At 63.0% G+C, this 51486-nt stretch carries 58 protein-coding genes and 3 pseudogenes; 38 read left to right on the top strand and 23 right to left on the bottom strand.

What is annotated here, in order from left to right; all coding sequences use genetic code 11:
• From EDE12_RS19975 to EDE12_RS19965, 3 genes are all read right to left on the bottom strand, one after another.
• On the bottom strand, nucleotides 1–303 hold a 303-nt coding region (locus EDE12_RS19975; RefSeq protein ID WP_134188264.1), incomplete at its 3' end, for a recombinase family protein.
• A gap of 3 nt (nucleotides 304–306) precedes the next feature.
• Complete coding sequence (locus EDE12_RS19970) at nucleotides 307–801, bottom strand: nucleotidyl transferase AbiEii/AbiGii toxin family protein (protein WP_026597673.1); 495 nt, start codon at nucleotides 799–801, stop codon at nucleotides 307–309.
• Entirely contained in the window at nucleotides 798–1421 is a 624-nt protein-coding gene (locus EDE12_RS19965) for a type IV toxin-antitoxin system AbiEi family antitoxin domain-containing protein (RefSeq protein ID WP_051592300.1), read from the bottom strand. The genes EDE12_RS19970 and EDE12_RS19965 overlap by 4 nt, the downstream gene beginning before the upstream one ends.
• A 324-nt stretch (nucleotides 1422–1745) precedes the next feature.
• On the opposite strand from EDE12_RS19965, the gene EDE12_RS19960 reads away from it, so the two are divergent.
• The 11 genes from EDE12_RS19960 to EDE12_RS19910 all read left to right on the top strand — a co-directional run bounded on the left by EDE12_RS19960 (nucleotide 1746) and on the right by EDE12_RS19910 (nucleotide 12025).
• A complete protein-coding gene (locus tag EDE12_RS19960; protein ID WP_026597675.1) occupies nucleotides 1746–2861 on the top strand; it encodes an RHE_PE00001 family protein in 1116 nt (371 codons plus the stop codon).
• 117 nt (nucleotides 2862–2978) lie between these two features.
• Nucleotides 2979–3425: a hypothetical protein gene (locus EDE12_RS19955; RefSeq protein ID WP_134188263.1), complete on the top strand. Its 447-nt coding sequence runs from the start codon at nucleotides 2979–2981 to the stop codon at nucleotides 3423–3425.
• Between the two features lie 160 nt (nucleotides 3426–3585).
• Nucleotides 3586–5916: a caspase family protein gene (locus tag EDE12_RS19950; RefSeq protein ID WP_051592301.1), complete on the top strand. Its 2331-nt coding sequence runs from the start codon at nucleotides 3586–3588 to the stop codon at nucleotides 5914–5916.
• Nucleotides 5917–6041: 125 nt separating this feature from the next.
• Nucleotides 6042–6536 carry a DUF4189 domain-containing protein gene (locus EDE12_RS19945; protein ID WP_026597677.1) on the top strand — a complete coding sequence of 165 codons (495 nt, stop codon included), beginning with the start codon at nucleotides 6042–6044 and terminating at the stop codon, nucleotides 6534–6536.
• Between the two features lie 14 nt (nucleotides 6537–6550).
• The gene (locus EDE12_RS19940) at nucleotides 6551–7033 is read left to right on the top strand and encodes a M23 family metallopeptidase (protein ID WP_245275680.1); all 483 of its coding nucleotides are present in this window, start codon (nucleotides 6551–6553) and stop codon (nucleotides 7031–7033) included.
• 138 nt (nucleotides 7034–7171) lie between these two features.
• Nucleotides 7172–8101: a hypothetical protein gene (locus EDE12_RS19935; RefSeq protein WP_026597679.1), complete on the top strand. Its 930-nt coding sequence runs from the start codon at nucleotides 7172–7174 to the stop codon at nucleotides 8099–8101.
• Nucleotides 8102–8844: 743 nt separating this feature from the next.
• On the top strand, nucleotides 8845–9501 hold the full coding sequence (locus EDE12_RS19930; protein WP_134188261.1) for a hypothetical protein: 657 nt from the start codon (nucleotides 8845–8847) through the stop codon (nucleotides 9499–9501).
• Nucleotides 9462–10379: a hypothetical protein gene (locus EDE12_RS19925; RefSeq protein WP_166671901.1), complete on the top strand. Its 918-nt coding sequence runs from the start codon at nucleotides 9462–9464 to the stop codon at nucleotides 10377–10379. Before EDE12_RS19930 ends, EDE12_RS19925 begins: the two co-directional genes overlap by 40 nt.
• Before the next feature lie 259 nt (nucleotides 10380–10638).
• Nucleotides 10639–10914, top strand: coding sequence for a hypothetical protein (locus EDE12_RS19920; protein ID WP_026597682.1), 276 nt, complete (start codon nucleotides 10639–10641; stop codon nucleotides 10912–10914).
• A gap of 2 nt (nucleotides 10915–10916) precedes the next feature.
• Entirely contained in the window at nucleotides 10917–11648 is a 732-nt protein-coding gene (locus EDE12_RS19915) for a hypothetical protein (protein ID WP_036289937.1), read from the top strand.
• Nucleotides 11649–11719: 71 nt separating this feature from the next.
• The gene (locus tag EDE12_RS19910; RefSeq protein ID WP_084768277.1) at nucleotides 11720–12025 is read left to right on the top strand and encodes an I78 family peptidase inhibitor; all 306 of its coding nucleotides are present in this window, start codon (nucleotides 11720–11722) and stop codon (nucleotides 12023–12025) included.
• Between the two features lie 66 nt (nucleotides 12026–12091).
• Here the strand turns inward: EDE12_RS19910 and EDE12_RS22505 are convergent, their stop codons facing one another.
• From EDE12_RS22505 to EDE12_RS19890, 4 genes are all read right to left on the bottom strand, one after another.
• Nucleotides 12092–12250 carry a DDE-type integrase/transposase/recombinase gene (locus EDE12_RS22505; RefSeq protein ID WP_134188260.1) on the bottom strand — a complete coding sequence of 53 codons (159 nt, stop codon included), beginning with the start codon at nucleotides 12248–12250 and terminating at the stop codon, nucleotides 12092–12094.
• Nucleotides 12247–12486, bottom strand: coding sequence for a DDE-type integrase/transposase/recombinase (locus tag EDE12_RS22500; RefSeq protein WP_280949675.1), 240 nt, complete (start codon nucleotides 12484–12486; stop codon nucleotides 12247–12249). Before EDE12_RS22500 ends, EDE12_RS22505 begins: the two co-directional genes overlap by 4 nt.
• Nucleotides 12487–12715: 229 nt before the next feature.
• A complete protein-coding gene (locus EDE12_RS19895) occupies nucleotides 12716–13795 on the bottom strand; it encodes a hypothetical protein (protein WP_134188258.1) in 1080 nt (359 codons plus the stop codon).
• 81 nt (nucleotides 13796–13876) lie between these two features.
• A complete protein-coding gene (locus EDE12_RS19890) occupies nucleotides 13877–14428 on the bottom strand; it encodes a hypothetical protein (protein WP_134188257.1) in 552 nt (183 codons plus the stop codon).
• A 46-nt stretch (nucleotides 14429–14474) separates the two neighbouring features.
• Between EDE12_RS19890 and EDE12_RS19885 the strand changes: the two genes are divergently transcribed.
• Nucleotides 14475–14741 (top strand): hypothetical protein, encoded by a 267-nt coding sequence (locus EDE12_RS19885; RefSeq protein WP_134188256.1) that lies wholly within the window; start codon nucleotides 14475–14477, stop codon nucleotides 14739–14741.
• 88 nt (nucleotides 14742–14829) lie between these two features.
• Here EDE12_RS19885 and EDE12_RS19880 read toward each other — a convergent pair whose 3' ends face one another.
• The gene (locus EDE12_RS19880) at nucleotides 14830–16083 is read right to left on the bottom strand and encodes a hypothetical protein (protein ID WP_157198916.1); all 1254 of its coding nucleotides are present in this window, start codon (nucleotides 16081–16083) and stop codon (nucleotides 14830–14832) included.
• Nucleotides 16084–16173: 90 nt separating this feature from the next.
• Here EDE12_RS19880 and EDE12_RS19870 point away from each other — a divergent pair, with 90 nt between their 5' ends.
• The gene (locus EDE12_RS19870) at nucleotides 16174–16974 is read left to right on the top strand and encodes a hypothetical protein (protein WP_134188253.1); all 801 of its coding nucleotides are present in this window, start codon (nucleotides 16174–16176) and stop codon (nucleotides 16972–16974) included.
• Between the two features lie 185 nt (nucleotides 16975–17159).
• On the opposite strand, the gene EDE12_RS19865 is transcribed toward EDE12_RS19870, so the two are convergent.
• Nucleotides 17160–17801 (bottom strand): NADAR domain-containing protein, encoded by a 642-nt coding sequence (locus EDE12_RS19865; protein WP_026597688.1) that lies wholly within the window; start codon nucleotides 17799–17801, stop codon nucleotides 17160–17162.
• A 442-nt stretch (nucleotides 17802–18243) separates the two neighbouring features.
• On the opposite strand from EDE12_RS19865, the gene EDE12_RS19860 reads away from it, so the two are divergent.
• Nucleotides 18244–19272: a hypothetical protein gene (locus tag EDE12_RS19860; protein WP_134188252.1), complete on the top strand. Its 1029-nt coding sequence runs from the start codon at nucleotides 18244–18246 to the stop codon at nucleotides 19270–19272.
• Here EDE12_RS19860 and EDE12_RS19855 read toward each other — a convergent pair.
• Nucleotides 19182–19529, bottom strand: a complete 348-nt coding sequence (locus EDE12_RS19855) for a hypothetical protein (RefSeq protein WP_134188251.1) — start codon at nucleotides 19527–19529, stop codon at nucleotides 19182–19184. The genes EDE12_RS19860 and EDE12_RS19855 overlap by 91 nt on opposite strands.
• 339 nt (nucleotides 19530–19868) lie before the next feature.
• Between EDE12_RS19855 and EDE12_RS19850 the strand changes: the two genes are divergently transcribed.
• A complete protein-coding gene (locus EDE12_RS19850; protein WP_026597690.1) occupies nucleotides 19869–21068 on the top strand; it encodes an IS256 family transposase in 1200 nt (399 codons plus the stop codon).
• Between the two features lie 240 nt (nucleotides 21069–21308).
• Here EDE12_RS19850 and EDE12_RS19845 read toward each other — a convergent pair whose 3' ends face one another.
• Nucleotides 21309–21662 carry a hypothetical protein gene (locus EDE12_RS19845; protein WP_134188250.1) on the bottom strand — a complete coding sequence of 118 codons (354 nt, stop codon included), beginning with the start codon at nucleotides 21660–21662 and terminating at the stop codon, nucleotides 21309–21311.
• A 614-nt stretch (nucleotides 21663–22276) separates the two neighbouring features.
• Here EDE12_RS19845 and EDE12_RS19840 point away from each other — a divergent pair.
• From EDE12_RS19840 to EDE12_RS19815, 6 genes are read left to right on the top strand one after another with little or no spacing between them, the layout of a single operon-like run.
• Nucleotides 22277–23260 (top strand): ABC transporter substrate-binding protein, encoded by a 984-nt coding sequence (locus tag EDE12_RS19840; RefSeq protein WP_166671900.1) that lies wholly within the window; start codon nucleotides 22277–22279, stop codon nucleotides 23258–23260.
• Nucleotides 23257–24315 carry an iron ABC transporter permease gene (locus tag EDE12_RS19835; protein WP_026597692.1) on the top strand — a complete coding sequence of 353 codons (1059 nt, stop codon included), beginning with the start codon at nucleotides 23257–23259 and terminating at the stop codon, nucleotides 24313–24315. The genes EDE12_RS19840 and EDE12_RS19835 overlap by 4 nt, the downstream gene beginning before the upstream one ends.
• A complete protein-coding gene (locus EDE12_RS19830) occupies nucleotides 24312–25067 on the top strand; it encodes an ABC transporter ATP-binding protein (RefSeq protein WP_024881863.1) in 756 nt (251 codons plus the stop codon). Before EDE12_RS19835 ends, EDE12_RS19830 begins: the two co-directional genes overlap by 4 nt.
• A complete protein-coding gene (locus EDE12_RS19825) occupies nucleotides 25064–25690 on the top strand; it encodes a hypothetical protein (protein ID WP_036289942.1) in 627 nt (208 codons plus the stop codon). Before EDE12_RS19830 ends, EDE12_RS19825 begins: the two co-directional genes overlap by 4 nt.
• On the top strand, nucleotides 25687–26292 hold the full coding sequence (locus EDE12_RS19820; RefSeq protein WP_026597694.1) for a hypothetical protein: 606 nt from the start codon (nucleotides 25687–25689) through the stop codon (nucleotides 26290–26292). The genes EDE12_RS19825 and EDE12_RS19820 overlap by 4 nt, the downstream gene beginning before the upstream one ends.
• 5 nt (nucleotides 26293–26297) lie before the next feature.
• The gene (locus EDE12_RS19815; protein WP_026597695.1) at nucleotides 26298–26822 is read left to right on the top strand and encodes a hypothetical protein; all 525 of its coding nucleotides are present in this window, start codon (nucleotides 26298–26300) and stop codon (nucleotides 26820–26822) included.
• 145 nt (nucleotides 26823–26967) lie between these two features.
• Here EDE12_RS19815 and EDE12_RS19810 read toward each other — a convergent pair whose 3' ends face one another.
• From EDE12_RS19810 to EDE12_RS19800, 3 genes and pseudogenes are all read right to left on the bottom strand, one after another.
• Entirely contained in the window at nucleotides 26968–29163 is a 2196-nt protein-coding gene (locus EDE12_RS19810) for a TonB-dependent receptor (protein ID WP_026597696.1), read from the bottom strand.
• Between the two features lie 359 nt (nucleotides 29164–29522).
• A pseudogene (locus EDE12_RS19805) lies at nucleotides 29523–30116 on the bottom strand (PepSY-associated TM helix domain-containing protein); the annotation flags it as partial.
• 29 nt (nucleotides 30117–30145) lie between these two features.
• A pseudogene (locus EDE12_RS19800) lies at nucleotides 30146–31774 on the bottom strand (ISL3 family transposase).
• A gap of 49 nt (nucleotides 31775–31823) precedes the next feature.
• Here EDE12_RS19800 and EDE12_RS19795 point away from each other — a divergent pair.
• From EDE12_RS19795 to EDE12_RS19785, 3 genes are all read left to right on the top strand, one after another.
• A complete protein-coding gene (locus tag EDE12_RS19795) occupies nucleotides 31824–32165 on the top strand; it encodes a hypothetical protein (protein WP_024881870.1) in 342 nt (113 codons plus the stop codon).
• A 447-nt stretch (nucleotides 32166–32612) separates the two neighbouring features.
• On the top strand, nucleotides 32613–33206 hold the full coding sequence (locus EDE12_RS19790) for a hypothetical protein (protein ID WP_134188249.1): 594 nt from the start codon (nucleotides 32613–32615) through the stop codon (nucleotides 33204–33206).
• A gap of 103 nt (nucleotides 33207–33309) precedes the next feature.
• Nucleotides 33310–33966, top strand: coding sequence for a hypothetical protein (locus tag EDE12_RS19785; protein ID WP_024881873.1), 657 nt, complete (start codon nucleotides 33310–33312; stop codon nucleotides 33964–33966).
• A gap of 39 nt (nucleotides 33967–34005) precedes the next feature.
• On the opposite strand, the gene EDE12_RS19780 is transcribed toward EDE12_RS19785, so the two are convergent.
• Nucleotides 34006–34788, bottom strand: coding sequence for a hypothetical protein (locus EDE12_RS19780; RefSeq protein ID WP_134188248.1), 783 nt, complete (start codon nucleotides 34786–34788; stop codon nucleotides 34006–34008).
• 40 nt (nucleotides 34789–34828) lie between these two features.
• Here EDE12_RS19780 and EDE12_RS19775 point away from each other — a divergent pair, with 40 nt between their 5' ends.
• From EDE12_RS19775 to EDE12_RS19770, 3 genes are read left to right on the top strand one after another with little or no spacing between them, the layout of a single operon-like run.
• Nucleotides 34829–35170, top strand: a complete 342-nt coding sequence (locus tag EDE12_RS19775; protein ID WP_024881875.1) for a hypothetical protein — start codon at nucleotides 34829–34831, stop codon at nucleotides 35168–35170.
• A gap of 36 nt (nucleotides 35171–35206) precedes the next feature.
• The gene (locus EDE12_RS21980; RefSeq protein WP_157198917.1) at nucleotides 35207–35653 is read left to right on the top strand and encodes a hypothetical protein; all 447 of its coding nucleotides are present in this window, start codon (nucleotides 35207–35209) and stop codon (nucleotides 35651–35653) included.
• The gene (locus tag EDE12_RS19770; protein WP_166671899.1) at nucleotides 35650–36390 is read left to right on the top strand and encodes an ankyrin repeat domain-containing protein; all 741 of its coding nucleotides are present in this window, start codon (nucleotides 35650–35652) and stop codon (nucleotides 36388–36390) included. Before EDE12_RS21980 ends, EDE12_RS19770 begins: the two co-directional genes overlap by 4 nt.
• Before the next feature lie 27 nt (nucleotides 36391–36417).
• Here the strand turns inward: EDE12_RS19770 and EDE12_RS19765 are convergent, their stop codons facing one another.
• A complete protein-coding gene (locus EDE12_RS19765) occupies nucleotides 36418–37194 on the bottom strand; it encodes a LytTR family DNA-binding domain-containing protein (RefSeq protein WP_026597698.1) in 777 nt (258 codons plus the stop codon).
• Nucleotides 37191–38297, bottom strand: coding sequence for a histidine kinase (locus EDE12_RS19760; RefSeq protein WP_036289949.1), 1107 nt, complete (start codon nucleotides 38295–38297; stop codon nucleotides 37191–37193). Before EDE12_RS19760 ends, EDE12_RS19765 begins: the two co-directional genes overlap by 4 nt.
• Nucleotides 38298–38529: 232 nt before the next feature.
• Between EDE12_RS19760 and EDE12_RS19755 the strand changes: the two genes are divergently transcribed.
• The 7 genes from EDE12_RS19755 (at nucleotide 38530) to EDE12_RS19725 (ending at nucleotide 42825) form a co-directional block, all read left to right on the top strand.
• Nucleotides 38530–38982 carry a LuxR C-terminal-related transcriptional regulator gene (locus EDE12_RS19755; RefSeq protein WP_083967284.1) on the top strand — a complete coding sequence of 151 codons (453 nt, stop codon included), beginning with the start codon at nucleotides 38530–38532 and terminating at the stop codon, nucleotides 38980–38982.
• Nucleotides 38983–39164: 182 nt separating this feature from the next.
• On the top strand, nucleotides 39165–39605 hold the full coding sequence (locus EDE12_RS19750) for a hypothetical protein (RefSeq protein WP_024881881.1): 441 nt from the start codon (nucleotides 39165–39167) through the stop codon (nucleotides 39603–39605).
• The gene (locus tag EDE12_RS19745; RefSeq protein WP_198029854.1) at nucleotides 39598–39960 is read left to right on the top strand and encodes a hypothetical protein; all 363 of its coding nucleotides are present in this window, start codon (nucleotides 39598–39600) and stop codon (nucleotides 39958–39960) included. The genes EDE12_RS19750 and EDE12_RS19745 overlap by 8 nt, the downstream gene beginning before the upstream one ends.
• A gap of 97 nt (nucleotides 39961–40057) precedes the next feature.
• A complete protein-coding gene (locus tag EDE12_RS19740) occupies nucleotides 40058–40726 on the top strand; it encodes a hypothetical protein (RefSeq protein WP_134188247.1) in 669 nt (222 codons plus the stop codon).
• A gap of 265 nt (nucleotides 40727–40991) precedes the next feature.
• The gene (locus EDE12_RS19735) at nucleotides 40992–41594 is read left to right on the top strand and encodes a hypothetical protein (protein ID WP_245511945.1); all 603 of its coding nucleotides are present in this window, start codon (nucleotides 40992–40994) and stop codon (nucleotides 41592–41594) included.
• A 6-nt stretch (nucleotides 41595–41600) separates the two neighbouring features.
• On the top strand, nucleotides 41601–42254 hold the full coding sequence (locus EDE12_RS19730) for a hypothetical protein (RefSeq protein WP_134188246.1): 654 nt from the start codon (nucleotides 41601–41603) through the stop codon (nucleotides 42252–42254).
• A 19-nt stretch (nucleotides 42255–42273) separates the two neighbouring features.
• Nucleotides 42274–42825 carry a hypothetical protein gene (locus tag EDE12_RS19725; protein ID WP_024881886.1) on the top strand — a complete coding sequence of 184 codons (552 nt, stop codon included), beginning with the start codon at nucleotides 42274–42276 and terminating at the stop codon, nucleotides 42823–42825.
• 164 nt (nucleotides 42826–42989) lie between these two features.
• Here the strand turns inward: EDE12_RS19725 and EDE12_RS19720 are convergent, their stop codons facing one another.
• Complete coding sequence (locus EDE12_RS19720; protein ID WP_024881887.1) at nucleotides 42990–43436, bottom strand: hypothetical protein; 447 nt, start codon at nucleotides 43434–43436, stop codon at nucleotides 42990–42992.
• Nucleotides 43437–43560: 124 nt separating this feature from the next.
• Nucleotides 43561–44412: a hypothetical protein gene (locus EDE12_RS19715; RefSeq protein ID WP_166671898.1), complete on the bottom strand. Its 852-nt coding sequence runs from the start codon at nucleotides 44410–44412 to the stop codon at nucleotides 43561–43563.
• Between the two features lie 94 nt (nucleotides 44413–44506).
• Between EDE12_RS19715 and EDE12_RS19710 the strand changes: the two genes are divergently transcribed.
• Entirely contained in the window at nucleotides 44507–45100 is a 594-nt protein-coding gene (locus EDE12_RS19710; RefSeq protein ID WP_084768252.1) for a hypothetical protein, read from the top strand.
• A gap of 306 nt (nucleotides 45101–45406) precedes the next feature.
• Here the strand turns inward: EDE12_RS19710 and EDE12_RS19705 are convergent.
• Nucleotides 45407–45910 (bottom strand): annotated as a pseudogene (locus EDE12_RS19705) (transposase); the annotation flags it as partial.
• 426 nt (nucleotides 45911–46336) lie between these two features.
• Between EDE12_RS19705 and EDE12_RS21975 the strand changes: the two are divergent.
• Both EDE12_RS21975 and EDE12_RS19700 read left to right on the top strand, forming a co-directional pair.
• The gene (locus EDE12_RS21975; RefSeq protein WP_157096268.1) at nucleotides 46337–46483 is read left to right on the top strand and encodes a hypothetical protein; all 147 of its coding nucleotides are present in this window, start codon (nucleotides 46337–46339) and stop codon (nucleotides 46481–46483) included.
• Entirely contained in the window at nucleotides 46480–46788 is a 309-nt protein-coding gene (locus EDE12_RS19700) for a helix-turn-helix transcriptional regulator (protein WP_245267474.1), read from the top strand. The genes EDE12_RS21975 and EDE12_RS19700 overlap by 4 nt, the downstream gene beginning before the upstream one ends.
• A 949-nt stretch (nucleotides 46789–47737) precedes the next feature.
• Here the strand turns inward: EDE12_RS19700 and EDE12_RS19695 are convergent.
• Both EDE12_RS19695 and EDE12_RS19690 read right to left on the bottom strand, forming a co-directional pair.
• A complete protein-coding gene (locus tag EDE12_RS19695; RefSeq protein WP_051592295.1) occupies nucleotides 47738–49048 on the bottom strand; it encodes an MFS transporter in 1311 nt (436 codons plus the stop codon).
• 13 nt (nucleotides 49049–49061) lie between these two features.
• Complete coding sequence (locus EDE12_RS19690) at nucleotides 49062–49811, bottom strand: class I SAM-dependent methyltransferase (protein WP_026597642.1); 750 nt, start codon at nucleotides 49809–49811, stop codon at nucleotides 49062–49064.
• Nucleotides 49812–50052: 241 nt separating this feature from the next.
• Between EDE12_RS19690 and EDE12_RS19685 the strand changes: the two genes are divergently transcribed.
• Nucleotides 50053–50766 (top strand): FCD domain-containing protein, encoded by a 714-nt coding sequence (locus tag EDE12_RS19685; protein ID WP_026597643.1) that lies wholly within the window; start codon nucleotides 50053–50055, stop codon nucleotides 50764–50766.
• Between the two features lie 231 nt (nucleotides 50767–50997).
• Here the strand turns inward: EDE12_RS19685 and EDE12_RS19680 are convergent, their stop codons facing one another.
• A complete protein-coding gene (locus tag EDE12_RS19680; protein ID WP_026597644.1) occupies nucleotides 50998–51336 on the bottom strand; it encodes a hypothetical protein in 339 nt (112 codons plus the stop codon).
• Nucleotides 51337–51486: the final 150 nt, after the last annotated feature.

Here is a 51486-nt window from a genome sequence, read left to right as displayed (position 1 = left end):
CTGCGGGGTAGTGGTGTCGATGGGATCGGCGAGTGATTTGAAATGCGCGCCCTTGGCGTCGAGCTCGGCGATCACGGCGAGGAGATGCGACAGTGCGCGGGCCAATCGGTCGAGCCGCGCGACGACCAGCACGTCGCCGCGGCGCACCCGCGCCAGCGCCTTGGCCAGCTCCGGCCGCGAGGCCTTGGCGCCCGACATATGCTCGCGAAAAATCTCGACGCAGCCGGCGGCCTTCAGCACATCGGTCTGGGCGTCGGTGACCTGATCCTCGGTCGAGACGCGGGCGTAGCCGATGAGGGGCATGGGTCAATCTCCCCAAGGCCCGCCGACTGGCCATTTTCCAAGACTGGTCTGTTCGTCAGCGGCGGCCAGAAAGACTGGCATCAGAAATGAGGCGATCGACGGGATAATTTGGTTCAGCGGCTCCCGCGCCATCGCGACCTCGGTGCGCGGAAGGAAGGCTTGCCACTGCGTTTGCTGCACCGGATCCGCGGCGAAGGTCTCTGAAAGTCCGAATGGAATTTCGATCGGCGGCGTTGTTCCGCGGCGCTCTGGGTTGCCGGCGCCGAGAAGATCGAGGTCGCCGGTCGCGCGATAAGGCGTCGGCCCCCACAGGCTGAAGGGGATAGCGCCTTTCAGGATGAATCGTTCTCGATGCTGCGAAACGCTCAACCGATACAAGAGCCTTTCGATCGCGTAGCGGGTGAGGATCAGCTGAACATTCTCGCCGGCGGCCCGCGCACGCTGGGTCAGCCGGTCTCGCACCGAGGCCGGGAGATTTTTGAGCGGCTCTCGTGTCACGAAAGCGCCTCCAGATAGGGCCGCATGACATTCTGGACGCGATCGATGGCGGCATAGCGCCAGATTTCGTCGCGCGTGGCCCGCTTTTTCGTCAGGCAGTCCCGTAGCGCCTCGATAGCCACGTCGAGGCCGATTTTGCTGCGATATTTGAAACAGTCAGCCACTGTTTTCGCGGGCGATGTAATGGGGACGACTACCCGATCGACGAGCTGCTGCTCGACGCCGGCCTTCAGCGCCTCACCGCTGGCGCGAAGAATCTTCAGTGTGACCGGCGGTCGCCTCGGCGCCCATGCCTTTGAGGGCAGGAGCATCCAGACCTGGGACGGAAGCTGGGTCGTCAGCTCATGATATTGGAGCGCCGACAGCAGTCCGATGACCCCGGAGGGAACGGCTTTGGCGGCCTCGGCGAGACTATGGTGTGCGCTGATCTGGCCGCCCGCGAGTGCATAGAGGCCCCTTCCGGGTTGCGTGAGCAGTCCCTCGTCTCGGAGGCGTTGAAGGTAGATGCGCGGGACTCCTGCTGCTTCGAAATCACGCGAACGAGCAATCCCACGGTCGCGAGCGACGGCGAGAACGAGTTCCCTGAGGTTTTTGGCCTGGATCGCGGGCGTCAGGTGCATTTGTCAGGTTGGTATCACGAAACACCTAGAATTTGCAACATATGTTGCAGAATTGGAGGACATTACAAATCGGTCGTTTGAAACCGCATCCGAGGGCCGAAGTTCGCCGCCGCGACATAGTGGTGAGCAGAAGAAAGGCCCGAGAAACAGCCCTTTTCGTCGATTTGCGGCCGAAAGCTCGCCTTCAGAGCCGTTCAGAGGCTTGCTTTCGGCGGCCGCGGCGGCGCATTTCGATCCGGCCGACGAAATCGAAGGAAGCATCTTCTATCACTAAAGCTAAATTGAAGATAAGTTGATAGTCGTCTTGATTCGTACAGGATTAAAATGGGATCAGCTTTTCCCGCCTCTGTTTCATTCGAGCGCCTGCAAGCGCCCTTCGAGAGCGCGTCGGACGCCCTCGCGCGTTTCGACGAGCGGCTTCGCTCCAGTCCCGTCGCCGAAGCGTTCGTTCTCCGCGCGCATTTCCACGACGCCTGCGCCGCCTTGTGGCGCGCGGGCGAATTCGTGCAGCTCGAAGATCTCGTGCTTCATGACGCCGGGACGGACGTGCGCACGCCGACGCACGAGCTCGTGCGAGCCCATGCCGTTCTGCTGACGCGCCGTCGCATTGCCGATTGCGAGCCGGGATGGGCGTTGACGACCGATGGCCTCGCCAATCTGCGTGGCGCAGGGAGGCCGCACGGCGCGGCGCACGAGCCAGCCACTGGTTCGGGCGCCATGGGCGAAGCGGCGGATCGGGAGCTGGATGACGAGGACGACGAGACGATCCTTACAGGAGAATTCGCCGAAATCGATGAATTGCTGGCGCGAACGTCGCGGGTGATAGAGCGAAGCGAGCCCCCGCCTCTGAAGCGGGACGACTCTGGTTTGGTCTACGACGAAGATTGGGACGAGGAGGCCCGCCTCGCGGAGTGGCGCGAATGTCTGGGCCGCACTCAGAACCTCCCGCCCTTGATGGCGGCAAGCGTCGCGCTCGATGCTTGGGAGGAGATCGAGCCGTTACAGCGCAGCGCTTGGCTCGGCCCCTTGCTCGCCGCGGCCTTGCTACGTTCCCGCGGAAAGACGCGGCACTGTCTCACAGCGCTGCATTCGGGATTCCGACAGGCCAAATATCGCCGAGCTGGGCGAGATGATTTCGAATCACGATTGGTCGCGTTCGCGTGTGCGATCGAAACCATGGCGAAGGCAGACTCGAAGGAACTCGACAGATTGACGCTCGCGCGCGAGCTCCTGCTCAGAAAATGCAAAGGCCGAAGAGCGAATTCGAGGATGCCGCAACTCGTCGATTTGTGTCTGGCTTCGCCGGTCGTCACCGTCCCTTTTGCCGCCAAGGAGCTCCGGGTCTCACAACAAGCCGCGACCACGATGATCGGCGAACTCTCGTCGAACCTTCGCGAGTTGACCGGACGCGGGCGATACAGGGCGTGGGCTGTCGTTTGATGAATTGAGCGCATCAGTCATTCGTGCCGATGGCGAGTTTTTGCTGGCCGAATCGCATATTCGACGGCGCGCCGATATCGCTGGGGCGTCGGCAGATTCCAAAGGCGAGTGATTTCCATGGCGGGTCGGTTTTCCAGCTTCATCAGCCATGTGTGGGGATATGTCCTCGCATCGATGGCCGCCACCACGATCATGGCGCTCGGACTGAGCGCCTATAGTTTCCTGTCTGGGTTCCAGAAGCTGGAACCCGATTTGATCCTTCCATTCGTCCGGTTCTGGTGTCTGCTCGCCGCCGCCATCGCGATCGTCTCGCTCGTTCCGGTCATGCTTGCGCTCTGGATCATCTATCATCGGCGGCTCGTCTCACGGCGCGCCTTCGTGGTCGCCGGCAGTCTGATCGGAGTCGGCGCATTTTCGGTCGGGACGGCGCTGATCGTCTTGGCGGAGCGCGGTCGTTTCGACACAGCGCCGACCGAGAATGAAACGATCGCCGTGACAGGGTTTGTTTCCATCGCCGCCGGGGCGATCGCCGGCTGGGTGTTCCATCGCGCTATCAGCCGATGAATTTTGCGACCGAGACGCCGTCCGTTTGACAGATCGAGGCCTTGCGAGGCGATGGGACGCTTCGTTACAATCTGTTGTCACGTCCTGCGCGTCATCCTTTCCAGCCGAGTGATCTATGGCGAGCCGATCCTTTGGGGACGACGACAGCGTGGCCTCCGCAATGACGGGCGCAGACGAACCGCTGTCGGTTCCGTCCGGCGCGGCCGCCGGCGGTGAGCGGCGTTTCGCCTTGTTGATCGGCAATGCGCGCTACCGGTCGAAGCCGCTTTCCAATCCCATCAGAGACGCGCGCTTGATCGGTGGAGTGCTGCGCGCGCTCGGATTCTCCACGAATCTCGTCGAGAACGCCACGCTCGCGGCCATGCGCCGCGCCATCGACGAATTTGCGGCTCGCATCGCCGACGCCGGGCCGGAAACGGTCGCCTTCGTCTATTACGCGGGACATGGCGTCCAGGATTTTGGCGCCAATTACCTATTGCCGGTCGATGCGACAGGAACCTCGCGGGTCGATCTGCCCGCCTGCGCTCTGCCTCTGGATCTTGTCGTTGCGAGCTTGGCGCGCGCGCCGCGCAAAGCGACGGTGCTGGTGATCGACGCTTGCCGCGACGTCTCGACCGATTTCGACGCCGGCGAGCGCGATCTGACCGAGGGGCTAGCCGCGCTGAAACTTCCGCCGGACGGAATGCTGATCGTCTATTCGACCGCCGCCGGCGCCGTTGCGATCGACGGCGCCGGGGCACACAGCCCCTATGCCGAGGCGCTCGCTCGATCTCTGCCGGGTCTGCTCGAACCGGATCGGCGCGTGCATGATGTGTTCGTCGAGGTCGCCGAGCGCGTACGGACGTCGACGGCAGGCAGGCAAAATCCGGCTCTCTATCTGCAAGGCGCATTGCCGGCTCTGGATGTGACGGAAAACGATCGGAGGCGGTTCGCGACATATCGATTGCCGCGTCCCAAGAGATGGCACGAGCATGGGCTGCAATGGGTTGGAGGCGGCATTCTCACGCTGGCGCTGCTGGGGGCGTCGGTCGCCTGGTTCGGCGCCTATCCCGAAACGCGGCTGAAGCGCCTGCATGATTGGGGCGTCGTCCGAAACGGCATGTTCGAGTTCCTCTGCGACAGGAGCAGCCGTGAGCCGGACAGTTTCGGGCTGACGCAAACCGAATGGTGCCGCTATCCTTTACATGCGCTTCTGCAATTTGCCCGAGAGCGCGGACGGTGGCGGAACGAGGATGCGCGGGAGCGGGCCGAGCGCGGCGATATTATAGCGATGACCTTGCTTGCCGAGGAGCTCGGCGAGCGCACCGCAGTCGACCCCGAGGGCGCGAAGCGAGTTGACTTCGAAGCGCGCAGCTACCCGCGACGAGCCGAGGCCGCCGGCTGGGCGCCGGCCGCGATGGTCGCATGGGAGCAGGATCGGCGCGCCGACACGCCGGGCCGGAGCTCGCCGGCGCCAGCGAGCGTGTACCTAGCCGCCGCCGCTGGCGTCGCGCCGGCGATCATCGAGACTGCGGCCGCGACCTGGGAGAATGGCGGTCTCGATCGCGGGGAAAAGGATTTCGCCAAAGCCCTCGACCTCGACCCGACAGGCTATGCGGCGGTTCGCTTCGCGGGTCTCGTGCTGAAAGGATCCCGTGCGGCGCGCCTCTCGGGCGACCCGCAACGCGCCGTCGAATTGTTGCTTCTCGCTTGCGACAAACAGAGGTCCGACGCCGCCGAGCTGTTGGCGACAATCGTGCAGAGAGGCCATACCGTGGTCACGGAAGGCGACCTCGCGCGCTGCCCAGCGCCGAGCGGCGGCGAGGCGCGCAGCATTTCCGAGCTCGATCAAACCCATAATCGCATCGAGATCGGCGCGATATCGGCGATGGTGGATATGGTCGTGATCCTGCCATGGCGATGCCCCGGCTGCCCCGATTTGATCGCCCGCACAATTCCCGCGCTGAAAGCGTCGTTTTCAGAGCCCCGACAGCTGCGGATCGGCGTCATGCCGGCGTATCCGCGCGTGATCGCGGCCCAGAGCCTCGATGCGGACGACATCCCGCGCTGCGCGCCGATGGCGCTGCGGCCAGATTTATATGTTCGCTTGATCGAAACCTTTCTCGAATGGTCGGCGCTTCCCGAGACCGAGCGGCGCGCGCGATTGGCGAGCCTTGCGGCGCCGTTCCTGCGTAGCGATTGCAAGCCCCGCTGGTTTCGCGCGAATATGCCCATCCGGCCGCGGCCGACCGGGCATCCTTTTTTCGATCTGATGGCGGACTTCGATCCAGAGGCCTTGCGGCCCCAGCCATCCGTCGAGCGCAGGTTCGGGATCACGGAGCCGCCGCCGATAGAGACGCGTATTCGTGAGGCCGAACAATTGCGGGTGGCCGATGCTCCGGCGATCTATTTGAACGGTCGTGAGCAGAGGAGCGCCGAGCTCGGCGATCTCAGACGCGAAATCGAGAAGCTCTTGCGCGCTTCGCCGCTGGGATCGGCCGCGCCGCGGTGACTGTCCGTTCCGGGATAGGGCATTTATCGCGCAAAGCGCAATGTCGGGAAATCGCCGGCAATCGTCTCGCCCGCAGGCAATGGGCCATATCGCGCTGGAGCATCCATTCGAACTTCGGGAAAGACATGAAACCGTTTCGCTGCATCGCTTCGATCACCGTCGCCCTCGCCGGCTTCGCGTTTTTCTCCGCATCCTCCGGCGCCCGAGCCGATACGGCGTCGTGCCGGGCGAGCTGTTACAGCTACTCCTCCGATCCCGCCATGTGCCTGATGTCGTGCGGCTCAGGACCCAGCCCGGGATACGACACAAGTGCGAGCTTCGGCGCGATCTATATCTCGTCGAGCACCGGCGCTTCCGGTCTCTCATCCGGACGGGCCTCGCGATCCGCGGCGGAACAGCAAGCGCTCGGCGTTTGCCGGGCGCAGGCCGGTCAGGCGAATGATTGCAAATTGGCGATCTGGTTCGACCGACGCTGCGCGGCGCTCGCGATCGGTCAGAATAAGGCATGGGGCGCGCGCTACGAGATCTCGGGATCGCTGGCCATCCGGCGCGCGCTGGCCGCCTGCCGCGCGGAAGGCGGCGTCGATTGCCGCATCGTTCGATCCAATTGCTCGGGCTGAAAGAGGATTTGGCGATGCGCGCAGCGATTTTCGCATCTTTCCTCGCTCTGACGCTGATCGGCCCGGCCGCGGCGGCGAGTTGCGTCAGCACAGATGACGAGGCCGGTCCGCCCCGTTTCGACCGCCCCGCGCCGGGTCCGATCGTCACGCCCTTCGGCTTGCGGCGCAGTCCCCTCGACGGAATGCTCACCTCGCATCGCGGGGTCGATTACGCGGGAGCCAAAGGGGACGTCGTCCGCGCCGCAGCCTCCGGGGAGGTTGTGTTTGCGGGTGTGCAAGGCCGCTATGGGCTCGTGATCGTCATCCGTCACGATGACCTCGGAATGGAAACCGCCTATGCGCATCTCGACAGGGCCGACGTTGCGGCCGGGCAGTGCGTTTTTCGCGGCCAAGCCATTGGCGCTATGGGGCAAACGGGCGTCACCACGGGTGTGCGTCTGCACTTCGAGCTCCGTGAGGCGATCGACCCGACGCCGCTCCTGCCGCCGGAGCCTTGATCAGCGGGACTTTCCTCGCTTTACCGTTCTGACTCCCGACATGAGCGCGGCGCGCCAGAGCGTTCCATGATCTTTCCCAAAACTCCACAGGAGGTTACTCTGCGGCGCCCGAGGCGGCGCAGGAGACGAACCGTGCGGATGCCGACATTGCACCTGAAGTGGCGAGCGTTTCAGGCGTTCGTCGATGATGTCAGCAGCGGCAAATCGATCGCGGAATCAAAGCTTTTCCCGGAGCTGGCCGACCCTGACGGCGATCCCGATCGAAGCACGAAAGCGGATAGCAAATTCGCCAAGCGGCTCCGCGGCGACGTCGGGCTGGAGGCGGAATTCAGCGACGCGCTCGTCGATCATATGAACCATCAGATCTCGGGACTGCGAAAGCGCAAGGGCGTCGCGGGCAGTTTTCCCTTGCTGACGCCGTCCGACCTCGAGCTTTCGACATTCGGCTTTGCGGCGCGGCTGCTCGAGCTATGGCCCGGCGCCGACGCCTATACGCTCGAGCGGATGCACAAGAGCCTGTTGGAGGGGCTGCGGGCGCCGCCTTCGGACGAGGGGACCGCCGTCCTGGTCGTGGACCGTTTCGACATGACGAGAAGCTTCGGCCCAGACGTTTTGCCGTCGGGTGGACAAGGCCCGCTCGTTTTCGAGGTCGGCAGGCACAAAGGCCAGGTCGCAGTCCTCGGAGAAACGAAAACGTCCTTGGCGGCTTTCACGGTCTTCGTTCGCGACCCCGCGCCGGTCGGCAAGCATCTTTGGGAGCTCCCATGGGGCGAAGCCGTGTTGTGGCTGCCGGCTCCATCACGCCCGTCGCTGGACGGCGACCGCCTGCTCCTGATGTCCAGCCCGCAGCCCGTCCAGCCCAAACCCGGCCGCTTCACAGTGACGACCGCGCTGGTTTGGTCGGGGGAAGCATTGGACGAACTGGATCCTCGATCCAAATCCATACGCCCCGACGAAAACGAGACCGCACAGTTCCTCACCAAATTGGGTCGGTTTCACAAATATCGCCGCCATAAATGGGCCGGCGCGGTCACGACGCTGAGCGCGGAATATTTGGTCAAAGCCTGAGTGGAACTTTTGTCCGAAAGCAGGTTCCCCACTTTCTTGAATTCCCGGCTGTCGACGGCCTGAGCAATCATCGGCAATCATCGGCAATGGCGGGCTCGCTTTGGGGGAGCTATCGATTTCCATATCTTCCGGATCGCCATGTCGAGCTTATGTCCAGCCACCCGCTTCGCACCTTGCGACAATGTCTCCCGATCGCCGCTCTCGCCGCCGCGACGAGCCTCTCGGCGATCGCGCAATCGCAGTCGCCGCCCTATGCCGCGCCTGAATATGTCGAAGCGCTCATCGCCGGAAATACGGCGAGACTCGCGACGCGAGATGCGCGCGATTGGGTCGCCGAACCGGTCATGGCTGCGAGAGAGTCCGGAATGCCGCTCAGCACAGCCGAGAGCGCCTATCGGCGCCGACTCGTTTTCCGGTCCCATTATATATTCGCCTTCGCGGCCCGGTTTTCCGCCGGTTGCGCGACGCTTCCGAACGAAATGGGCGCCGAGGCGGCGAGCGCCCTCGCTGCGGCGAAGACGGCGCTCGGCCAAAAGATCGAGCCCGACGGGCCGCGACTCCAGAGGACGATAGAGGACGGGGAGGGCGCTCGGGTCCTCGCCGGCTGGATCGAGGCTGGCTCGAATGACGCCGCCGCATTCCTGAAGAATAACGCCTGCGCCGCGTCCGTCTCCCGAGCGGTTGCGAGCACGCTCACGGCGCTGCTATCGGCCCCGGCCGGAAGCGTCGAGCCGAATGAGGATATGATCGTGCGGGAGCGCCGCGCCATGACCGGTCTTCCCGACGACTGGTTTCTGATGGATGGGTTGTATCGGCGCGATTCCGTCGAGGGAAATCCCTACCACGGCGTGTCCCGCGCCGCGGCGGAAGTCGCCACCTGGCACATTCCTCGTCCCGAAGACGAGATTCCCGGCAAGATGGTCGGCTGGCGCTCGGATATGAGCGCGCTCGCCGCTGGCGAGCGGGACGGCAAGCCGGTGTTGTTGGTTCTTTCGTCGCCCTCGATCTCCTGCTCGGAGTGCCGATCGGCCATCAGGGATATTTTGACATCCGGCCCACTCAATCAACTGGCCGGGCAATTCCATGCGATGATGGTCGTGCTCGACGGGATACCCGAAAGTCCATCGAGTCCGCTGCGCAGTCGGCTCCGCGTGAAATCGAATATTGCCGCGATCCTCGTCCGACTGGGCGACAAGGACCGAAAAGCGCGGGAGCTGCTGCGACAAGAAGGAAGGATCGACATCCGCGCGCTGGCGCGCGACCTCCAAAGGCGGCTGCCGTCGACGCATGGAACTGGGGCGGATATCGAACCGACCGCCCGCTCGCCATCATTTTGCTGGCTGATCGAAGACTTCGAATTATGTCAGGCGAGAATTCAACGCGCCGGACCTGCGGAGTAACCTCTTGCGCCATTGAAGGGCCACAGCACAACGCACGGGAAACCACCATGAAGGACTTCTGGACCTCCACCGCAGAGCTATTGCTCGCCCTGCCGATTCTGGCCTATCTCGGGGTCGGCGCCACGCTGTCGATCACGCAGAGCGCGCGGACATTCAGCCCATGCTCGCAAGTCGACAGCAATATCGTCACGCCCGATAGCGACTCGCCGCTCGTCTATGTGATCAAGCACGGGTTGATGTGGCCGTTTGCCGCCTATCGCGAGATCATCCGCGAAGGCATGCCTGTGAGCCACTTCATTTTTGCGTCCGATTGCAAATGGAGCAAGCGGCCAGTCTATCAGCGGCTCTTCGCTGAACCGGCAGGCGGCTGTCCCGAGGGGACGACACAATACGAAGGCGCACGATGCCGACTGAACGAGCGGCGCTCCTACCGCTATGCGCCGCGCAAGCCCGGCCAAGAATGTCCCCAGGGCTCGGCGCCCGTCTCGGGGCGCGAGGATCGTTGCGAGCTTCCCTATGCATTGTCGAACCAGGACGCGCTGTCGGAACTGGCGGCATTGGCGAAGCCGAGGTTCGGCTCCACAGCGGCAGATGTGAGGCCGGTCCTCGACGTTCGCACCGCCTGGGGAGAGCCGCGCTACCTCTTCCCTTGGCTGGAAATAAATCTGTCGACCCCGCCAACCTGCCCTGGACCCCTATGGCTGGAAATTCCCGCCGCCCCGGGCGTCGTCGAATGCGTCCTTCCCTCGCTCGAGAAACTTGCCGACCGGCCCTGCCCGGCAGGTCTGAAGAGCTACGAAGTCGCGCCCTATTCCAGAGTCGCAAAAGACGGCGGCCGAACCGAGCCCAAGATCGAAGTCTGCGTCAAGGCCGATTGACGAAACGCGCGGCAACGAAAAGGAATAGCGCAGATGCCTCGCAGGAAGGCGTCGCCGAGCAACGCGCGGGCAGGATAAGATGTCTCGCGTTCGGCCTGGCGCACGAACGTCTGCCGCAACTCGGCGACGCTTGGTCCATCCCGCAGGACAAGCAAGCGGCGCTGCATTCGCGACGCCGAATCGGGAGCAAAAGCATGGCGCGATCTGTTGAGGGTTCGGCCGTAGCAAACGCGACGCGCTCTCGCTCGGCGCGATCACCGTGCGGTTCGACGAGCCAGGCGAGTTCATCGAGGAAGCGCGCATGCTGAAAGAGGTCGTGACCACCAATGTATTCCGGTGCGTCGCGTACCAATACAAGCCGTCGCCCAAGGGACGGCCGCAGCCGCCGTCGCTCAATGTCCTACGATGCGGCAAACCCGACGCGTTTTTTTCGCCCACAGACGGCTCGTTGACCGTCTGCCTCGAGTTCGTCGCCGCGACGAATCGCGTCGCGGAGCTGTGGATCGCGAGCCTCCCGGGGACCGAGCGGAGATAGTCGTGTCATTCGATGTCTGCCGCACGCCAGCCGACAAACATGCGTCATGGGTGATCTATGGCGCGAGCGTCGCCCCTGATGCCGCACATGAAATCATCCGCCGGACAGACACATTCTTCCACAGTTGCAAAAGCGCCTCGGTTTATCAGTACGAGGTCAGGCGCTTGCTCGGCGCGCCGCGGGATTCGGACTACTTCTGGATGAATGCCGCGGGCGACGAGAGCTATGATACGGAGCAGCTTCATCGCGACTGCGAGGCGTTTCGGGTGCGCTGGGGGCTGCTGTCGGTCGAGACTCTGGCGAACGCGCAAGTCGCCATCGGGCTGGGTTGGTGCTTCGCCGACGGCACGATCGGGATCGTCGAAGAACTCGACGGCTGGTCCCATCCGAGGTCGATTCGCGACGAGTGCAAATTGTTGGCCAATGCGTTTCCGCAGCTGGCGTTTTCGATCGCCTATTGGGGACGTGGCGGACAGGAGGCGCCGACGGCCGGAATCATGGTCCGGAATGGTCGCGTCGATGGCGTGGCCGGCGACGACCCCGTCCTGTTTCGGGACTTCGGATGCGCGGATTGGCGGCAGGCGAAGGAGTCGGCCCAGCGCGCTCATGATGCGGCGCGCTCCAGGAACATCGCTCGCAGTCGTTACGGCGACCGCGGTGATTCATCAGGATTGCCGGATAGCGTAATCGAGAGTTGGATCGCGAAAGCGCGTGAAGTGGGAACGGCTTCGTAGGTCTGGTCCGGCATTGCGGCAGCCGTGAGAGGACGACGGATGCGCATCAAATCGGAAAAGAGGCTCACGCCATGAATTCTTCTCGCCACCAAAGGGTCTCGCCAAATTGGCGCATTTGCGCCTTCCTCGTCGGCATAGCCTGTTTTGGACCGGGCCTTTTCCGTGCTCGGGCGGAGGGGTGCAATTCGAAAAATGCCCTATTCGTCGTCGGAAAACCGTATGAAGGCAGTCTCGCCGACGAAGCAAGACGTAGAGCCGGCGCGATGATCGTTCGACGAATGGATCTCGGGATGGCGTATCAGATGGAGTTCCGCGCCGATCGTCTCGATTTGACTGTCGATAAAAAAGGGATCGTGGTCGCCATTCATTGCGGGTGAGGCGGCGTTTGGGTTCTGTCGCAAATCTTGTCTACAGGCGCGCCGGGTAAGTGAGAATGACGTGGCTCAGGCGGCGAGGGAATAGAATTGCTGCGCGGGACGCATTTCGTTCGTCGTTCGCATCTGCCCCTTTTGAATCATGTGCATCAGCTCGATCCCAGAAAGCGTCGCGGCAACCGATCGAAATGATTTGAAACCCAGCGTCGGGCGCATCACGCGTTTCACGGCTCCACGATATTATGGAGATATTTGATGCGCCGGATTTCGATGTCCGCTTCACGCTCCTCATTGTAGCTTTCGATCGCTGCTGTGTAGGCTCCGCTCTTGTCGATCGTTATCTTCTTCGGCTCGCCGTGCTGGCCGATCGCCTTGCGCAAGAAGCGCAACGCCCCTTTGCGACCCCTCTTGGCCGTCCGAAGGAAATCGACCGTCGCACTCGCTTTGTCGACCGCCCGATACAGATATTCCAGCAGCTTTGACTTTCACATAGGTCTCATCGAGACGCGAGCTCGACCCGACAGGACGCTTGCGAGTACGAAACTCCTTCTCCAGCAAAGGCGCATATTTGGCAACCCAGCGGTTGAGCGTGGAATGGTCGACCTCGACGCCCCGCTATTCCGCCTGCCCCAGCCCGGCGATCATAGCCCCAACCGGCCCGCGAGAAAAATTCGCGACAGAGCCGGCTTGTTGCTATGGCGTCGGCGCATGCCACCCCTTGGCCGCGACTTCGCTGTCGCGCGCGGAATAGTATTCGACCAGCGATTCCAGCTCGCGCAGCCGCAGGCGATAGGCGATGTCGACGCAGGTTTCGACCGCCGCTTCGCCGAAATTCTCGAACAAGCCCTCCTGGATGATGTGTCCGCTGGCGCCGATATGCGCCGTCGGCGCCCGCAGACGCCGTTCGCAGCCGTTGCGATAGGCGATCCACCGCGCCTGCTCGCCGTCGAGGCGTTGGGCGTCGACCCTCCCGTTCAGCGCCTGCAATGCGGCGGCGATTCGCACCTCATTGCGGATAAAGGGAAGGGCGCCGCAGACGATCGTCTTGACGGTGGTGGGCGCCGCCGCGCTCGCGCAGTCGAGCGTCTTCACGACGCCCGCGTCGAACATCTGCGCCGGCCTGGCGGCGATGGTCACGATGTTCCAGTCGCGCAGTTGCGCGTCATCGACCAGCGCGACGCCCTTCGAGCCGAACTGCAGCGCCGCGTCCGCCATGGCGCTGCTGCCGAGCATTTCGCGGGTGTAGAGGATGAACATCGACGACAGCGCCTGCACCTCATCCATGTGCTTGGCGGCTGAGCCGCCCTCGGACGCCGTTGCGTCCGGGTTGACCGACATGGCGTGAATGCCGAATTTTCCGAGCACCGTCCGCGACACGCCGCCGATGAACGCCATGGTGCAGGCGGAATGGCACGCGGCGCCGGCCGCGACCAATGTGTCGACATCGGCCTCACGAAGGTACGCGCCGAGCCGCAAGCCGCCGACCGCATTGCCGCCGTTGGAATCGAGGCTGACTTGTGGCCGCCGGCGGGCCTTGGTCAGGCTCTTTAGCGCGACGTCTTTGCCATCGACGCCCTTGTTGGCGGCGATCAGCGCCTGAAGCCGTTCCGTGTCATCGAAGGCCACGACGCCGGTCGCGACATAGACGGTCCTCGCGGTCGCCAAATCATATTGTTTTGACCAGTCCATCGCGGCGGCGGGCAATGCGCACAGACACCCCAGCCAGCCAGCGAGGCAGGCGGCAATTCGTCCGGCTTGCGAGAGCATTTCCATGTCCGTCTGTCCTTGTGAATGCGGGATGCCGCCCGGGCGGCGGCGCCGCCGCTGCGATCATGGCGGCGGCTTCGAGCGGGTTCAGCGCGCAATGCCCTTTTGGAGATGCAGAGGCGCGGAGTCGGCGAGCGCCGCGTCGACCGGCGTGGCGCCACAGGCCGCTGGCTTCGGTAGACCGACAGCGGCATCTGCCGCGGCGGCGCCGGTCGCAGCCTTCAGGGCGGCATTGTCGGCCAGAAACTGCAGCAGGCGCGCTTCGGTCGCCGCACCGGCCACTCGCGCCACCGGCGTGATCTCCTTGTTCTTGACGCTGACGATCTCGACGGTGGGAAAGCCTTCGATCTTCAACAGATCGATGAAATGGGCCGCTTCGGGATGCTGCGGCCGAAAATCCGCCGACGTCCTGCGCTCGTGGGTGAGAAGGATAAAATGCGCCCGGCCAGCCAAACTGTTCAACCCATTGCAACGCAGGACATGTGTCAGCGCGATCCGGCACCAGCCACAAGGTTCGGTCACCACGACGACCACCAACGGTTTGCCGTCGCTCGACGCCTGCTCGAGCGCCGGCGCGATCTCGTCGAAGTGCCAGCCGATCCTTTGTCCGGCGACGCCCTCGGCGACCTTCGGCAGCACCAGCGCGCCGGCGTCCTCGGCCCAGGTCGGCGTTTCGATCGCCGATATGGCCCAAATCATCGCCGAGGCGGTGATCCAGCGCCCCCATCGGCGTGTCGCCGCCTGTTTCGATCTGTTCGAACGCATGAGTTCCTCTGTCGGCAGGCGGCCGACCTCTGAGGCCGCCGCGGTTCTCTCCGATTTCAGCATGGACGACAGCCGGATGGAATTGCTTTCCCGGGCCGCCGCCGGCGCGGATCGAGGAGAAGCGCGCTTGCCCGCCCTGCTCGGGTCGCGACGCGCCGCGCCGCAGGAGCGCGTCGTGCGTCGGTGAACCCGGAGCGCCGAGGAGCGCCGTGGATCCGGCCGCGCGAGCGAGGTCTCGCAATGTCGCGGGGCGGTTGCTCGGCGGCAGGCTCGGTTTATTGTGGGCGGGCGAAGCGAGAGGGTCGATGAGCAAGGCCACGGAGCCGTCGAAGCCGATCTATGCCCTGTGCGGCGTCGAGTCCGGCGGGCGCTCCCTGTTGCAGGCGTGTGGCGCAACCCTCTGCCTGAACCCGGAAACCGGACAGGCCGAGCGTGGCTTCGTCGGCTTGCCGATGGGTGTCGGCGATCCCGAAGCCGGCGGCCTGTTCGAGGAGATGTGGGCCGTCGTGCGCGTCGATGACGCCGATGGCGGCTTGCTCGTCCGAGCGGCGGACGGCTCCATCGCTGCGATGCGCTTCGCCAAAGGCTGGGTGTTTTACACGGGTGAACGGCGCGGCGCGGTGGAAGCCATACTCAATCTTGGCGCCGCGAACGACGCTCTGGCGGCGCGACTGGCGACGCCCAACGATTTCGGCGTCGCCGATGCGGGCGATTTTGGCGTCGCCGTCGCCGGTCGCGGCGGCTACGCCCGCGCCGGCGTGTGCGGCCAAGCCTTCGGAGCCTTGCTGACCATCGCCGGCGTATGCGGACGCGCGACGCTCGAGCAATCGCGTGGCGTCGCCGTGGTCGGCGCTCATGGCGAGGCGAGCGGCGGCGACGTGGCGATCCTTTGCGCCGATGGGCCTGAAGCGACATTGCGCGGCGGCAATGAATGCACCGCCTTTTCCCAATATGACATTCGCGCCGTCACGCTCGGCGCCTTCGGTCGGGCTTTTGCCCTCGGCGAGGTCGCTCGCGTGGAAATCGCCGCTGGCGGCACGGTCGTCGTCATGGCGGCGGTCGAGGGCAAGACCCGGATCAAGGTCGGCGATCGCAGCAGCGTGATTCTGCGGTTTCGTGATGACGACGGCGCGCGCCGCTTCGTGTTCGCCACCCCGGGCTCGCTCGGCCTGCAGGCCGGCGTCGAGGCGGTTTTTGTCGATGCGGCGTTTCGAGATGTCCGGACGTGGACGGCGACTGAAGCCGGGATCCGTGCCCTGATCGATCAGGACAGCGAGACACACGGGCGGTTGCAAGTTCGATCGGCGGCGTTGGCAGCATCCAGACAGCGCGCAGCGCGGGCGCAGCCCGACCACGATCGATGTCTCTCCGAGGCCGCCACGGAACCGGCGTGCGGCGATGTCGAGCCAGGCGCCGTCGACCGGCAAGGCGGCCGACATCGGCAGCCCGCGGGCGGCGAGACAGATCCGCGACCAATCGTCATTCTGTGCAAACTGACCGACGAAAACGCCTTTCTCACCGTCGGCCAAACCGTGCGCGCCAAGGACTGGGACCCAGACCCTAAGTCTGAAAGCGGCGTCTTCGGCTTGCTCTGGGGCGGCGGCGACCCGAGCCTCGGCATGATCGACTATGTCGGCACGTTCGAGGATTGGGCGCTGGTCCGTGTCGAGTCCTATGTCGCCGTCGCGCCGCCGGATGAGATCGGGCGCCCGTCGGCGGTCAAGTTCCACTCCGGCGTGATTATGCTGTCGGGGCCGCGGCGGACAATTCTGAGCGAGCTGATCGCGCTGGGCGCCGATCCGCGCCAACTCGTCGGCCGCCTCGCAAAGGCTGGCGATCGCGGCTGCGCGGCGGTCGGTCGCCATGGCGCCGCCCATGCAGGGCGAGCCGGCTGGGCCTTCGCCGGCGCGCATTCCGACTCCAGCGTCGGCGATAAAGGGGTTGCGATAGCGGGCTTCGCCGGCTTCGCCTCGGCCGGCGCCGGCGGGATCGCCATGGCCGAAGAGAATGGCGTCGCCGTCGCCGGCGCTGGCGGCTTGGCGATCAGCGAAGGCAAGCGCTATGGCGCGGCTCACGCGGGAACCGGCGGTCTGGCCATCGGCGATGGCCGTTTCAAGACAGTCGGCGCCGGCGTCGGCGGCGTGGCGTTGGCGACCAGTTATGGCGGCGCGCTGACGGTCGGCGACGACGGCGTCGCCTTCGGGCCCGGCCATGTCACGCTCGGCCGCAATTGCGTGGCGATCGGCTTCGAGACTGTCTCCGCCGGCGAAGGCAGTCTGTTGGTTTGGTCGATCGCCTCGGAGGCCGGCGCCCCGCGCTATGAGACCGCGATTGTCGGCGCCGGCGGCGTCCTGCCGAACATCCGCTACGGCGTTGACGCCGGCGCGTTGAAACCGCTCGGCGATCCGCCGGAGATATAGAGTCTTTTGTTTTGACGCGTTTCCAACGCCGAACCGGTGTCCACTTCGGCTGGAAATGCTCTAGCGGGCCCCTTCAGAAGTGCGAACGCCGTCGAGATCGCCAGCCGATCGGAGAACCGCAGGTCTCCTGTATCGACCCCGCGAAAGTGGACTCCGGTTTTGCGATGAGGCGTCGAGGAAAGCCCCTATCCCGCACGCGCAGGCCTATGTTTCCTCAGTTTCACGCGGATGGACATCCACATGTCGGCCAGGATGGCGCCCGGGATTGTACGACTATCCCTACGAACCTTATGAGTCAGAAGGCGGTCGCCGGTGGCCAGCAAGGCCAGACGGGCGGCCTCGTTCTGCTCGAATTTCGCCCAGCATGCCCGCCGCATCAACGACCAGTGTTCGGTCCCGCCGACAGGAAGGCTCTGACCTTGAAAGGTGATGCTCTCCCCGACCTCCACCGCCTGACCGGCCCGCATCGCTTCGGTTCCGCTCAGCCTCGCAATACGCGTGCGTTCAGACGGGTCGCTGAACTTCAATCCCTGCCAGAATCCTTCGATGCTCGCATAGGCTTGCCCATCGAGCTCGAAAGCGGTGGGCGCGAGATTGCTGATCGGGCGCCAGCGTTCCTCCAGCCCGCGCTCGGTCCAGACCACGTTGATCGGTTCGCGGCAGGCAAATTCCCGCGCACCCCGATCAATGAAGCGGCACTCGCCCGGGTTCTTGGAATAGAGTTCGAAAACATGTCCGACTCTGGTCGCCGCCTGGGCGATCAGATCCGCCTCTTCTGGCGTCTCTGCGACCATGGCGACGCCGGCTGTGTTGACGATCAAACGCATGCCCTACCTTTCAAACAAAAGGAGCGGTGAGACGGCCATTGCGCCGCCACCATGATCGCCCTCGCGATCCTCGGCGGCTTTGAACGCCTGGATGGTGAAGCATCTACGAGCTCGGCGACGCGCGATGCGGCTTCATGATCGTGTCGTAACCTTTTGACACCCGATCCGATTGGTATAGCCTCTCCGAGAGGCGATTGTCGCAGCCTCGCAGGCTGCCTCGATTGTGTTGTGTAGGAGAACCAGCAATCATGTCGAGGCGACAACTCTTACTTACCTTTACAGCATTCTGTCTGTCCGCGAGTCCGGTCTTTGCCGATATTCTCCCTCCTACTCCTAGGAGGCCTCCGCCCCCTCCTCCTCCGCCGCCAGAGCCGGAGAATCCGCCGGCCCCTCCGAGCCGCGAACGGTCGCCAGTTTCGCGCGTGAATCAGAAAAAGCAGTGATGGCTTTGTCGAACAGGGGCGTAGCCCTCGCATTGGTCGGCGCGATGATTTTCGTCGCCGGCGTGATCCTGGCGCCGCTCGCTGTCTACACCACGACATTGGCCTTCTTCGGGCTCCCGCATGTGCTGAGCGAGTTGCGTTATGTCGACCGGCGCTTCGGACGCCAAATCGATCGGCGATTTCTGATCGGCGTCGCGACGCTGCTCGCCATTATCGTCGTGGTGCGTTCGAGCGTCGTGTTCGACGTTCTTTCCTCCGAGATCGGCGCTCCGCTCGAACTTCTGGGGGTGGCGCTGTCGGCTCTGTTCTGCTTCGGAGGAAATGGGCTGCGGCGCGGACTTGCGCTCTTTGTCGGCGGCGCGATCGGCGTGGGCGCCGCGACGGCGCCCTTCGCCGCATTCGCCTTATTGGCGATTCTTCACAATTTGACGCCGCTCGGATTCTTTTGGCAGCTCGCCCCGAGCGCCGGGCGGCCGCGCATCATGGCGGCGGCGATCGGCGGCTTCATCATTGCGCCGCTCGTCGTGGCGACCGGTTGGCCACGCGCCGCGCTCGCGAATTTGCTCGGCGGGCTCGCGCCGGTCGATCCGTTCGGCGCCGGTCCCCTTTCGGATCATCTCAGGGTCTATGTGCCGCCGCAATTCATCGACGCGTCATGGGCGATCGATCTTTTCAGCGCCTCGGTGGCGGCGCAAGGCGCGCATTACCTCTCGGTCATCGTCATTCTGCCGATGCTCTTGCAGCGGGTCGATCCGGGCGCCCTCGGCCTCGTCGCGCGACCGGACGGTCGTCTGTTCGCGCTGCTCTGCGTCGGCGTGACGACGCTCGGCCTTTTGGAGTTCTTCAGCAATTTCGCGCAGGCGCGCGCAGTCTATGGGATCGCCGCGTCTATCCATGCATGGATAGAAATTCCGGTGCTGATCACGGCTCTGACGGCTCATGACGGGCCGACGAGCCAGAGGCCGATCGCGAGCGATCCCGAATTGGCGACGAGCGACGCCAGCATTGCGCGATCGATGCGCAATTGAGCCATCCAGGCGATCAAAACGCCTTCGATCACGACGACGGCCGATTCGAGAATCGACGCTGATTGCCAGAACGGAAAACGGTCATAGGCCCAGAGCGCCGCCGCCCACAGCTGAGGATGGGTGATCGCTGTGGCCGCCGCCGAGGCCGCGGCGACATGGAAATCGCCACGACTCTCCCACCCCAGGGTTCGCGTGACCAGAAACGCGAGTGCGGCTTCCACGAGGGCGGAAATCACCAGCGCGTCGAATCCGCTCATCGTCGCACCCTGCTTTCGTGTCGGCGCTCGCCAGGCGATGTGGAAAGCATTTTGCGATATTCGTCGCCTCCGAGGCGGCGGCAAAACGTCGGCCGTGGGATCGAATGGCTCTGCATCGAGGTGGGAATCGGTTTGGGCTTTCGACGCGGAGAGCCGGCCTCGGAAATTCGGACAGCCCGGTCGTGCCCCTTGGAGAGGTGTAGCAGCGGCGCTCGGGCGCGCGGAGCGGAGGCCGTAGGCCGTAGGCCGACGCGCAGCGCGTCCGAGCGCCGCTGGGCGGTCATCGGCGGTTCTCCGGTAGCATCGGTTTGCGATTCGAACGCAACCGAGGAAACACCGATGACCGACGATATGATGAACCTTCGCGCCCTGCTGGAAAAGTCCCCGGACGCGGATTTCCTGCGTGAGATGATCGGCTTCGCCGCCGAGCGGCTGATGGAGCTCGAAGTCGGCGCCCTGACCGGCGCCGCCCACGGCGAGCGTTCGGCGGACCGCCGTGTCCAGCGCAACGGCTATCGTGATCGCGATTGGGAGACGCGCGCCGGGACCGTCGAGCTGCGCATCCCCAAGCTGAGAAAAGGCTCCTACTTCCCTTGCTTCCTCGAGCCGCGCCGCATGGCCGAGAAGGCGCTCGCAGCGGTCATTCAGGAAGCCTATGTGCATGGCGTCTCGACACGCTCCGTCGACGATCTCGTCAAAGCCATGGGCGGCTCCGGCGTCTCCAAGAGCCAGGTCAGCCGGCTCTGCGAGGAGATCGACGAGAAGGTCGACGCCTTCCTCGAGCGCCCGCTCGAGGGCGACTGGCCCTATCTTTGGATCGACGCCACCTATGTGAAGGCGCGCCAGAACGGCCGCATCGTCTCGGTGGCGACGATCGTCGCCGTCGGCGTCAACGCCGATGGAAGGCGTGAAGTTCTCGGAATGGAAACGGGTCCCTCCGAAGCCGAGACCTTCTGGACCGAGTTCCTGCGCGGCCTGCGCCGGCGAGGACTGCGCGGCGTCAAGCTCGTCATCTCCGACGCGCATGAGGGGCTGAAGGCCGCCGTCGCCAAGGTGATGAACGCTTCCTGGCAGCGCTGCCGCGTGCATTTCATGCGCAACGCGCTCGCCCACGCCGGTAAGAGCGGAAGGCGCGTCGTCTCGGCGCTGATCGCCACCGCTTTCGCGCAAGAGGACGAGAGCGCCGCCAAGGCGCAATGGCGCAAGGTCGCCGATCAGCTCCGGCCGACGCTCCCAAAGCTCGCCGCCTTCATGGACGACGCCGAATGCGACGTGCTCGCCTATGCGAGCTTTCCCAAGGATCACTGGCCGAAAATCCAGTCCACCAACGGCATCGAGCGCCTCAATGGCGAGATCAAGCGCCGCACCGAGGTCGTCGGCATCTTCCCGAACGAGAAGGCGATCAAGCGCCTCGTCGGCGCGATCTTGTTGGAACAGAATGACGAATGGGCCGTGCAGCGTGGCCGCTATATGACCCTGGAAACAATCGCCGCTTTGAGCGATGATCCCATCGTCAAGCTGCCCGCCGTGGCCGCCTGATCAAACCGACTGATGACGGAGTCCCTCGAACGGGACCGACCTGAGCTACACCATCTCCAGGGGCACGATCGACAGCCCCCTTTCGCACTCTTCGCGCGACGCTTCCGAGCTGCGCGTTCAGGCGGCGCATTATCGAGGCGGCGGCGAATTATTGCTGTTCCGCTCGGCGCCGCGTGATCCATTCTAGGTCCCGCCGGCGTCATGGCGCGGGAGGCCTGGAAGGGTGACATTTTCTTTTCTTCATTTTGACGGTCGCTTCGACAAGGCCCAGTCCAGCGCGGGATTTTGGCCGCTCGGCATGTCGGGCTGCGGCGTGTCGGGGGGAAGCGTCGAAAGCGATTTGCGAAGCGCGCGATCCTTGGCGAGAGCATCATCGACGGCTGCGTTCACCCGCGCCTCGATCGCCTTCTGATCCTCTGAATGCCAGCGATCGAGGATCAGAGTGATCGGCCAGGTCGAGCCTTCTATTATCGCCGAGATTGTGCTGCGGTTGGCGTGGTCTCGTGTAGCGCCGAACCAGAGCGCGATCAGGAGATACGCGAATATGGCCAGTTTGAGCATGGATCCAAAAAACTTTTCAAAGAGATTTCCCATCTACCCAATTCCCCAGTTTTTGCTTTCGGATGTGTCGCGGCGCGGACGTCCCGAACCGCCGGCTCGACGCCCCGAGGCATGATCGCGAGACACAGAAGTGGAGAAAGCACATACAGGATTCGATAAACGCCACAGCCGCCCGAGGACGGATCGCACGATGGCTCCACCAAGATAGCGACGCGTTCCCGCCAGATTATGGAAGATTATAGAACAGGAGGGACGACCATTCTAGATGCGCATGCGCTCGGTCCCGGCGCTTGGATCGCGTGAGAGCCGAGGCGTCTTTCGAAGCATTCCACACTCGGAGCGCGAGGCGCTCACGATGATGGATACTGCAACAATTCCAAGGACCAAGCGACGCTATTGACTTGGTGGGCCGGCTCCACGAGCGTCGTGAACGAACAGATGATCGCGCCGTTGCGATCTCGAGTCGGGTCGATGCAGCTCGGACGCTTCTCGAATAATCGAGACGAGTGCGTTCGCGCAACGCTTTCTGCGAGGTGGGCATGAGTTGTGTGGGGATTGTCGGCGGCGCGGCCCTTATCGTCGCTTCCTGCGCGCCGTTGCGCGCGCAAGCCGATTGTTTCGGCGACCTCGCGGGGCGGGAGGTGTGTTTGCCCGGTCCGGCGCAGCGTGTCGTCACCATTCCCATGCCCTCCGCCTCCACCTTCATCGCTGTGGACGGCTCGGCGCAACGGCTCGTCGGAATGCATCCCTCTTCGAAGAGAGCGATCGACGAGGGTCTGCTCGGACGCATGTTTCCGCAGGCGCGCGCCATCGACGCGTCCGTCGCAGGCGTCGGCGCGGATGGATTCATGCCAAATGTCGAGACGCTCGCTTTGCTCGATCCGGATGTCGTCGTGCAATGGGGCGATCGCGGCGACGACATCGTCGGCCCCTTGCGCAACGCCGGTATTCGCACAGCGCTATTGCGCTATGGAACGGAGTCGCTCGCGCGCGGCAATCTCACGCTGATGGCGGATATCGCCGGCAAGCCGGAGCGCGCGAAAGAGCTGATCGACTGGCGCGCGGCGACGATCATCGACATAGAGAAGACGGCGCGCGACATTCCAGAAGCGCGGCGGCTGCGTGTCGTCTATCTGCAACGCGCCGCGAGCGGCCTCGCGGCGGCGGGCGCGAACAGCTACTATGATTTCTACATCCGCCTCGTCGGCGGTCGCAACGCCGCCGACGGTCTCGCCGGCGCGCCCGCGATCAACGCCGAGCAGATCGCGCAATGGGACCCGGATGTGATCCTGCTCAACGGCTTCGAGGAGAAGCTCACGCCCGCGCGCATTTATGACGACGAGATATTGTCGGCGACGCGCGCCGCGCGCGAGCGGCGCGTCTATAAAATGCCGATCGGAGGCTATCGCTGGGACCCGCCCAGCCAGGAGAGCCCGCTGACCTGGATGTGGCTCGCCGATCTCCTCTATCCCGAGGCCTTCCACTATGATCTGCGCGCAGAGATCGCGCACGCCTATCGGCTGCTCTACGGCCATACGCCGTCGCAAGCGGATCTGGACGAGGTGCTTCGCGTGCAGATCAATGGCGACGCGCGCTTTTATGATCGCTTCGCCGCGAGCGCGTCGAAATGAGCCTGCTCGTGACCGCGAGCGGCGACACGCCGCAAAAGCGCGCGCTTCCACGCTGGGTGCGAGCGCTCGCCGTCCTCGTGTTGCTTCTCGTCGCCGCGCTGACGGCGCTCTGCGTCGGGCGCTTTCAGATCGCGCCGCAAAAGGCGATCGCAATATTGCTGTCGCGCGTCTCGCCATTGACGGCGGATTGGAGCGCGATGGACGAGCGCATCATACTGCTCGTGCGCGCGCCGCGCGTTCTGCTCGCCGCGCTGTGCGGCGCGGGGCTCGCCGTGAGCGGCGCCGCCTTGCAGGGCGTGTTCCGCAATCCGCTCGTGGCGCCGCAAATTCTCGGCGTGTCGCCCGGCGCGGCCTTCGGCGGCGCGCTGGCCATCTCGCTGGGCTTCAGCGGCTTCGCGCTCATCGGCGCGGCTTTCGCCTTCGGCGCCGTCGCGCTTGCGCTGGTCGGAGTTCTGGCGCGCGTCGAGGGCCGCAGCGACACGGTGATGCTGGTGCTGACCGGCGTCGTCATCGGGGCCTTGTTCGCGGCGCTCGTCTCACTGCTGCAGTTTCTCGCCGATCCGAACAGCTCGCTGCCGGCGATCGTGTTCTGGCTGATGGGCAGCTTCTCGGCCGCGACTTGGGCGCGCCTCGGCATTGCGGCGCCCGGCGTCCTCGCCGGCGCCGCAATGCTCTGGCTCATGCGCTTTCGCATCAATGTCCTCTCGCTCGGCGAGGAGGAGGCGCGCGCCCTCGGCCTTTCGGTCGAGCGCGACCGCTGGCTCGTCTTCGCCGCCGTCGCGCTCATAGAGGGCGCGGCGGTCGCCGTCGCCGGCGTCGTCGGCTGGGTGGGGCTGGTCGTGCCGCACGCTGCGCGTCTCCTGGTCGGCTCGGATCAGCGGGCGCTGCTGCCCGTTTCCGCGGCGCTCGGCGCATCCTATCTGCTGCTGGTCGACAGCCTCGCACGCAGCGCCACGGCGGCGGAGATACCGCTCGGCGTCATCACCGCGCTGATCGGCGCGCCGGTCTTCGCCGCTCTGCTGCGGCAGACGCGCCGCAAGGAGCTCGCCGGATGATCGGTCTCGAGAAGGCCGGCGCGCAACGCGGCCGGCGGTGGATATTCACCGACATCTCCTTCATGCTCGAGGCGGGCCGCATTCTCGCCGTGCTGGGTCCGAACGGGCGCGGCAAGACGACGCTCATCAAGGCCCTCGCCGGGCTCGTTCCGCTCTCCGCCGGTCGCCGCATCGCGCCATCCGTCATCGGCTATGTGTCGCAGTCGATCGGCGCAGACATTCCCTATCGCGCTCTCGATGTCGTCGTCATGGGCCGGGCGCGCGGCCTCGGCCTGTTCGGCGCGCCCGGCGCCGCCGACTATCGCGCCGCGCTCGAGGCGCTGGAGCTCGTCGGCGCGCGCGATTTCGCCGAGCGGCCGTTCGACCGGCTCTCCGGCGGCGAACGGCAGATCGTGCTGCTCGCCCGTGCGCTCGCCACCGGCTCGCCGGCGCTGGTCCTCGACGAGCCGGCCTCGGCGCTCGATCTCGCCAATCAGAACCGCCTGCTCACCGTGCTGAGCGAGGTGAAGCGGCAGGGGCGTCACGCCATATTGTTCTCGACGCATCTGCCGCAGCATGCGCTGAGCGTCTCAGACGACGCGCTGCTCATGCTGGGACCCTCGGAACATTCGATCGGCCCGACGCGCGCCATTCTGAACGAAATCAATCTGACGCGCCTCTATGGGCTGCCCGTGCGGCGCGTCACCCTCGAGGATGAAGGCCGCGCGCCGATCGAGATCGTCGTCCCATTGTTCGCGGGAGCCACGCCATGACGGCCGCCGACCGCGAGACGCTGCTTGTGCTGAGCGGTGACGGACCGCCGCCGAAGGCTTTCGACGCGCCGCTCGCGGCTGGCGCGCTGGCCATGGTGCGGCAGACGGAGCTGGACGACTCGCGCCTCGCGGCGGCGCGCGGCCTCGTCACGACGATGCATCTCGACCAGGTGGAATTCGCGCGCCGCTCGGCTGCGCTCGAAGCCTTCTTCGATCGCGGCGGGCGGCTCGCCTTCATGGGCCATCTCGCGCGGCCGTTCCTGCCGGAGCTCGCGCCTTTCGTTCCGCTCGGCGCCGGGCGCCGCGCCGATTTCGCGCTGGTCGCGCTCGGCGAGCACGCCGTCTTCGAGGGAATCGACCGCGCGCGGTTGGAAACGCGGCGCGGCGTCGCCGGCTTCTATGGCCGCGGACATGCGCCGGCGCCGCCAGGCGGCCGCGCGCTCACCGGCGTCGGACCGCAGGCGGCGCCGATCGATTGGGTCTGGGAGAGGCCCGCGGGGGGCGCGCTACTGATGCACGCCGGCAATGATCTCTGGACCGTCTGCGACGAGCCTTCCGTCAATGTCGCGCTCGCCGAGCGAATCGTCGCCTGGTGCGCAGGAGCAACGGCGCTGTGGTCATGACGCGCATTCTCGCCATTCATCCGGGAACGGCCTATCACTGCGAAGCGCTGGAGGCGCCGCGCTATGCGCGTCTCTTCGACGCGCTCGTGCGGCCGGAGGAGCTGGGCGATATCGATCTGTCGCGCTTCGACATCGTGCTCGCGCCGTGCCGAACGCCCGCGAGCCGGCTCGCGCCGCATCGGGCGCGCCTCGAGGCTTATCTCGCCGCAGCCGGCGCCGTCGTCGCCATGGGCGAGACCGATCAGCATTTGTGGCTGCCGTCGATCCGCTTCACCAGCGTGCCGACCAATTGGTGGTGGTGGCTCGAGCCCGGCGCGAGCCTCGGCCTTTCAATCGCCGATCCGCGCCATCCGCTGTTCGCGCGAATCGGCGCGAACGACATCGCCTGGCATTTGCACGGCGTCTTCGCGCCGCCCGATGGCGCGCGCTCGCTGATCGGCGACGCCGAGGGACGCTCCGTTCTCTATCTCGACGAGGTGACGACGAAGGGCCGCATGCTGGTGACGAGCCTCGACCCGTTCTATCACCACGGATCGCACTTCATGCCGGCGGCGACGCGATTTCTCGACGGCTTTCTGCCGTGGTTGAAGGAGGAGTTCTGAAAAACATGACCAACGATTCGCTGACGGTGCTCGATCATGGCGAGCCGATCGCGATCTCCTTCGCGGATATTCTCAAATATCACGGCCGCAGCTTCATCGGCGGGGCCGCGCATGGCTTCAAGGCGATGCAGCGCGCCTTTCCACTGCTCTGCGCCGATGGCCGCCCGGAGCGCTACGAGGTGACGATCGCCACCGCTTTTCCGGGTCCCGGCGGCCGCGACGCGATCGAAATGGCGACGCGCTCCGTCACCGGCGGGCGCTATACGGTCGATCTCGATCTCGGCGGGGCCGATGTCGTCGAGAGCCCGCGCGGGCGCTATTTCTTCCGCTTCGCCTATCGCGGCGCCAGCGTCGATGTGACCCTGCGTCCGGGCGTCGTGCGCGCCGAATTCATCGAGCTCTCTCGCCGCGGCCCCGCGACGCCGGACGAGAAAGAGCGGCTCGAATGGCTGAAGCAGGACATGGCCGATCGCCTGATGAGCCTGCCGGCGGAAGAGGCCTATGACGCGGCGCCGCACGCGGCTTCGTGATCGGCTCGGACATCGAGAGGACGAGAAAGAGGGCGGGCCTATGGCTCGCCTTCTTTTAGTTGGCCCGCCGCTCTGGTGAGCTTTTGGTGACGCGAGCCTCGGGCACGCTCGCCTCCGGATGCGAGGCGAGCGAGCGGAAGCCGCATCAGAAATTATGCGTGAGCTTGACGATGAAATTGCGCCCGGGCTCCAACAGCGGATTGGTCACGCTGCGGCCGTAGGACACATTGGCGAAAGTCGCGGCGTCGACATAAGCAGTATTGAAAACATTCTCGAGGCCGACGCTGAGGCGCGTGTCGCCGAGCTTCGGCGAGATCAGCGCGCCGAGGTCGAAGCTCGAATAGAGGTTCAGCACCACATAGCCGGACGTCTTGTATTCCTGCGTCGTGTCGATGCGCGTCTTGCCGGCGGCGGCGTTGAGCACGGCCTGCAGCGAATAGCCGGCGCCGGGCGGCGCGACCTGCGCGCCGAAGCGCGCACGGAATGGCGCGATAGAGGGCAAAGGCCGCCCGGTCGTCGTGTTCGTGCCCTCGAGCGCGGTGAAATTGCCGAAGAGATTGAGCTCCGGCGTCGCCTGCCAGCGTCCTTCGAGCTCGACGCCATCGATTTCGGCGCGGCCGACGTTCTGGCTCTGCGTGTAGGTCGACACGCCCATATAGGTGACCGACTGCGTCTGCAGAAGATTGTGATAGACGCTGTGGAAGCCGGTGATGCTGGCGGTCGCCTCCGCGACATGGAGGCGGAGCCCGCCTTCATAGGTCACGCCGGTCTCCGGCTGCAGATTGGGATTTGGCAGCGACGTCGCCGTCGAATTGAACAGCTCGGCGTTGGTCGGATGGCGGAAGGCCGTCGATATGTTGCCGACGACGTCGAGGGCGGGCGCGACGCGCAGCACGGCGCCGATGCTGCCCGTCGGCGCCAGCCGGTCGGTGTCGCTGTTGGCCACATAGGCGGACAGCAGCGCGGCCGAAGCGAGCGGCGACAGACGCGTGCGCGTGTTGAAATAGTCGAGCCGGCCGCCTGCGGAGACGGTGAGCGCTTCGAACGGCGTCCATTCGTGCAGCATGAAAATGCCGCCATTGGTCTGGAAGGATTCCGGCACGGATTGGGTGAGCGGAGAATATCGCAGCGCCGTCACCACGCCATTGGAGAGCGTGGCGGTGACGGAGGTTCCGAGGCTGCCGGGGCGGCGCTCGTAAAAAGCGTCGCCGCCGAATTTCGTCACCACCGAGCCGAAGCCGTCGATCGACCAGGGCGCCACGGCGAGCACGCGTCCGCCGATGACGACCGGCCCGATCACATGGCTGTCCGAGAACACCGTCTGCTTTGCGCTCGTCGTATTGATCGTGGCGAGATGCGTGTCGAAATAATTCACATAGGCGGACGCTTCGACATGGGAGATCAGGCCGCCGGTGAAATCGCCCGAATAGGCGAGGCGGCCCATCAGCAGCTCGTTAGGGCTCTGCCGCACATTGAGATACGGATATCCGGGCGCGCCGCCGACGCCGCCCGCGCGTCCGTCGGTCTCGACATAGCCACGAAAGCTCGCTTGCAAACGTTGATCCGGCGTCGGCGAATAGCCGAGCGTGAAATCGCCGCCGATGCTGCGGTAATCGCCGTTGCGCGCCACGCCCAACGGCGTCTCGTAGGAGAGGCCTTTGCGTCCTGCGAGGCCGCCCCTCACCGAGAATCCGTCGCCTGCGCCCTCCGCCCATTCATATGTGCTGAGCGCCGTCGCCGCGCTTGCGTAACCGAATGACGCGCCGCCGCGTCTGAAACGGAACGGCCCATCGACATTGCTGGAAGGCTGCCGCGTGACGACATTGACGAGGCCGGTGAGAGCGTCGCTGCCATAGAGCACGGAGGCCGGTCCGCGGATCACCTCGACCTGCTCGATTTCTTCGGGCGCGAAGTAATTGAGCTGCAGCGTGTTGCGGCCATGCAGCCGATCGCCGTCGACATAGAGCGGCGAACGCATCGTGTTGGAGCTGAATCCGCGCAAATAAATCTGTCCGCCGATACCACCGGCGCGGGCGATGGCGACGCCGGGCGCCTGGGCGAGGATTTCGAGCAGGCCCGTCGGATTGGTGAGCTCGATCTGCTGCCGGTCGACGACGGAGATCGTCTGGGTGATCTGCTTCAAGCTCTTGGCCTCGGCGGGCGCCGGGCCGAGCGGTCCGATGATGGGCCGCCGCTCCTTCCCTCGCCCGCCTTCATCTGATGACTGCGCCGCCACATCGATTGTCGGCAACGCCTCCTGCGCGAGAGCGGAACCTATGACGAGCGACATGAGAAGCGCCGACGCGACAGTGGAGGATGCTTCGAGAGTGACGCGCGACATGAGTTCGACCTCGCTCGGCTGTAATTCTTGGCCGACGACTACGGTCGTTAAGAAAGATAAACAAGCATACAGCTGCTGAAACAATTCCAATGAGGACCGCGCTCCTGGTCTCATTGGAAATATTCGTAAGTATCGATACCTCTATTGCGCGTGCGACATCCATAAATCATCTAAAAGCGCGAAAAGCAGCGACAGGACGCATCACGATTTGCATTGCCACAGAACACCGTCCTCGGCGCCGCGTGCTGCGAAGCAAAGTCAAAGACGTCGTCTCGGCGCAACAGATCTGCTCGAGGGCGACCGGCCCTGTCTTTGGAATGGCCGCATCGTGTCGGCGACGACGATCGTCGCCGTCGGCGTCAACGCCGAAGGGATGACGATCGCTTCTTCCACCAAATATAGACGCCAGTCGCGGACAGCATCACGACGGCCATGCCGAAAGCGCCGACGAGAATGCGATAGGGCATGCCGAACACGGCGCCCATATGGAGCGCAGCGAGCCAGGAGGTGAGCGTGACTCCGCTGCGGTCGCCCGTCGGCAGGCTCAGCGCGACAAAGTCGCCGGTGTAGGCGTCGAACAATACGGACGTCATCCCCAGCCTGTCGCCGAGACCCAGGCTCGATCGCACGCGGTATTGAATTAGGCCCTTGCCGAGCTTGTAATAGAGCGCATCGGCGCGCTCCACCTCGAAGCCGCGTGCGCGCGCCTGTTCGGCCATCAGCTTCACGCCGATCGCCTGCGCCTCTTCCCATTCGAGCGGCTTCGTCGCATCGTCGCGCTTGGGCCACGCGGGCCATGCCCATGGGGGCGGCGCACAATCGAAGAAGAACTTCGTCACTCCTGTGTAGACCCCGTTCAGATTGAAGAACACGCTCGACCAGACGAAGACGAGCAGCATAGCCCATAACCAGAGCCCGCTCGCGCGGTGCAGATCGAAATTGACCCGGTAGGGTTCTTCCTCACTTCCTGTTGCGGTGGCCGCTACACGGGAAGCAAACGCGCACGAAGGAGTTCTGGCCCCGCTCGACCATACATCGTTCGTTTGAGCGCTTTCAGGCGATTGATTTGTCCTTCCGTCGGGCCGTTGCTCCGCGGCTCGGTGATCGCATTTCTCACCGCGTCGATGTCTCTCTGCGCCGTGCGAGCGAAACGTTGCATCGCGTACAAGCCCGATTTCTGAGCGTCTCTCAGCCAGGCGACGAGCTTACCGACGTTCTTGCTTTTAAGCATGCCACGAAATCGCATGGCGAGTCGACGCATTGTCGCGAACTCTGGCCAGTCCTTCTTCATTGCATCGACTTTCGCAGCCTGATTGCCAGTCAACAGCCCGCGCGGCTTGATGCAGGGCGCCGTGGCAACAATCGGCGAGATCGAACGTCCGGTCGCGGGATCGACAGGTCGCGGGCTCGGAAGAGCCGATGTGCCCTTCACCGTCTTGCATTTCGGATTGCGCCATTTCGCGAAAAGTCGCTCGACGTTTGAAAAACTCCCTGTATAACCGCGCGCTTTGATTTCTTGGAAAAGGCGACGGCCGCGCACGCAACCTTCAGACCAGCGGCGCGATAGATAATCTTCGAAATGTCTTGGTGACGTTGTCTTTGGCGCGGCAGCGCTCCTTTCGGGAAGCGCATCGGCTCGGATCCATTTCATGACCGTGCGGCGATCGAACCCCGTTCGCCGAGCGATGTCCATCACATTTCTACCTTCCTCGTGTAGAGCGCGGACCCGATCGAAAACCGCTTGCCTCGATCGCTCGTTCGCCACTCTGATGAGGCGGCGGTGCTCGCCGCCGCCGTGCTTGTCTCTCACGCTGGCGACATCTTCACCGTCGGCCGGCAGCAAAGGACGAACCGAAATTCCGACCGCGCGGCCGAGTTGAGCCTGAATGGCCTCGCGCAGATTCTGCAGGATGTGAAAACGGTCGGCGATTTGCCGCGCCTGCGGCGCGCCTTCCTCCGCCCCTTGGGCGAACGACCCGCAGCGATCACGGCTGATAATCTCGACGCCGGGATGCTGCTCGAGCCAGTCCGCAGTCGTGCCCGCGGCGCGTTCTGGAAATAGATCGAGCACTTCCCGCCGCTCCAGGTCCACCACGATGGTCCCGTATGTGGACCCCTTGCGCCACGCCCAATCATCGATGCCCACGACTCGTGTCGTCTCCTCCGAGCGCCGCCCCCTTACCCGTCGTTTGAGACAGCGCAGTATCGTGTCGTCGCTCGTCGGCATGCCCATTCGCTTGATCAAGCGCTCTCCCGGACGCCCGCCGGCGCCATGGCCAAGAAGATAAATGATTTCGGCGGCCCGCTCGGTGCGGCGCGCTCAAGGCGCCGCGACCTCGGGCAGTTGCGCAGTGAACGTCTTACGTTCGCAGGCTTCGTTTCGACACTGCCAGCGCTGGAGGCGAAGCGTCACAACAACAGGGGCGCCTTGCGCCGGCAGATCTTGCAGAACGCGCACATGCCAGCCGTGACGGCGTGTTGATCGCCTTCCACAATCCGGACAGACAGCAGACCCGACGGCCGCCGCCGAAATCCGCCACTCGCTGCCTAGCCGCCTGGCGTCCAAAATGTTTACGCCCTGCCCGAGGGACCAAATCGATTTCCTTTCCATACAGCTAAGCTATGGTCGCTCCCCGGGTCGATCAAGGGCGCAACAGGAAGTGAGGAAGACCCCGGGCTGGGTCAAGCTCGCCGTAGACGTGGCGTCTCCAGCGGTCGCGCACGAAGAACTGGACGCACTGCAGACGACCGGCGCCGCGCTTCTCGCTTTGCCGCCGTTCACCGGCAGGCCGGTGACGGTTCTCAGCGCGAGCAAGCCGATGAGCGAAGCCTCCGAGCTCGCTCGTGACAGCAACGCCAAGCGCGTCGACATTCTGCGCCTCAATCCTGGAGCCCGTCAGGTGTGGGTCGACAGCGACCACGCCATTCCGCTCGAGAAGCCGGAGGCGATCGTCAGTGCCGTCCGCGAGATCCTGTCGACCCTGCGCCGCCCCGAGCGCTGAAGGCGAGCGCCGCTACGACGTTCGGCAAGCACTCGGCGTGCTCATGCGTGGTAGCTGGCTCATGGCGTCAGATTGCGCGCCTCGCCCGATTCCCGGAAATGACGCCGTTCGTAAGCACTGGTACATCTTGTCCCTTGGTGAGCGTCGTCATCTCGCCTAGCTTGGCGCGGCAGTTCGGTCGCCTTCATAGCGGATGCGGTCGGTAGTTTTGGCGATCTTCGACAACGACGGGCCGTCAAAGGCGCCTCATGGCGCGATGCAGGGAGACCAGCAACGGAAATGGCAAGGCAATTACGATTTGCGCACGGCCTCCTATTTTCGCTATTCGCGTTTGCGCTTCATGGCGCCGACCGCGCGTCGGCCGAAGGCGCCTGCCCACCAGGATTTATCCCGGGCGGCGCTATGGTCCCCGGACAAGAAAACGCCGGTTGGACGGGTTGCCTCCACATGTACGACGTCGACGATGGCGGCGGTGGGCCGAGCAAGGGCGGAGATTCCGGTCCTCCTCCTTTCAATGCCGATGAGTTCCGCGCGCTTCTCGAATGGGAAAAACAAGTTGCGCGGGAAAACGAGGAGCGCCTCTTGAAGAGCAATCCTGTTTTGCGCGAATTGAAGCAAGGCGTATGGAAATTCTCACGCTCGCAGCCGAACGATCCCCGCCGGATATGCACTGCATCATTCCTCCAGTCGAATGGCGGCGTGTTGATCATGGATTGGGTGGGCGACGCCAAAGGCACGCTTCTCGCTTTTTTCGGCGGGGCGATCCCACCGACTGCTGACATCCGCACCGAGATGGTTACTCTCACCCAGTCCGGGCAAATCCAGAGAGTTCGCGCATCTCATGCGAGCTTGCCCTGGTCGGCAAAGATCGGAATGATCATATTCGCCGTCCCCTCCACACAGGCGCTGCTCAGCTCGATCGAGGACGCGCAGGATTATTCGGTGGAGCTGCAGGGGCAGGAAGTCATCCACGGGAAGTGGCACAGTGGTTCGACGGCGCGAAAGTGGTTGAGCGCCTGTGTCGGCAAGCGTGGCAAATAACTCGCGATCGGACTGTCGAGCGACTGAGCCATGATTAGAGCGAGAATGAGCATGCGCATTCTCGCCCGCCTCGTCGCAGCAATGTTGGAAAACCGGGGGCGAGATGGTCGAAACTCGCAAGACGTACAAAATCTCCACCCGGTTCGCCACGCGTCTTTGCGTCTTGGCCCTTTTCGCGCAAACCTCGGCCTGCAGCGCGGAATTGCCGCCGGACGTTCCAACGGTACTAGACGCGCGCAAATTCGTCATTTCACAGACCGACGCCGGATGCGACGATACCGAAAACACATACGTCATCAAGGATGACCGAATGATCGTGGTCTCGCAGAGCGGCAAATTCGCCACGATCATCTATGATCTCTATTGCGAGACTTACGCCGTTCGGACGCGCGTGTTCCTTCTGTGGCGGACTCTCCACGGCTACCGGCTGATGCACTTCGCAAAGCCTGTATATGAGCTTCATTGGGCCGACGACGTCGGATCCGAATTGGCGGAGAGGCCCACGGCGATAGGATACGAGGTCGTGACCAGACTTCCGAATGGGAAAATCGATCCGAACAGCCTGGAGATTACGAGCAATGAGCGTTGGGGCGCCCGTCAGGACTCTGGGGAGCAGGGATCATGGCGTTTCCTCCACAATACCGACCGCTATGCGCTGTCTTCGTTCGCGGTTGATCTTTACGGCGGACGCAGTCTCATGCCGACCGAGGGCGATCAACTGAAAGGCGAGCGCTTCATGCTTTTTCCGTCTGGAAAATAACGTCGCCGGGAGCATCGTCGCTTCTCGGAAGTGAATTTCTTACAACCGATGGACGCCATGGCTCTTACCTGCCGCAAATATCGTTTCGTAATTTCCTTCGTTCTCGCGATGGCTCTCGATGCGTCGGTCGAGGCGCTCGCTGCGAGCAGCCCGCTCGAAACGCTGCTCTTCGCCTTCGCGCAGGGCAAGCGGGACAGAGAAATCGCCGCGCTTGCGAACATCGAATGGAAGGGCTTCGCCTATCCCGAGGACTCCGAGAAAGACCTCAGCGTGACTTACCATTTGCGGGGGCAGTTGCGCCTGAGGGGATTTGGCGACGTCGATCTGCCGGTCGGGATCGGCGCGAGCGCGACGAGCAAAAGAGGCAATGAAGGCGACGCCTCGATCGACGTCATTTTCCACAGCGCCAAAGGGGCTCGCGGAATAGAGCTTCAGAAGTTTTATCCGAGCGGCAATTATCAGGAAATTCTCCAAAAGCAGCTGAGCGCCGGGACCGTGACTCTGCTTTCCGACAATTGCAAGACGGACGGATATGGCGATCAGCCCGATGACGAACACACTGCCTTTTTCCGGATCAATCTTCTCGCCGAGCCCAGGCCGATTTTTGTCCGCGCCGGTCGCAATGAGGATGGCGGCAAAAGCAGCCCAGGAGAGACTTTCTTTTCCTTCTCTCTGTTCACGCCCGGGAGCGATATGACGAAGAGATCCTGCGTCACCCGCATCGAGCCGCTTCGATGAGTTCGTCGCGGTTCGGAGCACGAACGCAAAGGAGGATGATATGCGAACAGCTTTGTTGGCGTCCTTGTTGATCTTGTTTCTCACGAGCGTAACGGGGCGCGCCCTTGCGGTCGATTGCCCAAACGTGGACGTCGACAAGGTCAAGCGCGCTATCGGCTATCTGTCGGATTTCTACGGCGACGTGCCGTCCTGCCTCGATTGTCAAAGGCAAAGCAAGCCGATCGAGCGGCTGATCTGCCAAAACAGCGGATTGAGGCTCATGGAAATTCTGGACACCAAGGCCGCCGTCTACGCCTATGAGAACGCCACCAAGACGCAGACGACTCATTCGAAGCCGGACTGCTCCTTCGTTCGCAAGCAGCTTTCCAATAATTGCGTCGACGCGGTTTGCGCTTGCGCGAATTTGAAAGAGCACACGAACGACTCGCGAGGCGGAGAGTCCCCCTATTACGGCGAGACGCGTTGAAAGTCGGAGCGATCGCATGTCGATGGAACAACGTTTATGGCATTGATGGGTTTCCGATCGCTGGCAAAAGCTCTCGGTCTTGCGATTTCTCTTGCGTCGTGGCCGGCAGATGCGAGCGGCAGGCTGCCAGTCCCGCCATCTTCGCAGATGTTCGCCTCGCATCGCGCATGCGTCTCAGAGATCGAGCGCCAATATGCCGATGACCAGCGACGCATCGCCGAGAAGACAGTCGAGGCCGATGGCTCCAGCCGGGAGACCTCGCTGGAAACATCGGGCATAGAGAGGACGGGGACCAACGACGTACGTTATCAGGCGACCATATGGTATCATCATGGGCGCGTTCGGACTGATCTCGGAAAGATCGAAACGAGCCACAGCTTCGAGACCCGCCTTCAGGAATGCAAAGGCGCGATGCTCCACATGAGTGGAGAGACAGGCTACACATTGAGCACGTTCGAGCCCTGGAAGAAGTCTGCGCCATGACGCAGACGACTCTATCGCGGCGGAAACTCCTTATCGGTGCTCTGGGCTCATGTCCGTTCGCTTATCCGGCGGTGAGCGGCGCGGCGCCCAGCGCCGCGGAGATATTTTCCGATCCGAAGATTGTCGCATTGCTCCACGCGGCCTTTCAGCGGGATAGCAAACGCGCCGCCGAGCTCGTGGCTGCTGGCGCGGATGTGCGCGCGAGAGGCGACAAGAACGTCACGCTGTTGCAATGGGCAATGCTCAACAAGAGCCACTTCGCCTTTCAAGTGCTGCTGAATATCGGCGCCGATCCTGCGCAGCCTGGAATCGACGGCGATACGGCTATCCATTTCGCCGCCATGGCGAATGACTTGGAATATCTGCGTCTTCTCCTCGCGCGCCATGTCGACGTTGACGCCCGCAATGGTCAGACCGGCAGGACGCCTTTGATGGCGGCCTTGATGGGGGAACGGGAGCAGCAGTTCGAAATGTTGCTCGCAGCCGGGGCGCGTATGAACCATGCCGACAACATGGGCAATACCATTCTGCATGTTGCGGCGCAACTCAACGATTCTGAGCGCGTTCTGAGATTGTTGCAGCAAGGAGCCCCGGCGACGGCGCGCAACCGGCAGGGCAAGACTTTCCAGACCTACCTCCTCATGACGCCGGAACGTCTGCTCAACCCAGAGGCATTGCAAGCGCGGCGGAAGATCATAGACTGGATGGCGCAGAACGACGTTCCCGTCGAACGCTGAACGGGTTTGCGCACCGGGAGGCTTCGGCTACGTGCGTATCAGCTTTGCGCGGATCGCCGGCGCATAGGTTCGCCCCACGCGCACTTCCGAGCCGTCGCTAAGAACCGCGATCAGTGCCGCGAAAGGCGCCTGCTTGATGCGTGTGATAGCGCTGCGGCGCACGATCGCTCCACGATGGATCCGCAGGAACTCTTCGCCGTCGAGACGCCGTTCGAGCGAGGACAGGCTCTCCTGAAAGAGATAGTCCGCGCCAGAAACGTGGATGCGCACATAGTCGCGCTCCGCCTGGAAGCGGATTACATTGTCCAGCGTGACGCGCAAATATTCGCCTCGCGCCTTCACCCAGAAGTCGGTCGACTTTTTCGGCTGTTCGGTCAGAGTGCGTTTCAGGGAGGCGATCATTTCCTGCAATTCGGCGACTCGGTCGGCCTGAAGGCGTGCGCCGGCGGCGATCCGCGCGCGCTCCAAGGCGCGAGCGAAGCGTCCCGGCTCGATCGGCTTGGTGACGTAATCGACGGCGTTGGCCTCGAAGGCGCGCAGGGCGTGATGGTCGAATGCGGTGACGAAAACGACGACCGGCGGCTCCGGTCCGAGGCTCTCCAAAACGTCGAAGCCGCTGCCGCCCGGCATTTGAATGTCGAGCAGAAGAATGTCGGGCTGCGTTTGCTCAGCCGCGCGACGAGCCTCCCGGGCGTCGGCGGCTTGCTCGATCCGGCCGACCCACTCCATCTTCGCCAGCAGACGCAAGAGCCTGCGGCGCGCGAGCGGCTCATCGTCGACGACGAGAATCGTGAGCTCGCTCATGCGAGCCGCCACGGGAGATCGATGGATGCCCGGTAGCGGCCGGGCGCGACCGGGCCGGATGAAAACGAGCCGTCGCCTTGAAAGCGGGCGTGCACGCGTTCCGCGACGTTGCGCAATCCGACTCCCATGCCGGCGGGCTTCTTGCCGTCATCATCCATCGGCATGTCGTTCTCGACCGTGAGGTGAAGCCTGTCTGCTTCCCGGCGCGCGCGCAGCGCGATCTCGACCTTGCCGACAGTGGCGCCGACGCCGTGCTTGATCGCGTTCTCGATCAGCGGCTGCAGGATCAGGCTGGGCACAAGCGCGCTGCGCACGTCCTCGGGCATGTCGATGCTGAACGCCATCCGGTCGGAAAAGCGCTCGCGCTCTATTTCCAAATATTCTTCTTGAAGAGCCAGCTCATCCGCCAAAGACACGTCATGCATGGGATCGAGCGACAAGGTCGTGCGCAGGAATGTGGAGAGCGACAGGACCATTCGCTCGGCGCGGGTGGCGGATCCCTCCTCGATCAGGCCAGCGATCGAGTTCAGCGTGTTGAAGAGAAAATGCGGATTTACCTGGTACCGCAACGCGCGCATTTGCGCGGATAGCGCTTCCTCACGGGCAGCGGCTAGCCGACGTCCGCGGTCATGGAGCTCGAAACTGAAGATGAGGCTAACGAACAGACAGGACCAGCCAAAAAACAACGCCGCACCTAAGGCTGTGTCGTTGATGAAACTATTCCAGTCGTGGGTAGCCAGTTGTGGCAAAGGGTAGACGGCTTGAGCGGCGTAGCCCAATGCAGCCCAAACCGGCGCCGCTGCTAGGGAGATCAAGAAGGAGGAAATGACGAAAATCGGCAGGGAGCTTTCCGATGGCCCGCGACGGCTCGCCCATCTATCTAAGCAAAACAAAATATACGAAATTCCAGCTGTAATAAGCCATCCAGATCCATATCGAAGAATTTTTTCTGCGATATATGCGACGCGCTGGGAATAGTCTACAGATTCTGTTGTTTTAAGAATCCAAAGAAGAGCTGATGAAAGGAACGCGCCTCCCCAATAGATCAGGCCGAAGCGAATGGTGGCCTGACGGATTGCGCATGCGTTAGACGATCTCTTCATCACCCTTCATTCCCTCTTCGACCTACAGGGCCTTTCCATTCATCGACTCGTGTCGGCGTTCATAGGACGCCGGCAAAGCGGTCTTCGGCATACCGTTCGTCCCCCGACAATAGCCGTTCGCAGATTCTTGCCGCCGCTCGTCGCCGCGCTCGCGCTCGTCGCCGGAAGGCGAGTGAGCCCGCGCTCCAGCGATGCTACGAAGCTGCGAAAGGGACCACGGGGAAGTTTCAACATGGATAGATACGACATTTCGGACATAGCGCCAAACCTTCGGGGCAGCAGGCATTCAGGAGGCCCCGCGATTATCGAGCACAGTGCGACAGCGAGCATCGTTTTGTTCGCGGTGCGGACGAAAGACGCGGACGATTTTCTCGCTCGGGTGCGTCACATGCTGCCGGAGGGCAGCGTGCTGTATGCGCGGCGCGAAGTGACCCGCGCGCAAGACTCGCGCCTCACACACGGGCTGTCCACGCTGACCGAGCGACAACACGACATTCTGCGGCTCTTGATGCATGACCTGTCGAACAAGGAGATCGGCCGGCGATTGAAGCTGTCGCATTTCACGGTACGCAATCATGTCTCGCAACTGTTGAGACAGTTGAACGTCCCGTCGCGCAAGGCTGTCGTCGCTTTGCTGAATGACGCCCTCGCCGCCGATGCGCATGTCCTGCCCCTATCCGATTGACGGCGCCGGACGAGCGTGTTCCTCGCCCCGAGGCGTCATAGGACATTATTTGTCGCGTCTCTCGCAGGAGCAATGCGCGCATCGTACCGGTGCGTCGGCGTAATTGATTTCGCGAGGATCGGATGGCTCCATGCCTTATCCGACGATTTGGGATTTCAAAAACTATGCGAAATTGTTGCGCCTTGCTCATCCTGCTCCTCACCTTCGGCTCGGGGTCTGCGCAGGATTCAAAAAAAGCGCTCCAAGAGTGGATCGACGATCCGAGTCATGGAAGCTTCCAGGGGATGATCCCCCTGAGCGGCAAGAAGCACGGAGACTATCATCGCGGCTATCGCTGCCCGAGCTACGAAGCGGCGACTTTCGTCGTTTCTATCGTCGAGAAGGCCCATCTGCACGAGAAAAAGCCGAAAGTGTTGCGCGCCACGCTTTTGCGCTCGCTCGCCGGACAAGCCTGCGAACCCGCGGCCGCCGGACAATACCGGCCGCTCCAACTCGGCAACGTCTCGCAAATCGATAACGGGCCGGAGGCGGGCGAGGAATGGACCGCCCTACGTGTCCAGGCGCCGGATGGAGCGGAGATTGGACTCGTTTACGACGCGAGCATCTACGGGATCGATGACTGAAGCGCATGTGGAAATGGTGACCGCGATGATCGACTTCCCCGGCGGGAGCCGGCATAGGCTGGCTTGGCGCTATGGACTGGCGCTCGTCGCGATCACTTTCTTCGCCTTCTTGCCGCTGCTCTCTCTCTTCGCCGCGAGCCTCGTCGCGAGCGCCAACAGCTGCACGCTTGATGAAGGCAATCCGCACCCCTGCCTCATCCTCGGTTCGGACGCGGGACAGACCCTCTACAATATGGCGGTCGGCGGCTGGCTGATGATCTTCACCCTGCCCATCGGCGCCGGATTGTTCGTCTTGTGGCTGCTGGTCCTCGTGGTTCACTCATGGCGGCGACGTAAGCGGCCATCGTTCGACTGAACCGGCTGACACGGCGATGAATTTCCCCGCCACGTCGCCATTCTCATTTGCTCATCGGGCGAACGCTATCCGCTCACTCATTCTTCGAGGTCGCGAAATGTCCAGAAAGACGCCTTCCCTGCCAGCCGGCGCCGGTTTTCGCCTAGTCACCGTCCTCGCGCTCGCATCGCTTCCCGCATTGGCCGCGTCGCCAGGTCCGTTCAGAGCCATCGATCGCGACTCTCCGTCGAATTATTGGATCGAGGACCGTAGCTGGGGCGGCGGCGCTCGCTTTGTGTTGAATCTGAAACAGAGCCTAGCAGCGGACGCGGCGCACCGAGATTTTCTCGCCGGAACCGAATTCGAAACAAAAGTCCGGGCGCCGTCCCTGAAGTTTCTCGCGGGAGGCGACCCTGAATTTACGTTTGGTTGCGTCGACCGGGATCCGGCGAAAAGCTACTGGCGCTTTCGCGTCGGAATCACGCCGCCCGGATCTGGCATCACGAGCAAGGACGAGATCGCGTATGAGAAGGGCATAAAATATTACTTCGGCGCGCCGGGAATGCTCGTTCTCCTGGGCGAGGCGGACAAGGAGATAAAGCGCATTGCGCTTGCGCCGAGCGACGACGCGCTCGAAACCGCCGCTCTGACGCAAGACGATGTCCAAGCCATCCTGAACGCGTCCGTGATCCGCGCCAAGACGCCGCGGATTTTTTTCGAATCTGGAACCTCGGCGCTGAAAGCGATGATCGACGGTAATCCGAAGCTTCCCTGCGCCGCGCGGTGAGCTCGTGTGTCGATCGGCGTCCCCCCTCTCTCTGGAAAGTCAGGGGCGTAAAATGTCAAAAGCAAAGCGCACGGCGTCGCCAGAGCGTGTGTCGTCACGAACACAGGGCTCGGAGTCTCGCATCGCTCTCGGTAGAGGCCGCCCCTCGGCGGCCGACACGGCGATGAGTCCACCCGCCACGCCGCCGTTCTCTTTTGCTCATCGGGCGAACACTATCCGCTCGCTCATTCATCGAGGTCACAAAATGCCCAGAAAGACGCCTTCCATGCCAATCGGCGCCAACTCCCTTCTCGCCACCATGGTCGCTCTTCAAATGCTCGTGGCGCTTCCCGCGATGGCCGCCTCTCCGGCGCCGCTCAGAGCCGTCGATCGCAATCCTCGGGCGAATTGGATCGAGGCCTTTGACTGGGGCGGCGGCGCTCGCTTTGTGTTCGATCTGAAACAAAGCCAGGAAGCGGGCGCGCCTTCCCTGAATTTTCTCGCCGGAGGAGCGCCGGAATTTTCTTTTGGTTGCGCCGACCAGGATCCGACAAAGAGCTACTGGCGCTTCCGCGTGGGAGCCACACCGCCCGGATCGGGCATCACGAGCAAGGACGAGATCGCCCACGAGAAAGGCATGAAATATTACTTCGGCGCGCCGGGGATGCTCGTTCCCCTGGACGAGGTGGACAAGGAGATAAGGCGCACTCCGCTTACGCCGAGGAACGGCTCGCTCGAAACCGCTGCTCTGACGCAAGACGATGTCCAAGCTATCCTGAACGCATCGGCGATCCGCGCCGAAACGCCGCGGATTTTTTTCGAATCCGCAACGTCGGCGCTGAAAGCGACGATCGACGGCAATTCGAAGCTTCCCTGCGCGACGCGGTGAGCTCGCGTGTCGATCGGCATCCGCTCCTTCTCTCTCAAAGGTCAGGGTCAGAAAATGTCAGAAGCAGAGCGCGCCGCGCGCCGCGTCGCCCAAGCGCTCGTCGTCACCATCGCAGTTCCGTGGATTCTCGCGTCGCTGCCCGTCGAAGCCGCTCCTCGGGAGAAACTCGAAGTCATCGACTCGAGCACTCGGTCGGAATGGATTATGGATGAGCGCGCCTGGGGTGGCGGCGTCCGTTTCTATTTTCCCAATGCGAAACATAAATCCGGCCCGACTGACCTGACGCCCAATTTTGCGCTCGGCTGCGACAGCATCGACCCCGGAAAGAGCGTTTGGCGATTCCTCGTAGAGCTCGCGCCGTTAGGCTCCGACGCTTCGGGCGAGGAGGAAACCGCCAATATGAAGAACAAGGCGTATTACTTCGGCGCGCCGGGCACGGCCATCCTTTTTGACGAAATAGACAAGGAGTTTAAGCGCGTTCCCATTCGAGCGACAGCCTGGGGCACATTGGAAACCGGGCGTCTGACGCGCGAACAGGTCAAGAGCTTCACGGAAGCGTCGCAGATCCGCGTCGAGACGCCAAGGGTCGTCTTCGATACGCGCGCTCTTGGGGCCAGTGGTCTCCACCTGATGCCCAAGCTTCCCTGCGCCGCGCCGTGAGCACGGAAGGAGTATCTCGATGTCGGATAGGCTGAAGCAATTTCTCGTCGTCGTCCTCATGACGGCCTCACCCGCTTACGCCGCATCGTCCAGCGTGACTGTGGACGAAAGCGGCGTAGTGGTCGCCGGCGCCTGGGGCGCGCGCAAAGCCTATGCGCCTCTGGATGCGGCCGGTATCTTGCCTGGCTTCCTCGGCGCCTGGGCCATGCGTCCGGAAATCTGTGGCGAGGCGCAGCGCTCATCCTCGTTCCCGGACCGGACCCCCAACGGATTCGTCTGGATCGCCGCCGATCGCATCTCCACCAAATCCGGCCCGCTCGTCGTCGCCAGCGCTTATGTCCGAACGCCAGAGACTTTGACGCCGCGAGACGTAGAAGCCGCTCTGGCCGAGAAGCGCAAAATCGTCATTTCGTCCGAGAGGGAGCGGAACGCCGCCGAGATGCTCGTCGAACTGCGCCCGCTTCGGCAAAGCGAAAGCCATATCTACCAGCTCAGCCTCTCGGACGAGAGGAAAACGCTCGTGATCGAGGAAGCCGGCCGTGAGCGCGTCACATTGAAACTTTGCAAATGAACCGTCTCATGCCCAAGACGACGGGAGAACTTCGGAGGGTCGCGCCTCGCTTCTCGGAGCGGGACAATATCCGCCACTGCGCCCATACGCGCCGGCTGACGGAAGCGGCTGGCTGAATCGGATAGAGGCCGGCAGCAGCGTGCAAGCGCCTGCGCCGGCGTTTCTCATTGCCGGCCCGCCCAGCGAAACGCCAGCACCGCGGCCGTTTCCTTCGGAGGCGCATCTTCCTCGCCGCTCAAGGCGTAACTTATGGGGACCTCGATATCGAATGGCGGCTCGGGCGCCGCCTCGGGAGAAAGAGCGATGGGAATTCGGTAGGTCTGCCGTCCGTCGGCGTCGAGCTTGACGTCCCAACCCTTCGAAGCGCTCGTGGCGCCGCCTCCCGGGACACAGCGCTTCGCCACGAACCTGCGGGCCCTGGCGTCGGACAGATACGCGGATCGCTCGCAGGTCCATGGATCGATGCGGATCAGCGCCGTCTCCACCTGCGAGATCGCGCCGGAAGCGAACTCGATCTCGAGCCATTCGACTCCCTTGCCGGGGACCTCATGGACATCGACCAGTCGCGCCGTGAAATGCGGCATCCGAACGGTATCGCGCCCGGCCGCCATTGCGCCCCCGGCCGCAAGGCTGAAGACGCCGACGACAAAGCGGCATAGAAAAAGTTTTCGTGTCGATATCATCCCGTGTCTCCCAAGAGACTTTTCCACTTGTGGCGCTGCTTCATACGCTGCTTTATCGACAGCGGACCAATCGCGAGACCGCCGACGGATAGGGCCGCACCGTCCGCCATTCGAGAACGGCGCTATCGGACGAAAGGGTGAGCTCTTCCGTAGAATCCCACTTTCCGCCGCCGCCCGAATTTCGAGTGTTGATAATAATCGTGCGGCGCGAGCTCCCCATAGGGAGAACCCCGAGAGCGATCATTTCCCCTTCCGACTGATGCAGACCTTTGGAATCGATTGCGAGCACGGCGGTCGTTTCTCCCCCGGTGCAATTATGGGCCGAATAGGCCCATTTTCCGTGATATTGCAGGGGAATCTCGTGCAACGGGCGCAGCGTTTCCGCAGCATCAATTCCCTCGGGCGGGGCCTCGCCCGAGACTCCGACAGAGAATTCCAACCGTCCGTTGCTCTTGTGGCGGTAGACGTCCAGCAGCAGTGACGGATTGCCGTCGACGATGGCCGCGCTCGTTTCCTTGTCGATCGTCAACATGGCGCCGGCGATCTCGACGCAGTGCGTCGTCCCCGCAAAATAAGCGTCGACGCTGTCGCCCTTCCGGCGCAGACCTCTTACATGGACATTGAAGCGGTCCTGCTGGAGAATGGCGACCGCGTCGGACAAGGCCTCCCCCTTGTTGCTGACCTGATCCTCCGGCGCGATTTCCGTACAATATTCGGTGAGATAGTCGCGAGCTGCTTTATCGCAGCCGCCTGGTCCTGCAAAGCCGAGCGCAGACGGCCAAAGGCAATATGAACAGGCTAGAAAGCCGACCGTGGCGTTTTGCCGCCATCGTCTTCGAGACATCGCCAGTCCTCGCGTCGAGCCATTCGATCCGTGGCTATTCCCGGCGCCGCACGCGGTCAACATACATGAAGTACCGGTTCGCTTTTACGCTCAACTTCGACCCGCACCGACGATAGGTTCGACTGGCAAGCAGGATCTGACATGAGTGCGAACAATGTGCACCTTCTCTTCGACTTCGTTCATCAGCCGACTTTTGGTCGCTCTGACGCTGCCTCAAATTCTGTCAGCCGTGCCGGCATGGGGCGGCGCCGAAAATCCAATTGCTGAACTCGAACAGCATGAACTCGAACAGGCTGCGCTCGCGTGCCAGTCTCGGAGTTATAAAGAGTTGTTCACCACGATGATCCGGTCGGCAGCCGTGCGAAAAAAATACGCCGCGCCTCAGATCGATTATGAGGAACGCGGCAAAAAGAACGAGACGAGGAAGAGCGCGATTCCGAAAGAGAGCTACGACAAATTTCCGATCCAGATGTTCGATTTCTTTTGGAAAACGACCGTCCCGGCGAAGCCCGGCGACAAAGAAGAATATGTGATGATGGAGTTCAATCAGGGCCAGAGCAATCAGATTTCCGTCGAGTGGACGCGCGTGCATTACCGGGGACCGTACGTGGGCGAGGAGAATTTGGGGACAGCGTACGACCTCGACGGCAAGCCTTATCGTCCGGGAAGGCGAGTCGATGGCAAATTGCTTCTCTACCCGACCAAAGATTGCTGGGAGCTCGTCGCGGATATTCGTTATCTCAGATAGTGCCGAGACGGCGAGCGAGCTGCTGCACGTTTAGAGGCAAAAGGCCGGCACATGACGGTCGGCGCGGTCGGAAGCCAGCCAGACTGGTTCAATGGAAATGCCTCATCGATTGAGCCTCCCTTTCGCCATAGGGCAAGGTCGGCGCTTTGCAGCGCTGTTCGCGTCTTGAAGACATTCGGCGGCGAGATCGTCGTCTAAGCGGGAAGGCTGCGACGCCGTGAGCTTTCGCGTTCTGTTAGGAGAGATCATCGTGTCGCTTGGATTCAATCAGCTCAATAGCTCTTTGACTGAACGTAAGCGCTGTTTTCAGGCCACGTCTTTCGGCGCAGTGGGCGCGGCGTAGGCCCACGGCATGAGTTCATCGAGTTTGCTCGCGAGATGGCCGTCGACGATCTTCGTGAGTACGTCAGGCATGTATGCCTGTGGATCGACGCCATTGAGCTTACATGTCTCGATGAGCGAGGCGACAATCGCCCAGTTCTCGGCCCCGCCGTCCGAGCCGGCGAAGAGAGCGTTTTTGCGATTGAGAGCGATCGGCCGGATCGCGCGCTCGACGACATTGGAGTCGAGCTCGATGCACCCATCGTCGATGAAACGCGTCAGGCCGTCCCAGCGCGACAACGCATAGCGGATCGCCTCGGCGAGCTTGGTCTTCTGGCTGATCAGCGCCAGCTTTTCTCGCAGCCAGAGCTCGAGCGCGTCGAGGATGGGACGAGATTTTTCCTGTCGCGCATCACGACGCTGGTCGGAGCTTCGCCCGCGGATTTCGCTTTCGACCGCGTAGAGCGCGCCGATACGTTCGAGCGCCTCGCGGCCACCAGAGACCTGTGCGAAGGCATCAGTGTCGCGGATCGAGGACCTCTAGAGACGCATCGGACGAGACGCGATATCGCCGAGGCCCATATGCTCATGTTTGCCGGGAGGACGGACGAGGCGCGGCAGCTCTATTTGAAATGCCGCGGCGAATTGCGCAATGAGGATATCGGATATCTCGTCTTCGTGGCGCCGACGTGGGAGCAGATAATTCGCGAGGAATTCAGTGAATTCTGCGAGGTCGGGCTCCATCATCCTTTGATGGATGAAATCGCCGCCATTTTCCTCGATACAGAGTGGCGACTTAGTACAGGGGCGCCGGCGAAGCTCTGGTTGAGGGCGCAAACGAAGACGAACTCGTGACGCCGGGCGATGCTGCGCAATTGATGCTCGTCGGGAAGAGGCAAGCGTGGCGGCGCGCGAGTGGTCTATTATTTTCTCGACGACGCGATCCCGCTCTACGCGCTGCTGGTCAATCCGAAGAACGAAAAGACGGATCTGTCCGCCGAGGATAAGCGGGCCGCCACGCCGCTCGTCGAGGCGATCAAGGCCGCGAGGAAAAGGAAATGAGCGCGTTCGGAAAAGAGCTGATCCAGTCGCTCGGCGAAGCGCTGGCGCATGTGAAGGGCGATGGTCCGGCTGTTGTTCACGTTCCTGTGGATCCGCGCGAGATTCGCAAGCATGCCGGGCTGACGCAGGCGGAGATGGCTCCCCTCATGGGGATGAGCCTGTCGGGCTATCCGGAAATGGGAACAGGGCCAGCGCGCGGTCAGCGGCCCGGCCGCAATGCTGTTACGCGTGATCGCGACGGAGCCGGAAGCGGTGAAAAGGGCGCTCGTGGCGTGACGTTCGAACAAACGTCTCGCGTTCGTTAATGGCGAGGATGCGCCATAACCGGACGTTCGCCGGAGGGTACTGGTGTGCGTCGGCTACGATAGCGAGCGGGGCGAATACGATGAATGATGAAGCTCAGCTGAAACTCTCACTTGCAAAATCTTCACCACGCAAATTTCGCTGGAACTCCTCGGCAGGCGATAGCAGACGCATAATTAGCCGTGGATTCGGTTCTCTCCGCTCTACTGCTTCACGATGGTGTCGATCCGCCCACTAGGTGCGATCTACGGCGATTGTTGTCTTCCCCATCGAACTAAAAGAGCTCGCGAAACAAACCACACCGCTTCCACAAGAAGGACTGAGATACCAAACAAGGCAAGATTAAATAGAGCCCCTCCTCGCGTAGCCGTGCACCATTGCTCCCAAAGGCATCGGAATACACATGGTATAGAGTCCATCGCAATAGACCCAGAAAATGCAATCGCGATCAGAACTGGTACGGCGAACACGATCCTACGGCTTTGAGACGCGCGAGGAGAGCCCATTCCTAACTCAACAATGATAGAATAAAGACGTGCGGGAACTAGCCACACGCCAGCCATGCCAACTATTCCGAGCGCATGGACGGTAACTTTAATTAGCTCTGCTTCCATGTAGAGAGACCCCGGCTAAGGATAGAAACGCGCATTTTCTATATCGTACCCGCACCGTTGCGCGAGCATCGCAACCGAAATTTCGTATCCTCAATCTAAGTTCGACCGCCAAAAACCTGCCACTTATCGATCGAAAGAAGCCCCGCCACTTGTAGATAAAAGGCACAAAATTTCAATGCGCTGCCTCATCCAAAAGATTTGCGCGAAAGTCGAACGTGCTTTCGTTCCCGAAGACATTCGCCTTCTTGAAAGTCCGCTCCGGGTCAAACTTTCACGTTCGTTTACCGTAAGGATGCGGAGGAGCGGACGTTCGAGCCGAGGCGCCTCCGCTATAAGCCTATTGCCTCACCTTTCGCCTCTTAAGCAAGCCGATGGCTGCGCCCAAAAGGCAGAGCGCCGTCATGTAATAGAAGGGCGCCGTGGGAAGGGCGCGCTCTCCGACCAAAAGGGCCATCAAAGGCGGCGTCGTTCCGCCGACGACGGCATAGGCCGTGTTGTAGGACAAAGCGAATCCCGTGAATCGCAGTTCGGGCGGGAAGCTGCGGATGATCAGATAGGGGGTGAGCGTGATCGTCCCGATCACGAAGCCGCCGATCGCATAGAGATGCAGACTCCATGCGCCGCCGTCGCGGAGGGAGATGCCGAGCGCGGCGACAACCGCCGCCATCGCAGCGCCGCCGATCGCATAGGCTTTCCCGCCGCCGATGATATCCGTCACGCGGCCCACGAAGACGCTGCCGAGGATCAGTAGCGTTATGGACCAGCAGTTGGCGGTGAAGACATCCGCCGCCCGATAGTCGAATTGCGACTGAAGATAGGTGGGCAAATAGAGAAAATAGGTCACGAAGACGCCGGCGAATACCCAGGTCGCGGCCATGGAGACGAGAACCTCGCTCTTGCAGCGCGTGAAGACGAGCGAGATCGGCAGTCGGGCGTCAGCGACACGCCGCTTGCGGAGCGCCTCGAAGACTGGCGTCTCCCGCAAATGCTTCCTCAGATAGACCGAGATCAGGCCGAAGACGCCGCCGAGGATGAAAGGAATGCGCCAGCCCCAGGCGACGAGATCATCGGCGGCGAGGCTCGCCGTCAGTATTTTGGCGGTGAGCGCGCCCATCAATATTCCGCAGCAGAGCCCGCCCATCAGCAGCCCGCAGGCGAAGCCCACCCGGGATTTGTGGACATGCTCGGCGCAGAAGATCCATGCGCCGGGCACTTCTCCGCCCACCGACAGCCCTTGCAGCAGCCGGCAGAACAGGAAGAGGAGCGGAGCGGCGAAGCCGATCGTCTGGTAATCGGGCGTCAGGCCGACCAGCAGCGTGGGAAAGGCCATCAGGAAGAGGCCGAGCGCGAACATTCTCTTGCGGCCGACGCGGTCGCCGAAATGCGCGAAGACGACGCCGCCGATCGGGCGCACGAGATAGCCGGCGGCGAAAATGCCGAAGACCTGGAGCTGCGAGAGCCATTGCGGGCTGTCGTGCGGGAAGAAGACCGCGGCGAGGGTCTTGGCGAAGAAAACGCCGACGATGAAATCATAATATTCGAGCGCGCCGCCGAAAGACGCGAGCGCCAGCGTCTTCGCCTGTTCACGAGAGAGACCGCGCAACGCTTCGATTTCGCCGGACGCCAGAGGACGGGTTTGGACTGTCATGGGTCTGTTCCGATCAATCGATGTCACGCGCCGCGCTCGAAGGCTTCGTCGCCGTCACCAGCATATCGACGCCCTCGCGATAATTGGATCGCACATCGGCGAAGCCGAGAGCGCGCATCGTCGACAGAGTCGCCGAAGAATACATGAGACGATCGGCGGACTCGTCGCTGAAGAGATGCACGATCCAATCCTCGAGGAGATCATAGCGCTTCGCCTCGCCGAAGACCTTGAACCAGTTGCGGACGTCCGCCTGGGTAGATGCGAGCTGAAGATCGTGATCATCCAGCGCGAAACGATCGCCATTGACGAACAGGCCGCCCGGCTCGAGAACCCGTAGGATCTCCGCGAAGAGCTCGCGTCTGTAGCGATGATCGAAATTATGGATGGCGTAATTGGAGGCGACGAGGTCGACGCTCGCGTCGGGCAGCGCTCTCAGATAGACGAGCGCATCGCTGTCGATGAATTCGACGCGGCCGGCGCGGGCATAGGCGGCGAGATTTTCGCGCGCCTGATTCAACATCGCCGGCGAGGCGTCGACCGCCAGAAGGCTCAGATCATCACGCTGCGAGAGCAACGACCGCGTGCTGGTTCCCGTGCCGCAGCCGATTTCCAGTCCCCGCAAGGCGGCGCCGGGCCGCCAGGCTGCGACAGTCGCGCCGAGATTCGTCGTCACCGTCACGATGTTGGGGCAGATCATCGGAAGGAAATCATATTCCTCGCCGATAGGGCCGGTAAAAAGATTGTCGTCGCCCGCCGAAGCCATGATCGTCGTCCCTTTTGCCCGTCTGCTTTTGCCGCAGGCTCCTCCCGATGTTTTTTCTGCTCCGATCGCGGTGAGCCGGGATGCTCGTTCGCGAGCCGTCTCGATATCGGCTCCCAGGGGAGGCGTCGACATTCATTTCATCGGTTGATAGGATCATCCTATGTTTGTCTGCCGCCGTCAAGCTCGCGACCGCCCCGTCATCGCCTGGGGAGGACCGGCGTCTTCTGATATGAGGTCGAATATGTCATCCCCGACCACGATTCCGCAGGCGCCTCGGCGTTCGCTCGTCGAGTCCACGATCGATCTGATCCGCGCTCAGGTCGAAAGCGGCGCTTGGAAAGTCGGCTCGAAGATCCCCAACGAACAGGAGCTCGCCGACATGCTCAATGTGGGCCGGAACACGGTGCGCGAGGCGATCCGCGTTCTCTCCCACGCGCAGGTTCTCGAAGTTCGCCAGGGCGACGGCACTTATGTGCGAACGAATGTGGATGCGGCCGAGACCATGCGCCGGATCGGCCGCTCCAGCCTGCGAGAGCATTATGAGCTGCGGGCGATGCTAGAAGCCGAGGCGGCTCGACTCGCCGCGATGCACCGCTCGGAGGCCGACGTCGCATTCTTGAGAGAGCTGCTGAGCCGGCGTGGCGAACGCAGGGATCATGCGGCGCGCGAGGATTTCGTCGACGCAGACATTGCGTTCCATGGAGCCATCGCGCGCATGTCTGGCAATGCGGCGCTCGCCGAGCTTTATCGCTATTTCGCGGGCTCCGTGCGCGTCTATATGTCGGAGGCGCTGGACGAAGGCGACCTCCCCAATCCAGGACTGGACCTCCATGCCATCATCATCGATGCGATCGAGCGTCGCGACGGCGACGCGGCGGCCGCAGCGGCGCGCGCGGTGGCGACTCCCGTGATCGTTGCGCTTTCGACGGGCGGGGCGGAGCTCTCGAAAAGGTGAACGCTCAACTTATCGCTTCCCAAATTGCTTCACGATCCGATCAACCATCGACTGGTCGTCCTCGAAGGTGAGGTGCGGGCCCTTATCGTAGCCGGCCCAGACGGCAAATCGGATGCGATCCTTGACCCCTTTTCAGGAATCTGGTGGTTTCAAAATGAAACGCTTATGTGCTTGATCCCACGCCGATTAAGGTAGCTTCGAGGCAATCAAGCTCGACACCCGCCCAAAGGACTACTTTGCCGAAATCGCTTTCCAGTCGAGCTCGAAGCGGGCCAAATATTTTCGCAATCGATCAGCGTCATTGACGCTCGAACGCTGCGCGCGTGAGGCCGAAAAGAGCGCGCGGCCGGCGGCGCTGAGAGAAGAATGCGCACGGCAGACCTGCGCCACGGCGGCGAGCTGGACACGATCGAAAAGATCGATCTCGGCGAGCGCCTCCTCGCTGAAGAATTCGCGCAGCAAGGTCTCCGGCCCTTCCGCGCCTCCGCGGGACCATGATTTCTCGAGGCGCGCGATCTCCTCGACGACGATCTCCTCTGTGATGCGCCGCGCCGGCGCCAAGGTCGCCATGCGCGTCACCGAGGCGCTGAGGTCACGAAAATTCGCTCGCCAGATCGCGCGGTCGGTATCCCTCCGGCGGCGGCCGCCTGGCGTTGATTGCGGTTTTTGAGATAGCTGCCTGACAGGTGGCGCGATGATCGTGTCCGCTTCTATTACAAG

The organism is Methylosinus sp. sav-2 (assembly GCF_004366495.1).
GTDB lineage: Bacteria > Pseudomonadota > Alphaproteobacteria > Rhizobiales > Beijerinckiaceae > Methylosinus.
This window is presented reverse-complemented; position numbering and strand designations above follow the sequence as displayed.

Coding starts and splice junctions, on each gene's coding strand:
- EDE12_RS19740 (WP_134188247.1), top strand. CDS start 40,058: ATGTCCAGAAAGACGCCTTCCCTGCCAGCCGGCGCCGGTTTTCGCCTA.
- EDE12_RS19790 (WP_134188249.1), top strand. CDS start 32,613: ATGTACGACGTCGACGATGGCGGCGGTGGGCCGAGCAAGGGCGGAGAT.
- EDE12_RS19895 (WP_134188258.1), bottom strand. CDS start 13,795: ATGGAAATGCTCTCGCAAGCCGGACGAATTGCCGCCTGCCTCGCTGGC.
- EDE12_RS19960 (WP_026597675.1), top strand. CDS start 1,746: ATGGGATCAGCTTTTCCCGCCTCTGTTTCATTCGAGCGCCTGCAAGCG.
- EDE12_RS21980 (WP_157198917.1), top strand. CDS start 35,207: ATGGCATTGATGGGTTTCCGATCGCTGGCAAAAGCTCTCGGTCTTGCG.
- EDE12_RS19755 (WP_083967284.1), top strand. CDS start 38,530: ATGGATAGATACGACATTTCGGACATAGCGCCAAACCTTCGGGGCAGC.
- EDE12_RS19785 (WP_024881873.1), top strand. CDS start 33,310: ATGGTCGAAACTCGCAAGACGTACAAAATCTCCACCCGGTTCGCCACG.
- EDE12_RS19680 (WP_026597644.1), bottom strand. CDS start 51,336: ATGGCGACCTTGGCGCCGGCGCGGCGCATCACAGAGGAGATCGTCGTC.
- EDE12_RS19685 (WP_026597643.1), top strand. CDS start 50,053: ATGTCATCCCCGACCACGATTCCGCAGGCGCCTCGGCGTTCGCTCGTC.
- EDE12_RS19910 (WP_084768277.1), top strand. CDS start 11,720: ATGAATTCTTCTCGCCACCAAAGGGTCTCGCCAAATTGGCGCATTTGC.
- EDE12_RS19925 (WP_166671901.1), top strand. CDS start 9,462: ATGTCAGGCGAGAATTCAACGCGCCGGACCTGCGGAGTAACCTCTTGC.
- EDE12_RS19955 (WP_134188263.1), top strand. CDS start 2,979: ATGGCGGGTCGGTTTTCCAGCTTCATCAGCCATGTGTGGGGATATGTC.
- EDE12_RS19700 (WP_245267474.1), top strand. CDS start 46,480: ATGAGCGCGTTCGGAAAAGAGCTGATCCAGTCGCTCGGCGAAGCGCTG.
- EDE12_RS19870 (WP_134188253.1), top strand. CDS start 16,174: ATGATCGACTATGTCGGCACGTTCGAGGATTGGGCGCTGGTCCGTGTC.
- EDE12_RS19745 (WP_198029854.1), top strand. CDS start 39,598: ATGACTGAAGCGCATGTGGAAATGGTGACCGCGATGATCGACTTCCCC.
- EDE12_RS19820 (WP_026597694.1), top strand. CDS start 25,687: ATGACGCGCATTCTCGCCATTCATCCGGGAACGGCCTATCACTGCGAA.
- EDE12_RS19845 (WP_134188250.1), bottom strand. CDS start 21,662: ATGGGAAATCTCTTTGAAAAGTTTTTTGGATCCATGCTCAAACTGGCC.
- EDE12_RS19965 (WP_051592300.1), bottom strand. CDS start 1,421: ATGCACCTGACGCCCGCGATCCAGGCCAAAAACCTCAGGGAACTCGTT.
- EDE12_RS19860 (WP_134188252.1), top strand. CDS start 18,244: ATGGCTTTGTCGAACAGGGGCGTAGCCCTCGCATTGGTCGGCGCGATG.
- EDE12_RS19770 (WP_166671899.1), top strand. CDS start 35,650: ATGACGCAGACGACTCTATCGCGGCGGAAACTCCTTATCGGTGCTCTG.
- EDE12_RS19885 (WP_134188256.1), top strand. CDS start 14,475: ATGGCCCAAATCATCGCCGAGGCGGTGATCCAGCGCCCCCATCGGCGT.
- EDE12_RS19760 (WP_036289949.1), bottom strand. CDS start 38,297: ATGAAGAGATCGTCTAACGCATGCGCAATCCGTCAGGCCACCATTCGC.
- EDE12_RS19825 (WP_036289942.1), top strand. CDS start 25,064: ATGACGGCCGCCGACCGCGAGACGCTGCTTGTGCTGAGCGGTGACGGA.
- EDE12_RS19865 (WP_026597688.1), bottom strand. CDS start 17,801: ATGCGTTTGATCGTCAACACAGCCGGCGTCGCCATGGTCGCAGAGACG.
- EDE12_RS19940 (WP_245275680.1), top strand. CDS start 6,551: ATGCGCGCAGCGATTTTCGCATCTTTCCTCGCTCTGACGCTGATCGGC.
- EDE12_RS19850 (WP_026597690.1), top strand. CDS start 19,869: ATGACCGACGATATGATGAACCTTCGCGCCCTGCTGGAAAAGTCCCCG.
- EDE12_RS19830 (WP_024881863.1), top strand. CDS start 24,312: ATGATCGGTCTCGAGAAGGCCGGCGCGCAACGCGGCCGGCGGTGGATA.
- EDE12_RS19815 (WP_026597695.1), top strand. CDS start 26,298: ATGACCAACGATTCGCTGACGGTGCTCGATCATGGCGAGCCGATCGCG.
- EDE12_RS19725 (WP_024881886.1), top strand. CDS start 42,274: ATGTCGGATAGGCTGAAGCAATTTCTCGTCGTCGTCCTCATGACGGCC.
- EDE12_RS19945 (WP_026597677.1), top strand. CDS start 6,042: ATGAAACCGTTTCGCTGCATCGCTTCGATCACCGTCGCCCTCGCCGGC.
- EDE12_RS19735 (WP_245511945.1), top strand. CDS start 40,992: ATGCCAATCGGCGCCAACTCCCTTCTCGCCACCATGGTCGCTCTTCAA.
- EDE12_RS19765 (WP_026597698.1), bottom strand. CDS start 37,194: ATGAGCGAGCTCACGATTCTCGTCGTCGACGATGAGCCGCTCGCGCGC.
- EDE12_RS19855 (WP_134188251.1), bottom strand. CDS start 19,529: ATGAGCGGATTCGACGCGCTGGTGATTTCCGCCCTCGTGGAAGCCGCA.
- EDE12_RS19930 (WP_134188261.1), top strand. CDS start 8,845: ATGATCGTGCGGGAGCGCCGCGCCATGACCGGTCTTCCCGACGACTGG.
- EDE12_RS19835 (WP_026597692.1), top strand. CDS start 23,257: ATGAGCCTGCTCGTGACCGCGAGCGGCGACACGCCGCAAAAGCGCGCG.
- EDE12_RS19710 (WP_084768252.1), top strand. CDS start 44,507: ATGTGCACCTTCTCTTCGACTTCGTTCATCAGCCGACTTTTGGTCGCT.
- EDE12_RS19695 (WP_051592295.1), bottom strand. CDS start 49,048: ATGACAGTCCAAACCCGTCCTCTGGCGTCCGGCGAAATCGAAGCGTTG.
- EDE12_RS19935 (WP_026597679.1), top strand. CDS start 7,172: ATGCCGACATTGCACCTGAAGTGGCGAGCGTTTCAGGCGTTCGTCGAT.
- EDE12_RS19810 (WP_026597696.1), bottom strand. CDS start 29,163: ATGTCGCGCGTCACTCTCGAAGCATCCTCCACTGTCGCGTCGGCGCTT.
- EDE12_RS19950 (WP_051592301.1), top strand. CDS start 3,586: ATGACGGGCGCAGACGAACCGCTGTCGGTTCCGTCCGGCGCGGCCGCC.
- EDE12_RS19690 (WP_026597642.1), bottom strand. CDS start 49,811: ATGGCTTCGGCGGGCGACGACAATCTTTTTACCGGCCCTATCGGCGAG.
- EDE12_RS19720 (WP_024881887.1), bottom strand. CDS start 43,436: ATGGCGGCCGGGCGCGATACCGTTCGGATGCCGCATTTCACGGCGCGA.